This window comes from Caminicella sporogenes DSM 14501 (assembly GCF_900142285.1).
Taxonomy (GTDB): Bacteria; Bacillota; Clostridia; order Peptostreptococcales; family Caminicellaceae; genus Caminicella; species Caminicella sporogenes.
In genome coordinates this window covers 57,672-115,342 of sequence record NZ_FRAJ01000008.1, presented here as the reverse complement: position 1 = coordinate 115,342, position 57,671 = coordinate 57,672, and the positions used below count along the sequence as shown (strand labels likewise).

Genomic DNA, 57,671 nt, shown 5'->3' with positions numbered 1-57,671 from the left:
CAAGTTCTTTTGCTAATTGCATTTTATTTTTAAACTGTTTGTTAATATCTTTACAATACTCTTTTTTATAATAGGGTTTATAGTCAATAAGAATAGAAATATCTCCTGCTACGAAATTAGAGGTAACAATACAATGAGACCATACACTTTTGCCTTCGGCATGAGAAAAATGAAAGTCTAATCCTTCTATTTTTTTAGCCGTAGGCTTTGGATTTACAGTATCATCAATAACTAAAAAACCTACAGATTTTGACTTTATGTGTGTTTCTAAAAACAAATTTAAATAAGCAATACGATTTCTAATTAAGCAATTTATCATCCCAGCGTGATTTGCTTAAAAACTTATATATAGAGCTTCTATCTGATGCAGATAGAATACTTTTGGCAATTGAAGAAATTGATTTATTGCCATGTACAGCTATTAATCCTTGTATTAAACTAGATAAATGATTTAACTGGGGTTTAGACATTCCATAATTTACATCTTCAATATAGTTGTAAATTTCTTTATTTAGGTTTAAAATATTTATAGTTGTATATTATGGCATGGTTCTTACCTCCGTGTTATTTATTTGGTTTGTTTAATAATTTTTATTTAACACAAAGTAAGAACTTATGCCATTTTTATTTTTTGGTAATGTTACCAATTAAACTTCTATTTTTGCATAACTAAAATTATTAATTTTCCTTTTAATTTGGTATATAAGTTTGCTATAATAAGACATAAGTTAAACCTCTTTTCTTTAGTATTTGCTTGCAACCTAATTATATCAAAGAATAAGGGGGATTAACTCTTTTTTTATTAAATTTATTAAATCTGTGGGCAAATATATAATTTCTGTTTTTTTATCAACAATGTCTTTTTTATGTCTCCTCAAAAAAATGGGGAAACTTAAATATTATAATATATAATAATATTTTTTAGAAGGTATGATTATAAATTTTTACATTAATTCCAACGTTTCGAAAGAAGGAATTTGAAAATGTGTAACAAAATTGATTTCACGAAAAAAACATTAATAGAAAATATTTTACCAATAAAACAAATAAGTGAATTAGCAATTAAGGAAGGGAATAGTAAGAAACCTGTATATACAATTCACAAATGGTGGGCTAGAAGATTAGGATCGGTGGTAAGAGCTCTATTAATTGGAACATTACTTCCTTATGATGCTAGTGAAGATGAATTTTGGAATAAGTTTTATTCAAAAAATGAAGTAAATATAACTGTAATGGACCCATTTATGGGAGGTGGAACTTGCTTAATAGAATCAAAAAAAATAGGTGCTAAAACTATTGGAGTAGATATAGATACATTAGCTTGCTTTATAACGAAAAAAGAATTGCAAGAATGTAATATAACAAAAATAAAAAAATATTTAAATGATCTATATAATAAAGTAGGGAAAAAAATTGAATATTATTATACTGTTGAGGTTGATGGGAAAAAATATCCAATTATAAATGTATTTTGGGTATATGAGATAAGTTGTCCTAAATGTAATTATATTTTTCAGAGTCATCCACATTATAAACTCTACTATAATAAAAAGAAAAAAGAGAAATATGTATTTTGTAAAAAGTGTGGGAAAATTCATAAAATAGAATATTCAAACAGATATTTAAAATGCAATAATTGCCATGAAGTAACAGAAGTAGATAAAGGTACTTATAATAGAGGGTTTTGTATTTGTCCATCATGCAATGAAAAATTTAGACTAATAGAACAAGTAAGTGGGCAAAAGAGTTTAAGAATGTTTGCTTTAGAATATTTAAAAGGGGAACAAAGAATTTTTAAAGAAATAAGTGAAAATGATGTTAATCTATATAAGGAAGCCGAATCTGAATATAAAAAAATAAAGGATAATCTAATAATTCCACAAGCTGATATAATTAAGAGTAATAGTACTGATAAAAGACCTATTACTCATGGTTATACGAAATATAAAGAACTATTTAATAAAAGACAACTATTGAGTCTTGCAATCCTATATAGAGAGATATTAAATATTGAGGATGAAGATATTAAAGAATGGTTTTTAATAGCTTTTTCTGATTCATTAGCTAGTAATAATTTATTATGCAACTATGCTTATGGATATAGAAAACTAACTCCCTTGTTTGGAATTCATGCATATACAGTACCAGTTAGACCAGTTGAAAATAATGTATGGGGAACAAAAATCGGGAGAGGGACATTTATAAAAACAATTAATAAAGTTATTGAAGCTAAAAAATTCTGTCGAAAACCTTATGAGTCTAAATATATTTCTGGCAAACTAGTAAAAGAATATACAGGAGAAAGTATAAAATCGAAAGTAACATATAAACCTAAAAAATTTTACAATAATAGTGAGTACGATACATTAATATTAAATCGTAGCTCTAGAAATTTAGATCAAGTAAAAGATAAGTCAGTAGATTTAATATTAACTGACCCTCCATATTATGACAATTTAAATTATTCAGAATTAGCTAATTTTTACTACCAATGGATAAAGAATGAAATACAGATAAACCCTAACAAATCTATAAATGATGCTTTGTTTGCGAATAAATTAATTGATGATTATCACAGTAAATTTGAAAAAGGACTGACAAGTGTTTTTAAAGAATGCTTTAGAATACTAAAAGATGATGGGTTAATGGTTTTCTCATATCATCATAATAAAGAAGAAGCATGGAGTGCTTTAGGAAATGCTATAAAAGATTCCGGATTTGTTATAACAAATGTTTTTCCAATAAGATCTGAAGGAAGTAGCGGATATCATTCTAGTGATGAAGCTATTAAATGGGATTCTATTATTGTAGCTAGAAAAAAAGACTGGAATTATAATATGTTATTAAATGAGCCTTTAGAAAAAATCATTAATAAATATAGAGATTATATATTAGATAATAAATTAAAAATGAAACCCTGTGATATATTGAGTTTTTATAGGTCTATAGCTGTAATGAAATATACTGATCCAAATAATTCACTAGAATTGAATATTTTATTCAATAATGTTCAAAATTGTTTCAAAAAATAACAACCTGCAAAAGGTTGTATTTTTTTGTAAATAACTATAAAATATTTGTATATAAGTAATTAATATATTAATTTTTTTAGTTGAAGGGGTTGAAGGAATGGAATATATATTTGATAAAAGTATTTTAAAAGAATTATCAAATGATAACGGTTGTATGAAATATGTTATAAATAGGTTAGACCAACGATGGCAGGAAGAATGTAATAAGAATAATATAGATAAAAATAGTCCAATTCGAGATTATCTGATAAATAATAAGAAACTAATAAGTAAACATACACTTCCTGATAAACCACCTTTACAAAAATATCAGGAAGAAGGAAATATTTCTGAAGCTTTAATGATTTATGAACTTTCATATAGATATAATATTGGAACAAATTTAAATAATAAAAACAAAGATGATATATATGAGAAATTTTTAGATACAAGGCCAAATTCTTGTGAATTACTATTTGATAGAAATAATAGAAACGAATTAAAAAGTATTATAAAAAATGGAAAATTCAAAAATAAAGACTTGTGTGTTATTATAAACAGTACATCACAAAATTTACAATTTAAAGATATAATGAATCCTAACAAATATAGATATATATATCAATTTAAGTTTGATGTTAATGATAACTTTTACTATCAATTTATTAAAGATAATAATATTTTAAACAAAATAAGAGTATATGACAAAAGAATAAAATTTGATAGTTTTAAACCGGATTTAATTGAGATAATAAAATCTAAAGATCCTAAATATTTAGGCTGTGATATATTAGATTTAAATTATAATATTAAAAAATCAGATAATACTAAAATCAAATTAAAAATTTGTGATATAAAAAAATCAGAGTTTAACAGTGGATATTTTATTGAACTTGGAATTTACATGTTAGCTTTAAATAGTTTTCTTATTAGTAATAAACTAGATAAGATCTATGAGGTTGTTGCTAATGCAAGTATTTATCCTCAAAAAAACGATGAAGATGATATTGAAAGAGAAACTAGAATACAAGATCCAAACTATGAACTTGAAGAATATGTCGCAGAATATGTTTCGATCCAAGATAGTATAAAAAATATTTTTAATAAAGGTATTATAAATGTGATAGATTTAATAGAACAAGGAAATACGAAGGAATATAATAAAATTAAACTGACGTCAAAATGTCAAACATGTGATTATTATGGAGGACAATTTTCTGATAAAGTGAAGGAAAAGGTTGCTCAGTTAAATGAAGAAAATGGAACTAATATTACTATTGAACAATATTATAACGATCCATTAAATAATTATTGCAGGTATAAAGTTTTAAATACTAATGATATTAACCAATTGACTTGCTTAAAAAATGGAGCAAAATCAGTATTGTTAAGCAGAGGTATTGATGATATAGCAAAACTTCAAAGTGAGGCAATGAATAACAATTCAATTTTATTTGATGAGAATATTTCGCTTAAAGCAGAAAAAGAAACAATATTAAATAGCATTAAATTAATTAATCAGAATAAAAAATATGAATATATACCAAATAGTAAAACGATGAACATACCTAAATTTTCTAATTTAACATTTTTTATTGAAGAAAGACACGATTCTCAACAAAGAAGCTTATCTTTTTCATTTATTTATTCTTTTACAGGTAAGGATTCAAATGGTAATGTAGTAAAAGAGAATAATTTTAAATCTCCTTATATTGCAATTCTTGATGATAATTCTTTTACAAAAAGAAGAGAAAAAAGAGAGTTTTTAGATTTTTTAATTGAAATAAATAATATTATGATTAAGTATGAAAACTATTTAAATAATTATAATAAGCCTGCTACTTACTCAATAAATTATTGGGGTGACAAATGTATAGAACATTTTAAAAATCTATTTATTGAAGTTTTTAAATTTATAAAATCAAAAGGCAATGGTATTGAAGATATATATAGAGATTTAACTCTTTCTCAAATTAAAGATAAAAAAAGAGAAATCACAAAATTATTATATAGATTTGACAGTTTTTTTACGTATGATGGTGAATTAGAAGATTATAGAGTTGTAGAGAAAAGTCCATTTTTTGATCTTAAGAAAGGCATAGAAGATATTTTATCTATAAATACAAAAATAAATAATACTTTGCATCAAGTTCATAATATAATTAGTTCTAGTAAACAAAAGAAACCTTTATATCATAAACCAGATTCTGATGATTTTAATGGATTTGTGTTTTCAAACATTTGGAATAATTGGAAAAATAATGTAGAAAAAAGAAAATTTATAAATTCTATTGAAAACATAATAAAAGACAGATTGTTCATGATGTATAATATTTTTACTAATATTGATAGTAAATATAAAAAAGGAGAGTCTCCTAATATACCTTTATTACCTAATATAAGTATGTTCCCTAAATTAAAATTTGGATTAGATTTATATTTATTCTCAAAATTAAATGCTGCTTATTCATTGATAGAAAAAGAAGCTATTCATAATGAAATGGTTTATAGAAAATCTGTATTAGGCAAAGCTATGTTTTTGAAAAAAGAAATTAAAGATAATATTAGACTATCAACTACTAATCAAACTAAGGATGAAATATTGAATAAACATTTTAATGGAAAACCCTTTACAAAATGTCTTTACAAAGTATATGAGATAGATGATAATTCAGTAGATGCTAATTATGATGAAAAAGCTTTTGGAATAATTATATATCCTTTTAACAAAAGTGAATATATTTATAAAAAATTTGCAACTAAACAATACCCTAATACAATTTACTATGACCCTGAAAAAGAATTAATAGGATTTGATCCTTTTACTTATAAAGAAAAAGGTAGAACAACAAAATCTTACAAAGATGCAATTAGTATATCAATAGAAGCATTTGATAGATTTGATAAATATATAATTTTAAAGTTAGATACTGATACTTTGATGATATTTGATCTATTAGAAAACAAATATGGATTTGACTTCAGTAGAGATATTGTACTAGAGACAAAACATGTTGATATTTGGTCAAATAGATTAAAATCATGTTTAAATAGAATTCAAAACAAGAAAATTGCTGTTGAGTTATTAGAGGAATTTGATCCTAAACTTATAAATTCTTATACTAAATTAGATATAGAAAAAGAAATGAAAAAATACTATAGTGGATATATACCTTTAAATGTTCCTCAAATTGAAGCTATAGTTAATATAATTAATCATAGACTTACTTTATTATGGGGGCCTCCAGGTACAGGTAAAACTCATACTATACTTCATTTACTCATGTTTTATTATAATATTAAAAAAGGACAAAAAACTAGAATACTGATAATGGGGAATTATGATGCAACAGATAATATATTAAAAGGAATTGTAAATAAGTTGGATTTTAGTGATGTATCTGTTGTGAGGGTTAAATCAGCTAATAGACCTGATGCTAATCTAGCAAAGTTTTCTTTACTACAATATGAAGAATTTATTGCTGATACAAGTAGGTCTGACTATGACAATGAAAAAGATAGAATATTGAAACTAAAAAATAATTTTCAAATATTTACTGCCACACCTGAACAAATTGAAAAAGTATTTGTTAAAGGAGCTACTAATACTAGATTTAAGTTTGATTTAATTATTATAGATGAAGCATCACAAATGGATGTAGGGCATTTTACTCCAGCATTGCTCAAGATAGATAACAATACTCAAATATTATTAGCTGGAGACCACCTTCAACTATCCCCTATATCAAAAGTATCAATTGATGAAGGAGATAAAAACTATTATTCATCTATATTTAATTATTATAATAATGAATTTTATTCAAGTTATAGAAATATATTAAGGAGAGATTTATTATATAATCGAAGATCAAATAGAGTGATTGTAGATTTTGGCAAATTAGCATTTTCTTATCCATCTGGTTATAAATCAGATAGTTCTATAGAAGATAAAAAAATACAATACATGAAACAATTAAACTATAACTATTTCTATGATTTAATATTAAATCCTGATTATCCTATAGTGTTGTTAACATATGATGATGGAAATTCAAATCAATATAATAAATTTGAAGCAGAAGAAGTAATAAAAATAACAAAAAATATTTATGATAAAAAAATTATTGGTTTCGGTAAGGGTAGTGAGTATGATTTATTTGAATTTTTTGATAAAGGAGTAGGAATTGTAGTTCCACATAGGGCACAAAGAACAAGAATACAAAAAAGACTAATAGAAATTTTTACACCTCTTGTTAAAGCTGAAGATGCAGAAAAATTAAAAGAAAAAATTATTGCTTCAGTGGATACTGTTGAAAAATATCAAGGACAACAAAGGGAAATTATAATTTGTAGCTTTGTATTAGGTAATATAGATATTATTGCACAAGAAGAAGAATTTATATATAATCCAAATAGACTGAATGTAATGATATCTAGAGCAAGATTTAAAGTAATAGTATTAGCTTCAAATGAGTTGATTTCTAATGTTAGTGATAACTATGAAGTAATAGAGTTGCAAAAATCACTAAAAAAGTTATTAGACTATTGTGAACATGAAGTGGAAATAAATGAAAGGGATTGGAAATGTAGAAAAGGAAAATTAAGATATAAAAGTTTTTAAACATTTAAAAAAATATTCAACAAATCTTAACATGATATTTTATTATAGTATTTTTATTCATATTAGATTAGGTACATTTAGCAAGATTACTATATATAATATATGACTTTAAAATGTATAATGGACAATAGTATTTTGCTATAAATTTAATTCAAACTTTTTTTAAAAAAGATACTTAAAAAAAATAGCAAAAAGCTGAAATTTGTTCAATCTTTTTTTAAAAAACTCAGATTTTACTTTTACGAAAAAATCAAATTTTACAGCTACAATTCGATCAAACTTTTTTTAAAAGTAACAGGTATTTGTGTACACCAATAAAAAACTTGTCATAAAAAATCATGATTCAGTGCTTTTTTAGAGCATTCGAATCATGATTTTTTTTATGTTCAGAAGCCATAAACAGAAAAGAAAAAGAGAAGAAAAAATAGATGTATGACGACTTTTTTATAATCGAGTTTTAAGGAGAATAAGGTTTAAGGGAGAAGTAGACTGGGGTTGAGGGTGGTTGGGAGTTAGGAGGAGTTTTTTTGAGTGTACAGGTACAAAAATATGGAAAAATTTAGTTTCTTGGATTATAATGAATACATAACAAAGAATTTTAAGGTAGATTTATATTAATTTGATATTTAGAATTTAAAGCGAGGAGGATTTTTATGAAAAGAATAAAATTTTTTCAATTGATTTTTTTAGGAATATTTATTATGCTAGTAAAATTAGGTAGACCTCAGTTATGGTTTATGATATTTTTGATTAGCATAATTTTAACACCTTTATTTGGTCGCTTTTATTGTGGCTGGATATGTCCAATAAAGAGTTTAATGGATATAGTAGATTGGATATATAAAAAATTTAAAATTAAACGTAGAGAAGTTCCTAATTGGATTAAAAAACCAATTTTTCGATATATAGTTTTAATTATTTTTTTAGGATTTATGGCTAAGATTTTTATTACTGGAAGAAAGATACCTGTTTTAATAATATTTACTATACTTGGAGTAGCGGTTACATTATTTTTTGTTCCTTCAATGTGGCATAGATATTTTTGTCCATATGGAACTTTACTTAGTTTTGCAGGTTTATTTTCTAAAAGAGGGTTAGCAGTTGAAAATGAAAATTGTATAAAATGTGGAATTTGTAAATCTGTATGTCCTGCTGAAGCTGTAAAAATGGAAAATAGAAAGCAATATCCCGAGATATTGAATAGTTTATGTTTAAGTTGTTTTAAATGTGCGGATTCATGTCCTAAAAGTACTATCAAATATACATCAGTATTAAAAAAATTTAAAAAATAAAAACAGGAAAATATGTAAAATTAAGCGAATTATAAAATATGAAAGAAGGAGATAAATAGTGAAAAAATATCTAGGAAAAAAAGTTATGATAGTAGTGGATAGACCATTAGGCTCAAAACATCCAAAGCATGGATTTGTATATCCAATAAATTATGGATATATTCCTAATACAGTTTCAGGAGATGGAGAGGAAATAGATGCTTATATTTTAGGCGAATTTGAACCACTAAAAACCTATGAAGGATATGTTACTGCAGTAGTGCATCGAAAAAATGATGATGAAGATAAATTGGTAGTCAGTAGAGAGTTGAATATGTATAATAAAGACCAAATTAGAGCGTTAATAGAGTTTCAAGAAAGATTTTTCAAATCGGAAATAGTTATATATGAAGATGAGATAGAAAAATATATAGAAGGTGAAGAAATAGAATTTGATGAACTAAAAATAGAATTTGAAAAGTTAATTAAAATAAAAAAATATATGGTACTTGCTACAAGCAAAGATAATAGAGTTACTGCAAGAAGTGTGAGCTGTATAGTAATAAATTCAAAAATATATTTTCAAACAGATAAAACTTTTTTAAAGTATAAACAGATAAAAAGTAATCCAAATGTAGCTTTATGTATTGATAATTTTCAAGTAGAGGGATATGCAAAAATAAAAGGGCATCCTTTTGAAAGAGAAAGTAAAAATTTTATAGAAGTATTTAAAAAAGTGCATAATGGTTCTTTTAATACATATTCTCATATGGAAAATGAAGTAGTTATAGAAGTTGAGCCCAAATTTGTTACAGCGTGGAAGTATGAAAATGGAAAAGCTTTTAGGGAAATTTTAGATTTTAAAAATAGAAAAGCATATAGAAAATATTACGATAATAGCAAATAAAAATGTTATATTAGAAATATTAAATAATATCTAAAAAGGAGCAAATAATATGATATTGCCTAAGTTATATTTAGAAATTAATAAAAAAGAGGATATTAAGGAAGTACTTGAAGAATATTGTGATTTTATATTGTGTGAGCCGTCAAGCAATACTGAAGAATATTTATTTTATGCTAAAGAAAAATTGACGATTTTAGCAACTGATGCTTCAGGTGGAGTTTATGCTATGATAAGTGATATAGATGTAGAAAAATCACCAATTGTATATGTAAGTTCTGAAGGGCAATCGGGAAAGATAGCTAATTCTTTTAGTGAATTGATTTCTCTAATTATTTATTATCCATTTTGGAAAGATATACTGTGTTATTTGGGTGATAGAGATATAAATAAAATAAAGGAAATAATACCTTCTTTAGAAAAAGATATGTTAAAATATATACCTAATTATATTCAAATACAAAAAGAAGTAGGAAATAGTTTAGGAATAATTAAATCTGAAAAAATAATAGAGTCTTTTATAGAAGTTGTATTAGAAAAACCGGATTTTATAGTATATTCAATACAAGATGATGAACCATCTGAAACATTAATTGGGTCATATGTAGAGAAATAATTTTATTATTTTACCATGGAAAGTATGAAACCTGATATAAGGTCTATATCAATAGACAGAATATGTTGAAATGAGAATTGATTTGTTCGAGTTGTACAAAATTTTTGTACAACTCAGTTAATAGATTACTTGCGATTAATTAGATTTTCTGCCTTATCAGATTGATTGGGAAATAAATCATTAGGAACATGTTCTTTTCCAAGTGCCTTGGAAACTTTAAATCGTGCACAGATTTCATAATTACCTTTACAGTAACGTTTTTTATACATTTCTGCTAAAGCTGGTCTAGAGCACATTTTGTCGTTAAAAAACGGACAAGAAGATAAAGATGGACAATTAGGCATACTTTCCCCCCTTTACTTTTTGTTTTGACAAAAAATTATCATGTTTAGTATAACATAAAAGGTATTTTATTCAAGTAAATATGCTTAAATTTTTAAAATAATAAAAATTTAATATACTAAATAATTTTTTATATTAATTATTTATATTTATTAGAAAAAATTTTATGTCTTCATATTTTCTTCATAACTCATCTATATAATAAGATTAGTAAAACAAATAAAAAATAAAAAGGAGATGAGTTAAATGAAGAAAAAACTTTTAACATTAACTTTAGGAGCTGCTTTGACACTAGGTAGTATTGGAGCTGTATTTGCAGCAGAAAACAGTACAGTAAATACAAATACTACCTTTGGAAGAGGAAATGGTATGATGCTTTACAAATCAAATATTTCAGTTGAACAGTTGCTTGAACAAAAAATCAAATTAATTGATCAAATGGTTGAAGATGGTAGATTAACAAAAGAAGCTGGAGAAAACTATAAGAAATTAATTACAGAAAGAATGAAAAATTGTACTACACCAGGTGAAAATAGAGAAAAAAATGAAAGACTTGGTATAGGATTTGGTAGAGGGCAAGGATTTAAAAGAGGAAATAAAAACTTTAGAGGTTTTAGAAACATGATGGAAAATAAATAGATTTTATATAAAATGAAGTGGTAAAATAAATTTGATTTTGCCACTTCATTTTATTTTTATAAAGTCATATAATATTTAAATTAATAATACTATTTAATGAACAAAAAAATATGTAATATTTTTACAAAATAAGATTAAAAGATTTAATATTGGGTATATATACCTATATAGTGTAAAATTATACTTATCCAAATGCGAGGAATAAGTTATGAAAAAAAATATAAATTTTTTTGAAAAAAAGATAAAAAGAATACAAAAACAATATTTTGAATATTTGAAACAGAAAGAGCAATTAAAACCTAAGATTGAAACTTTAAAAATAATAATTGTTTATATAGTTTTTGGATTTAGTTGGATTATATTATCTGATGGAATATTAAGTTTATTTGTTAAAGATATTGATATTTACAATAAAATTCAAATTTATAAAGGATGGTTTTACATAGTAATAACAAGTATATTGTTTTATTTAATAATTTACAATAAGATAGATTTATTTAAAAAATCTTTGGATACAATTCACAAAGGTTATGAAGATTTGTCTGCTACATATGAAGAGTTAACTACTATGGATGAAGAATTAAACAGTAGATATGAAGAACTTCAATTAGTTTTGGAAAAATTAAGACAGGAAAAAGAATTATCTGATAGTATAATAAAAAATACTTATGCTGTTGTTGTCGTTTTAAATAAAGATGGTACAATTAAGAGATTTAATCCATTTGCAGAAAGGTTGACAGGTTATTTAGAAAACGAAGTCATAGGTAAGAAATGGTTGGATATATTTATTCCAGAAGACAAGAAAGATTATACAAGAGAGCTTCTTAAAAGGATTGTAAATGGAGAGGTAGTTCAAAATCAGGAAAATAAGATATTAACTAAAGATGGAAGAATAATTGATATATTGTGGAATAATAGTGTTTTAAAAGATTCGATGGGAAATATAATAGGATTAGTTGCAATTGGAATAGATATTACTCAGATGAAGCTATTAGTAAAAAAATTGAAGCATTTGGCTTATTATGATACTTTGACAGGATTGCCAAATGCAAATATGTTTGAGAAGATGGTTAATGAAGCTATAAATCAAAATACTGATAAAAATTCTAAAATGGCTCTTATATATTTTGATATTGATAATTTTAAATATGTGAATGATATTTTAGGACATAAAGCAGGAGATATTCTACTTAAAAAACTTGCATATATAATAAAGACTAATGTTCATTTTCCGGACTTTTATGGAAGAATGAGTGGAGATGGCTTTGCTATATTATTAAAAGATGTATCAGATGAAAATAATATAATAAAAAAAGTAAATGAATTAAGTGAAAAATTAGGAATTTCATGGAATTATAATGAACATGAATATTTTATAACAGTAAGCAAGGGAATAGCCTTATATCCTTATGATGGTAAAGATTATGAAACTCTTTTAAAAAATGCAGAAACTGCTATGTATAAGGCAAAAGAGAGCGGGAAGAATAGTTACAAATTTTACAGTAAGGATATGTATGATAAGACTTTGAAATATATTGAGATGAGTGATGATTTAAGAAAAGCTATTGAAAATAAAGAATTTGTTTTGTATTATCAGCCATTAATTGATTTAAAGACAGATAAAATAGTAGGAGTAGAAGCTTTAATAAGGTGGTATCATCCTCAAAAAGGATTTATTCCGCCGTTAGATTTTATTCCACTAGCAGAAGAATTGGGATATATAGATGAAATTGAAGAATGGATTATTGAAACAGTGTGTAGACAAAAAAGAGAGTGGGAGGTAAAGGGATTTGAGCAAATAAAAGTTTCTATAAACATATCCAGTACTACACTTACTAAGGAAGGATTTATTTCAAAATTCGAAAAAATTTTAAATAAATGTAGTATTGAGAGCTGTAAATTAGAAATAGAAATAACAGAAACTGCATTAATATCGGATTTGCAGCAAGCAATAGAAGCTATAAATAGGCTAAAAAAATTAGGGTTTTCTATAGCATTAGATGATTTTGGAACAGGTTATTCGTCTTTGACGTATTTAAATAGGTTATCAATAGATTCATTAAAAATAGATAGAGAATTTATAAGATACATTGAAGATGAAAACAGGAATGAACGGTATATTGTACAATCTATTATAAAACTAGCACATGATTTAAAATTAAGAGTGATAGCTGAAGGAATAGAAACATATAGACAATTAGAATTATTAAAGCAAAAATCTTGTGATATAGGGCAAGGCTATTATTTTAGTAAGCCTGTACCATCAGAAGAAATAGAAAAAATGTTTACCTCTAATTAAGTAGAAGGTAGACATTTTTTTTATTTTGGAAATTTGAATTTTTTAAAAATATGTTGATATTTAAGAAAAAAAGACATATAATAAAACATATGAACAATTATTCATATATTGAAAGGAGTGAATATATTGAGTAAAAAGTCTAATATAGAAATGTGTAATTGCATTGTAATTCATGAAGATATAGTTACAAAAGTCAAAGAAAAAATGCCTAAAGATGAACTTTTATATGATCTAGCAGAACTTTTTAAAGTCTTTGGAGATAGTACGAGAATAAAGATTCTTTATGCTCTATTTGAAGAAGAGATGTGCGTTTGCGACATAGCTGCTCTATTAGGTATGACTCAGTCGGCAATTTCTCATCAATTAAGGATTTTAAAGACTTCAGGTCTTGTTAAATACAGAAAAGAAGGAAAAGTAGTTTATTATTCACTTGATGATGACCATGTGAAAAATATATTTGCTCAAGGGCTTATTCATATTAATCATAAATAATTTGAGAGGAGATATCATTTTATGTCAGCTAGTTCAAAAGTTGAATTGATTTTAGAAGGACTTGATTGTGCTAATTGTGCTTCTAAAATAGAGGCAAAGGTAAATGAAATTGGTGATGTGAAATCAGCAAATTTGAATTTTGTTACTAAGACATTAACTGTTGAAGTTAAGGATAATAAGAAAACAAAATCTACTATTTCAGCTATAAAGAATATAGTTAACAGATATGAACCTCATGTAGTAGTCAAGGAAAAAATATATCATTATAACAAGAAGGGAAATATAGCAAAAAATAGTTTTAAAAGAGAATTTATTCCTATGATAATAGGAGCAGTAATTTTTATTATAGCTGTAATATTAAAATTTTCATTTTGGCTTAAAATAAGTTTATTTTTAGCAAGTTATTTATTGATAGGTGGAAAAATATTATTTAAGGCAATTAAAAATATACAAAGAGGTCAAATTTTTGATGAAAATTTTTTGATGGTAATAGCTACTATAGGAGCGTTTGCTATTGGAGAATATCCAGAAGGTGTAGCTGTTATGTTATTTTATCAAATAGGAGAATTTATGCAAAATTTAGCAGTTAATAAGTCGAGAAAGTCTATTACAGAGCTTATGGACATAAGACCTGATTATGCAAATTTAAAAACTGGAGAAAAAATAGAAAAAGTTTTACCTGACAAAGTAAAGATAGGGGATTTAATTATTGTAAAACCGGGTGAAAAAATTCCTCTAGATGGTATTATTGTAGAAGGAGAATCTATGGTAGATACAGCAGCTTTAACTGGAGAGTCAATTCCTAGAAAAGTGAAAAAAGGAAATGAAGTTTTAAGTGGTTTTGTGAATAAAAATGGAGTTTTAACTGTAAAAGTATCTAAAGAATTTGGAGAGTCTACAGTATCAAAAATTTTAAATTTAGTACAAAATGCAAGTAGTAAAAAAGCTAAAACTGAAAATTTCATTACAAAATTTGCAAGATATTATACGCCATTTGTAGTTTTTAGTGCATTAGCTATAGCATTAATTCCACCTATTTTTTTAAATAATGCCAAATTTTCAGATTGGATATATAGAGCATTAGTATTTTTAGTAGTATCTTGTCCATGTGCTCTTGTGGTATCTATACCTCTTGGTTTTTTTGGAGGAATAGGAGGAGCTTCAAAAAATGGAATTTTGATTAAAGGAGGAAATTATTTAGAAGGGCTTAATGATGTAGATACAGTTGTATTTGATAAAACAGGTACTTTGACTAAAGGAGTATTCAAAGTTGTAGAAATAAGAGAGAAAGGTAGTATAAATAAAAGTGAACTATTGGAGTATGCTGCTTATGCTGAGAGTTATTCTAATCATCCTATAGCTAAATCTATTTTAAAAAAATATGATAAAGAAATAATAAAAGAATATATTAAAAATTATAATGAAATATCTGGATGTGGTATAAAGGCTACAATAAGAGGTAAAGAAATTTTAGTAGGTAATGATAAGCTCATGGAAAGAGAGAAAATTAGATATGAAAAAATAAATGCTTTTGGAACTGTAGTATATATAGCAGTAGATAAACAATATGCAGGATATATAGTTATATCTGATGAAATAAAAAAAGATTCAGAGAGAGCTATTAAAGGACTTAAAAGTTTAGGTATAAATAATATTGTAATGTTTACAGGAGATAATAAAAATGTAGCGAATAAAATAGCGGAAAAATTAGGTATAGATAAAGTTTACTCAGAACTTTTACCTCAAGATAAAGTTGAGAAGATAGAAAGTTTAGAAAGGGAAAAGAAAACCAAAGGAAAATTAGTATTTGTTGGTGATGGTATAAATGATGCACCTGTTCTTGCTAGAGCAGATATTGGTGTAGCTATGGGTGCTTTGGGGTCTGATGCTGCTATTGAAGCATCAGATGTAGTTATTATGACAGATGAACCTTCAAAACTTATTAATGCTATTAAAATAGCTAGAAGAACTAAGAAAATAGTATGGCAGAATATAATATTTTCATTAGGAATTAAAGGTATTGTATTACTTTTAGGGGCAATAGGATATGCAACTATGTGGGAAGCGGTATTTGCTGATGTAGGAGTTGCTTTATTGGCAATTCTTAATGCAATGAGAGTTTTAAGGGTAGGTATTGATTAAAATACTTACCTTTTTTTTATTTAGAGCATTTTTTAATTTTTGATTTAAAGGTAAATATGGAAATTTTTTATTTTTATATTGACAAAAGTGCAGTTAAAGAATAAAATAATAAGTGTATTAACACTAATAGTACACTTATTACATAGGCGAGGAGGTGCAAAATGATACAAATAGATTTAAAAAGTAGAAAACCTATATATGAACAGCTTGTGGAGAAATTTAAGCAGTTAATAATAAATGATGTACTAAAGGCAGACGAAAAAATTCCATCAGTAAGGGAGTTAGCAAAAGAGCTTACTATAAATCCAAATACGATTCAAAAAGCATATAGAGAGCTTGAAAGACAGGGATATATATACTCCGTAAGAGGAAGAGGGAGTTTTGTATCAAAGGAAATAGAAAAGGTGGATGAGAAGAAGGTGGAGAGATTAAAAAATGAAATAATTAGGAATTTATCGGAATTGATATATTTAGGTTTAGAAAAGGAAGAATTAATGAAACTGTTAGAAGAAACTTATGATAGAGTGAAAGGAGGAGAAGATAATGATTAAAGTAGAAAATTTAGATAAGTATTTTAACAAGTTTAAGGCTTTAGATAAAGTTAATTTAAGAGTTAAAAGAGGCTCTATATATGGACTTGTTGGACCAAATGGAGCTGGTAAAACGACACTAATAAAACATTTAACAGGCATATATAAACAGGATAGAGGAAGTATAGAAATATTAGGAGAACCTGTATATGAAAATGTGAATATAAAATCAAAAATAGGTTATATACCTGATGATTTATATTTCTTTCCGCAGTATAAGATTAAAGATATGGCAGCTTATTATAGAAGTATATATCCAAAGTGGAATGATGAGAGGTATAAAAAATTAAATGAAGTATTTAAAATAGATGAAAACAGAAAGATAAATAAACTTTCAAAAGGTATGCAGAAACAAGTATCTTTTTGGCTTGCTTTGTCTTGTATGCCTGAAGTATTAATACTTGATGAGCCCATAGACGGTCTTGACCCTTTGATGAGAAGAAAGGTTTGGAATTTAGTAGTAGAAGATGTAGCAGAAAGAGAAACAACTGTACTTGTTTCATCACATAATTTAAAAGAATTAGAAAATATATGTGATTATGTAGGTATAATGCATAAAGGTGAGATGCTTATAGAAAGCAATTTAGATGATTTAAAATCAGATGTTCACAAAATACAAGTAGCATATAGAGAAGATTTTCCTATAAATTTAGATAAAGAACTTGAAATACTTCATAAAGAAAAGCGTGGAAGTGTATATTTATTAATTGTAAAAGGAGAAAAAGAAAGAATAATATCAAGCTTTAATAGATATAAACCTGTTATATTAGATATACTACCGCTTTCTCTAGAAGAAATATTTATATATGAGTTAGGAGGTGCAGGATATGAAATCAGCAATATCATATTTTAATAAGAGAATTATAAGAGAGGATTTAAAAAGATTTTGGGGAATAGGAGCATTATATTTTTTAGCCTTAATATTTACCGGTCCAATAATGTTTTTGATTAGTTCTAATGAGTCAGATATGATAAATTTTAATATTGAAAGATATTTTAATATATACAGCCACGGATTTCAGATTACATTTTCTGTGATATTTCCAATATTATTGGCGACACTTATTTTTAGATATATTCAGGTGAAAAGTTCAGCGGGAATGATACATTCATTTCCTTTTACAAGAAATATATTATTTAACAGTCATATATTATCTAATTTAATAATAATTTCTATTCCGGTTTTTATAAACTTTATAATTATGTTTTTAGTTTATAAAGGATTATATACTGGTGAAAAGATAGTTATGAGTGATGTATATAAATGGTTTTTTATTACACTTCTTATAAATTATACTGTGCTTTTCATGACAGTATTTGCAGGTATGATAAGCGGTGTTTCATTCATTCAGTCTGTACTGTCTTTGATATTTTTATTTTTACCTTTAGGTTTGACAGGTTTGGTATTAATGGCATTAGATAATATATTATTTGGATTTGTTCCAGAGGCTGATACATTTATTAAAGATTTTGCTTTTAAAGCAATACCTGTAACTAATCAATTATATAAAGAAAAAAATATTATGATTATAATATGGTATATAATATTATTGTTTATATTATTTTTCGTTTCAAAATACTTATACAATAAAAGAAATTTGGAGACTGCTGGAGATAGTATAACATTTGATATATTAAAGCCTCTATTTAAATATGGTGTAGCATTTTGTACAATGATTATAGGAGGATTATATTTTTCAGCTATAGGGAGAGAAAGTTCTTTTTGGCTGTATTTTGGATTTTTTATAGGAGCTGTATTTGGGTATATAATAGCAGAAATGATAATAGAAAAATCTATATGGGTGTTTAATAAACTGTGGGGATTGCTTCCTTTTATTATAATTGCAGGATTGTTTTTCGCAATTGTTGACTTTGATTTAATAGGATATGAGAAAAGATTGCCTAAGATAAGTAAAATAGAGTCAGTATATTTTGATTCTTATCTGGAAGAAATAAGATTAAAAAATGATTATGGATTACTTCACAGTGAAAGTAATATAAAAGCTGTGAGAAATTTACACAAAATGATAATAGATAACAAATCTGAGATACAAAACATGCCTGTAGAAGAAAGCAGAAAACATATATCAATAGGATATAAATTAAAAAATGGTAAAATATTAGTAAGAGAATATAATATACCTAAAAAGATGTTTAATAATAATCCATATATAAGAGAAATTTATGAATCACATGAATATAAAAAGAGAAATAAAATATTTAAAGTAGATGTGGATAAAATATCAGATATAAGTATTTATGTAAATATTATAAATAAAAATATAGTAATATCAGATAAAGATAAGGTAAGAGAATTAGTTGAAGCTCTGAAAAAAGATATATTAAATGAAACTTATGATGAAATAATATCAACTAAAGAACCTTGGGCTGAAATTAATATTAGATGTATAAGTGAGATATGTGGGACTAAAAGACAGACATTGTATTTAAATTTTAAAAAATCATATAAAGAACTAGAAAAGTGGTTTAAAGAAAATGGATATTATGAAAAAGTAAGAGTTATGCCTGATGATATTAAATATGCTGTTGTAAAGGATATACAAGAGTTAAAAGATGTTGAAAAAAATATATATAAGATAGCTGATAATTTAGAAATGATAAGAGGTAAAAAAGTAGAAATTAGAGATAAAAATAAAATTGAAGAATTATTAAGAACTTACAATGCTTCTTATAGAAGTTCTTATCTTAAAAATAAAAAATATATTGTGGTATTTTATTTAAAAAATGGTGAAATGATAGTTGGAAGTTATTTTGATGATGATGTACCAAATTTTATTAAAAGTTACTAGAGTTTTTTGAATTAAAAAACTAAAATTTAATTTTAAGTTTATATGATTAAATTAAATAGAGTGAAGATAATGATTTGTCAAGGGTAAAGCAAGTGAAGCTTTACCCTTGACAAATTACAGGAAAGTTCTATAATGGATATGACATTATTTAAGAAATTTTAGACAATTCTAATAATAATGTCTGTTTATTTTTACTAGTTTTTTAGGTTTAAAAAGTAATTTTAAATAAAAGTCAATATATATATTATGTATAAGTAAAAGACCTTTCAGCTTTTATAAATTCATGCAAAATGGGGGGATAATGGTGAAGGCATTAGAAATAAAACCAATTATACATAAATTTAATACTTTTGAGGAATTTTTGTGTGAATTTCATCTGAATGAGAAAGATTTAGTTCTTACTAATGAATTTTTGTATAAATCTTTTATGAAAGAGTTAAATACAAAGGCTAATTTTATTTTTCAGGAAAAGTATGGTAAAGGAGAACCTTCAGATGAAATGATAGATAAAATTATAAATGATGCAAAAAAATATGATTATAATAGAGTTATTGCTATTGGTGGCGGCTCTATTATAGATATAGCAAAACTTTTAGTAGTTAAAGATGCAAAAAGTGCTTTAGAATTATTTGAAAAAAAGATTCCAATAGTTAAAGAAAAAGAATTGATAATAATACCTACAACTTGTGGAACTGGAAGTGAAGTTACAAATATAACAATATCAGAGATTAAAAGTAAAAAAACAAAAATGGGACTTGCATCAGATGAACTTTATGCAGATTATGCTGTATTAATACCTGAAATCGTTAAGGGACTTCCTTATAAATTTTTTGTAACAAGTTCAGTAGATGCATTAATTCATGCACTTGAGTCATATGTATCTCCAAAGTCTACATGTTTTACTGAATTGTTTGCAGTGAAGGCCATTGAGCTTATATTAGAAGGCTATATGGAAATTATTGAAAAAGGTCCTGAACATAGAATTAATATAATTGAAAATTTTGTAATAGGAAGCAATTATGCAGGAATAGCATTTGGAAATACTGGAGTAGGTGCAGTTCATGCCATGTCGTATCCATTAGGTGGAACATATCATATTCCTCATGGTGAGGCAAATTATCTTATGTTTACTGAAGTGTTTGAAACTTACAATAGGTTAAAACCAGAAGGAAAAATAAAAAATATAAATGCAATTCTTAGAAAAATACTTAAAATAGGTGAAAGTAAAAATGTTTATGAAGCTTTAGCAGAAGTTTTAGATAAATTACTTGAAAGAAAACCATTAAGGGAATATGGAATGAAAGAAAGTGAGATAGAAAGTTTTACAGATAGTGTTATAAAATCGCAGCAGAGACTTTTAATAAATAATTATGTTTCGCTTTCAAGAGAAAATATGATAGATATATATAGGAAACTATACTAATTAAAACAATATAATTTTTAAAAAGGGATAGTAGAATTTGTTAACTTAAATTAGGAAATGGTTTAAGGATAATGATAAAAATATATATGAAAAGTATTATTGTAGAAGAGAAAGGTCAGGGTAGCTTTTTAAAATAAAATTTACCCTGACTTTTTATATTAAAAAACAAAAAAAGTTATTGACATATACCCAAAATAGTGATATATTTTAAATAGATAAATAGCATATGTCCAAAACCATAATTAAAGATTTTTAAAAGCAATATTTATTTTTTATAAATTGTGGTTTGATTAATTTTTAGTAAATATTTGTTATTTTTTAAAATTATATAAAAAGGAGGAGTATATATGCCAAGACTTGATGGAACTGGTCCTTTAGGATTAGGACCAATGACTGGACGAGGTGCTGGACGTTGCTCAGGTGAATATACTGGACAGAGAAGAATATTTGGAAGAGGATTTTTTGGAAGAAGATGTGGAGGATTTGGATTCAGAAGAGGAAATAGATTTATGTATAAACTTACTGGTTTGCCAAGATGGGCACGTAGTGGATATTATGAAGATGGAAGTAATATAGTTTATGATGAAGAAAAATTTTTAAAAGCTCAAGAAAATGTATTAGAGAACGAATTAAAAAGAGTAAAAGAACTATTACAAAATTTTAAGAAAAATGATAATAAAGATGATAAAGTAGAGTAAATAGTTTAAGTTTAAACTAATGAAGCAGGTTATTTAAAAAGATAACTTGCTTCATTAATTTTTATAAAAAATTTAATGTTAATGATGAACTTATAATACAAATTTGGTAATATAAGATATATATAATACTATATAGAAAGAGTGATGATAAGTGCCTAGACCTAGAAAGAGAAGGAGAGTTTGTGGACTTCCAGATTTTACAATGTTTGGACCTGTAAAAGAAATGGTAAATAGTGAGGATATAATAACTATGACTGTAGAAGAATATGAAGTCATACGGCTTATGGACTTAGAAGGACTTGATCAAGAACGATGTGCAGAAAGAATGGAAGTAGCTCGTTCTACTGTTCAGAGAATGTATAGTGATGCAAAGAAAAAAATTGCCGATAGTTTAGTAAATGGAAAAGTATTAAAGATAGAAGGTGGAGATTATATATTGTGTTGTGATGATGTCAAAAAAGGCAAATGTACTCCATGTTTTAGAAGACGACATAGACATAGAGGGAATAATGCTTTTTAAAATAAAAAGAATAATCAGACATCCCTTATTAATTAGTTTGATTAAAGTTTGAGATGTCTGATTATTTTTTTATTTTTATTCGTTCATAAGTTTTTCAAGTTCACTTAATAAGCTGTCAAATTTTTGAAGTGCTTTTTCAATAGGTTCAGTTGTGGATAAATCAACACCTGCTTTTTTAAGTAGTTCAATTGGATAATCATTTCCGCCAGCACTTAAAAATTCAAGATATGCTTCTCTTGCTCCTTTTTCATTATTTGACATTTTTTCTGATAAAATTATACCTGATGAAAGTCCTGTTGCATATTTATATACATAAAAATTATAGTAAAAATGAGGAATTCTAGACCACCATATTTTAGCTAATTCATCAACTTCAAAATCATTTCCGTAATATTTTTTCATTAGATTTCCCCATGTTTCATTTAAAAATTTACTATTTAAAGCAATTCCTTTTTCTGCTGCTTCATGAATAGCTTTTTCAAATTCTGCATACATAATTTGAGTGTATATAGAACCTCTTATTTGTTCTAAATAAGAGTTAATTAAATACATTTTTTCTTCTTTTGTTTTGGCATTTTTGATTAAATAATCAATCATTAATGCTTCATTAGTAGTAGATGCTACTTCTGCTGTAAATATAGGATATTGTGCTTTTGAGTATGGTTGAGTTCTGTTTGAATAATATGAGTTCAGAGCATGACCAAGTTCATGAGCTAAAGTAGATACAGAATCAAGAGTTCCATTATAATTTAACAAAACGTAAGGGTGTGTATCGTAGCTGCCCCAAGAATAAGCTCCTGATCTTTTATTATCATTTTCATATACATCTACCCATCTTTCTTTAAATGCTTTATCAAGATCTTTTATATAATTTTCTCCTAATGCTCCTAATGCTTGTTTTACCATTTCTTGAGCTTTTTCATAACTTATGTATTCATTTTTCACTTGTTTAACTAAAGGAACATACATATCGTAATATCTAACTTTATCTTTTATTCCTAGAACTTTTTTTCTAAAAGATACATATTTATGCAGTGGTTCTAAATTATTATTAACAGCTTTAATTATATTATTATAAACTTCAGGTTTTATATTATCAGAATCTAATGATGCTTCAAGTGCAGAATTATAATTTCTAGCTTTTGCAAAGAAAATATTAGTTTTAACTTCTCCTGCCAAAGTGGCAGCTAAAGTATGAATATTTTTTTCAAAGCTTTTAAATTCAGATTCAAATGCTTTTTTTCTTATTTCCCTATTTGGATTATCTAACAATTTTGAATACATAGCAGGAGTAACTTTTACTTTTTTTCCATTATCTAAAATAATATCTTCTGTTTTTCTGTCTACATTTCTGTATGTAGAAGCTATATTTTCTGGAACAGATGCTATATCAGAAGCTAAAGCAAGTATTCTTTCACCTTCTGAAGATAGAGAATGTTTTTTAGTTCTCAAAAGGTTTTTTAAATAAAAGTCATAATCTTTAAATTTTGGATTATTGATGTAACTTTTCAATGTTTCTTCAGGTAAAGACAATAATTCTGGCTCAACAAAAGAAAATGCAGCTATTGTTTTAGTGTTAAGTCCTTCAGCTCTATCAGCCATAGCTGAATATTTTGGATTAGAGATATCTTCATCTCTTTTAAGACTTGCATAAACATATATTTTATCATTAAGTCTAAAAATTTCATCTTTTAATTTTAGTATTTCTAAAATGCTTTCTTCACTTTTTAGATTACCTTTATAGTTTTCTACTTTTGACAAACTATTTTCTAGTTTTTTAAAATCACTTTCCCAATCTGTGTCTGAATTATAAATATCTTCTATAGACCAAGTGTATTGCTTCGGAATATCACTCCTATTAGTGTAGTGAACTTCCTGGGCAAAAGATAAAAGTGGAAATGCAGCAATTAAAATTGCTAAGAAAATTGAAATAATTTGTTTTGTAAGTTTCAAAAGAACCCCTCCCTAAAAATTAATTTTTTTATTTAAAAAAAATTTTATCATGTATTTTTTAAAAACTCAACAATAATTTTGATTTTTTTGTAAATTATGTATATTTTTATTTTTTACTTTATTATTATTTTTTGAAATTATAAATAATATGAGTGAATTTAGTTGAAAATGATTTTTGTTAAAAGAAAATAAAATATATTGAACGAAAATGATTGATTTTTGAATGATTTTGATTTATAATGATTATGTAAGAAGAAAAGAGGTGATGGACTTGCTAACAGAAGAAAGGTATCAAATAATATTAGAAACTTTAAAGAAGAAGGGGATAGTTAAAATACATGAACTTGTAAAGCTTACAAACACTTCAGAATCTACTATAAGACGTGACCTTACTTATTTAGAAAGTATAAATCAATTAAAGAGGATTCATGGAGGAGCAACTCTTTTAAAAGGTAGATTTAATGAACCGAGTTATAGTGAAAAACAAATTCAAAATATAGATAAAAAATCAGTTATAGCAAAATATGCAGCATCACTTATAGATGAAGGCGATTGTATATATTTGGATGCAGGAACAACTACTTATGAAGTAATTAAATATATAGATAAAAAAGATATTGTTGTTGTAACGAATGGATTAAAACACATAGATGAGCTTATAGAAAGAAATATTAGTGCTTATATTCTCGGGGGAAAGATTAAAGCAAGAACTAAAGCGGTTATAGGAAGTGATGCACTCAAAAATTTAGAGAAATTTAGGTTTGATAAATGCTTTATAGGAATAAATGGCATACATCCAGAGTATGGTTTTACAACTCCTGATTCAGAAGAAGCTATACTTAAGGAAACTGCCATAAATCTTTCGAGAGAAGTTTTTGTGCTGGCAGATGAAAGTAAATTTGGAGAAGTTGCTTTTGTAAAGGTTGCTGATTTAAGGAAAGCTGAAATAATAACAAATGAAGAGCCAGAAGACCTTGAAAGATATATGGATAAAACTAAAGTAAAGGTTGTGACTGAATAATGATATATACAATAACTTTTAATCCTTCCATAGATTATATTGTTGAAGTTGAAGATTTCAAAGTTGGAATGGTTAATAGAGTTAAAACTAATTATAAATATCCTGGCGGTAAAGGAATTAATATTTCAAGAGTGCTTAATAATTTTGGTGTAAAAAATAAAGCGTTAGGTTTTATAGGTGGTTTTACAGGGAAATATGTGAAAGATTTTTTACAAAAAGAAGGTATTGATACTGATTTTATAATGGTTAATGGAGATACTAGAATAAACGTAAAGCTCAAGTCAAATGAAGAAACAGAAATAAATGGTGAAGGACCTTGTATTACAGAAGAAAATTTAAAAGAATTGTATAAAAAAATTGAAGGTTTGACAGCTAATGATTTTCTCGTTCTTGCAGGGAATGTTCAGAAAACTCTTCCACGAGATGTTTATTCTCGAATTCAAGAAAGATGCTTGAAAAATAATGTAAAAGTGATAGTTGATACAACAGGAGATGTACTTATAGAAAGTTTAAAGAAGAAACCCTTCTTAGTAAAGCCAAACAGACAAGAATTTAGTGAAATTTTTAACAAAAAGATAGAAACTAAGGAAGAAATAATAGAATATGGTGAAAAACTAATTAAAATGGGAGTTCAGAATTTAATTATTTCAATGGCTGAAGAAGGAGCATATCTTATAAATGATAAAGGTGTATATTATGCATCTTCACCAAAAGGGACAGTAATAAATTCAGTTGGAGCAGGAGATTCGCTTATTGCAGGATTTTTAGCAAGTTATTTGCAGATGGGTGATTTATTAGAAGCTTTTAAATGGGGAGTAGCTACTGGGAGTGCTACAGCTTTTTCACTTGATCTATGTAAAAGAGAAGATGCAATAAGCTTACTGGATCAAGTTTTTATAAAAAAATTGATTTAAAAGGGAGGACAAACTATGAGAATAACTGAGCTTTTAAGGAAAGATACCATTATTCTCAATTTAAAGGCTGCTACAAAAAATGAAGTAATTGATGAGTTAATTGACAAATTAGAAAAAGCCGGTAAATTGAATAACAAAGAAGAATTTAAAAAAGCTATATTGAAAAGGGAAGAGCAATTTTCAACAGGTGTAGGAGATGGGATTGCTATTCCTCATGCTAAAACAAATGCAGTGAAGATTCCAGCAATAGCTTTTGGATATTCTAAAGCTGGTATCGATTATGATTCGCTTGATGGTAAGCCTGCTCATTTATTTTTTATGATAGCAGGTAAAGAAAATGGAAATGATGAGCATTTAGAAACGTTATCGAGGCTGTCTGCAATGCTTATGAATGAAGATTTTAGAAATAAGATTATGAATATAAAAACTGAAAATGAATTGTTAGAAATAATAAATGAGGAAGAAAAGAAGAAAATGAAAAAAGAAAAATCTGTTAATAATAATAAAGATGAAATTATTTTAGCAGTAACAGCTTGTCCAACGGGTATAGCACATACTTATATGGCTGCAGATTCATTAAAAAATAAAGCTAAAGAAATGGGTGTAAATATAAAAGTAGAAACGAATGGTTCAACTGGGGTAAAAAATAGATTGACAGATGAAGATATAAAAAGAGCTAAGGCTATTATAGTAGCTGCTGATACAAAAGTTGAAATGGCTAGATTTGAAGGAAAAAGAGTTATTAAGACTTCAGTTACTCAAGGTATAAGGAATCCCGGTGGACTTATAGAAAAAGCATTAAGTGGAGAGGTTCCAGTATATCATCATGATGATAAAGATAGTGGGGGGTTTAAAATTCAGAAAAAAGAAAAAACAGGCTTTTATAAACATTTAATGAATGGAGTTTCAAACATGCTTCCTTTTGTAGTAGGTGGAGGTATACTCATAGCCTTATCTTTTATGTTTGGAATTAAGGCATTTGACCCAAATGACCCATCTTTTCATCCATTTGCAAAGCTGTTAATGGATATTGGCGGTGGAAGTGCATTTTCGCTTATGATACCTATACTAGCTGGATTTATTGGTATGAGTATAGCTGATAGACCGGGTTTTGCACCAGCTATGGTTGGAGGATTTATAGCAGCTAACAATGGAGCAGGATTTTTAGGAGGACTTATTGCAGGATTTTTAGGTGGTTATATTGTTTTATTCTTGAAAAAAACGTTTGCTAAACTGCCTTCAAGTTTTGAAGGATTAAAGCCTGTACTTTTATATCCACTGTTTGGTATATTTTTAACTGGTGCTATAATGCTGCTTGTTATAGTAAATCCTGTTAAATCTTTAAATTTAGCTATGCAGAACTGGCTTAATTCTATGGGTACAGCAAATAAAATTCTGTTGGGATTAATTTTAGGTGGAATGATGGCTGTTGATATGGGTGGACCAATAAATAAAGCTGCATTTACATTTGGTATAGCTATGATAGAAGCAGGAAACTTTTCTCCACATGCTGCAGTTATGGCAGGTGGTATGGTTCCGCCACTTGGTATAGCTATAGCTACGACAATATTTAAAAATAGATTTACAAAAAGTGAAAGAGAAGCAGGAAAAACTTGTTACATAATGGGGGCGTCATTTATAACTGAAGGTGCTATACCATTTGCAGCAGCTGACCCTAGCAGAGTGATACCTTCTATAATTACAGGTTCAGCTATTGCTGGAGCACTTTCAATGATTTTCAATATCGGTCTTCCAGCTCCTCATGGTGGTATATTTGTTATTCCAATAGTTAAAGGAAGTCCAATTTTATACGTTTTAGCTATTTTAATAGGTTCAATAGTAACAGCTTTAATGCTTGCCTTATTAAAAAAGCCAATAAATGAATAAATATATTTAATCCTCGATTGTATTAAAATCGAGGATTTTTATTTTCAAAAAAATATTGCATTAATAGAAATAAGTGGTATAATTAAGGTAAGTGGTTTAGTAAAACGTTTACCTAAATAATGTGAGGTTGTAAAATGAAAATAACTATAAAAGACATAGCTAGAATAGCAGGAGTATCTACTGCAACAGTATCTAAAATATTAAATAAAAAAGATCAAAATATTAGTGAAACTACTAGAAATAGGGTACTTGAGATTATAAAAAAGTATGGTTATGTTCCGAATCGTGTTGCAAGTAGTTTAGTTACTAAAAGAACGAATACACTTGGTTTAATTATTCCTGATATAGTTAACCCATTCTTTCCTGAGTTAGCTAGAGGAGCAGAAGATAAGGCGAATGAAAGAGGGTATAATTTAATACTTTGTAATTCAGACAATAATGTTCAAAAAGAAGAAATTTATGTAGATATGCTTAAGGAAAAAATGGTAGATGGTATTATATTTACAGCTTCATCAAGGAGAACTGATAAATTTAAAAAGTTAACATCTTTTCAAGTACCAGTTATAACTGTAGATAGAGAAATAGAAGGATTAAAAACTCATGGAATAATTACTGTAAATAATGTAAAAGGAGCTTATGATGCAGTTAAGTATTTGCTAAATAGAGGATATAAAAAAATTCTACATTTAACTGGACCAATGACGAGTAAACCTACAAGAGATAGATATGAAGGGTATTGTAGAGCTTTAATAGATGAAGGTTTTGAAATTGAAGATTGTTTAGTTTGTGAAGGTGATTATAGTAGTGATTGGGGATATGAAGGAATTTTAAGAGCTTTAAAAAGAGATATAAAATTCGATAGTGTTTTTTGTGGGAATGATTTGATTGCTATAGGAGCAATTAAGGCATTAAAAGTGAAGGGATTTGATATTCCTAGAGAAGTTGGTGTAATTGGATTTGATGATATATATATGGCTAAAATGATAGACCCAGATTTAACTACTATAAAACAGCCAAATTATGAAATGGGTTATAAAGCGGCAGAGTTGTTAATTGATATGATAGAGAAAAAAGAAATAAAGATAAATAAGTATGTTTTAGATACTAGACTTGTCATTAGAAAATCTACAAAGTGATTTTTTTATATAGTTAAACGTTTAACTTATTGTAAAAACGTGATTAGAGGTGTTGATTGTGAAAAAGATTTTAGTTGTTGGTAGTCTTAATATGGATTTAGTTACTAATGTAAGAGTTACTCCGAGAGTAGGAGAAACTGTTTTAGGCAGAGGCTTTGAAAAAATACCCGGAGGAAAAGGAGCAAATCAGGCTGCTGCAATAGGCAGACTAAAAGGCAATGTAAAAATGCTTGGTAAAGTTGGAGATGACAGTTTTGGAGAGATATTGAAAAATAATTTGCAGTTAAATAATGTAGATATTTCAAATGTATATGTTCAAAAAAATCAGTCAACAGGCATTGCAATGATAATGGTAAATGAAGATGGTGATAATTCTATTGTAGTTATTCCGGGTGCAAATTTTGATTTGATGCCTGAAGACATAAAGGATAGTGTTATAAGAGATTGTGATATCTTAGTTTCGCAGTTGGAAATTCCTTTGGAAACAATTGAGTACATTTTTAAGAAGGCAAAGGATATGAATAAGTATACTATATTAAATCCAGCTCCAGCTTGTAAACTTAGTGATAATCTTTTAGAGAATATTGATTTGTTAGTGTTAAATGAAACAGAAATAGAAGTGCTTTCAGATGTCAAAATAAATTCCTTTGAGGACATAATTAAAGGTTCTAATTTTTTGATGGATAAGGGTGTAAAGGAGATTATAGTAACATTAGGCAGAGAAGGAGCAGTTTATTTTAGTAATGAAAAACATATAAAATTTAATGCCTATAAAGTTACAGCAGTTGATACAACTGCTGCAGGCGATAGTTTTATTGCAGGATTGACGGTAAAGTTATCAAAAGATAAAGATATTTGTGAAGCAATAGAGTTTGCAACAAAGGTTGCAGCTATAACTGTAACGAGAAAAGGGGCACAAAGTTCTTTGCCTACATTAGAAGAAGTTAAAAATTTTAAGGGAGTGAAATAATGAAGAAGGGAATTTTATTAAATTCTGAAATTATAACAGAAATTAGCAAAATGGGGCATACTGATAAGCTAGTAATTGCAGATGCTGGACTTCCTATTCCTAAAGATGTTAAGAGAATAGATATTTCTTTAATAAAGGGAATACCGAGTTTTATTGAAACATTAGATGCAGTTTTAAAAGAATTAAAAGTTGAATCCGTAATAGTTGCCGAAGAAATAAAGGAAAAAAATCCAGATATACATAATGAACTTTTAAAAAAGTTTAGTAATATTGAAATTAAGTATGTGTCTCATGAACAGTTTAAAAAAATTACAGAGAGTGCAAAGGCTGTAGTTAGAACGGGAGAATGTTCTCCTTATGCAAATGTTATATTAGAGTCTGGAGTTATTTTTTAGGAGTGAGAAAAAGTGAATTATATTTTAGAAATGAAGGAAATTACAAAATCATTTCCGGGTGTTTTGGCTCTAGATAAGGTTAATTTTAGAGTACCTAAAGGTAAAGTTATGGCACTTCTTGGAGAGAATGGAGCAGGGAAATCTACTTTAATGAAAATTTTGTCTGGAGTTTATCAAAAGACATCTGGGAAAATTTATTTTAAAGGAAGAGAAGTAAATTTTAACAGTCCAAGGGAAGCTCAAAATAGTGGGATAGCTATAATACATCAAGAGCTAAATCTTATTCCAGAGCTTACAATAGCTGAAAATATATTTTTAGGTAGAGAGCCGATAAATATTTTAAGGAAAATAGATAAAAAACAGCTTTATAAAAGGGCTGTGGAGCTTTTAGAGTTTTTGGGGGTTAAAGAAAATCCACAAAAAAAGATTTCAGAGCTAAGTATTGGAAAGCAGCAAATGGTTGAAATAGCAAAAGCTTTATCTCTTGATGCAGAGATTATAATAATGGATGAACCTACTGATGCTTTAACAGATAAAGAAACTGTAAATCTTTTTAAGGTTATTAATACATTAAAGACTGAAGGAAAGAGTATAGTATATATTTCACATAGAATGAAGGAGATATTTGAAATATGTGATTATGTTACTGTATTAAGAGATGGCAAGTTCATAGGAGAAAAAAGTATAGAGGAAATAAATGAAGATGATTTAATAGAAATGATGGTAGGAAGAAAACTTACTGAACAATATCCACGAATAGAAATAAATTTAGGAAAAAAAGTATTAGAGGTAAAGAATTTATCGAATGAATTGATTAGTGATATATCTTTTGACCTTTATGAAGGGGAAATACTTGGAGTAGCTGGTCTTATGGGTTCTGGAAGGACAGAACTTGCTAGGACTATTTATGGAGCTATAAAAGCAAGAGAAGGTGAAATTTTACTTGATGGAAAAAAATTAAATATAAAATCGCCATCAGATGCAATTAAATATGGTATTGCTTATGTTTCAGAGGATAGAAAAGGTGATGGATTGGTACTTGGCATGACAGTTAAAGAGAATATGAGTTTATCGGCTTTAAATAAATTTACAGGTTTGTTTGGATATATCAATAAATCTAAAGAGATAAAAAGTTCTAAAGAATATGTTGAGAAAATATCAATTAAGACACCTTCTATAAACCAAACAGTTAAAAATTTAAGCGGTGGAAATCAACAAAAAGTCAGCATTTCTAAAAGTTTGATGACTAAGCCGAGAGTTTTAATATTAGATGAACCAACACGAGGAGTAGATGTTGGAGCTAAAAAGGAAATTTATGATTTGATGAATGAATTTAAAAAGCAGGGCATGAGTATTATAATGATTTCTTCAGAAATTCCTGAAATATTGGGTATGAGTGATAGAATTTTAATAATGCATGAAGGAAGGTTGTCAGGAATATTAAATATAAAAGATGCAACACAAGAAAAAATAATGAAATTGGCAGTAGGGATTAAGGAGGCTTAGAGCTGATGAATATGAATTTATCTAAAGTTATGAAATATAAATCTATTATAGGGCTTGTACTGTTTTCAATTATAATATCGATTTTAAATCCTAGGTTTTTAACAGTAGGCAATATTTTGAATATATTAAGACAGACATCAATAAATTCGATTATTGCGGCAGGGATGACTTTCGTAATTTTAACTGGGGGTATTGACCTTTCAGTAGGTTCGATATTAGCTTTAACTGGGGCATATGCAGCAAGTATGGTATCAGCTGGATTAAATCCATTTCTTGCAGTTATTATAACATTAGTTATTGGAGCAGTTATTGGAATTTTAAATGGAGTGATAATTAGTAAGGGAAAAGTACAACCTTTTATTGCTACACTTGCAATAATGACTTTTGCAAGAGGAGCTACACTTGTTTTTACTAATGGAAAACCAATTAGCATAGGTTATGAAAAAAATGCAGAAATCTTTTCAAAACTTGGTAGTGGATATTTTTTACAAATACCTATTCCTATTTACATAATGATTTTGGTATTTGCGCTTGGATATTATATTCTTAAATATACAAGACTTGGAAGATATATTTATGCATTAGGTGGAAATGAGGAGGCTACAAAATTATCTGGAATAAGTACTGATAACATAAAATTATATGTATATGGAATTAGTGGACTTTTATCAGCTTTAGCAGGGATTATAATTACTGCAAGACTTTCATCAGCTCAGCCTACTGCTGGAACAGGATATGAATTAGATGCTATTGCAGCAGTTGTACTTGGAGGAACTAGTCTTGCAGGTGGAGTTGGTTCAATACTTGGAACTATTATAGGTGCATTGATAATAGGTATCTTAAACAACGCACTAAATCTCATGGATGTCTCTTCATATTATCAATTTTTAGCGAAGGGACTAGTGATATTAGTTGCGGTGTTATTAGATAGAAAACAAAAATAAAAAAATATAAAGGAGGAGTTTAGAGATGAAAAAAAGTATAGCATTATTATTGTGTTTACTGCTAACTTTAGGAACTTTAGCAGGATGTGGTGCTAAACCTGCAGAAGATGGAAAAGAGAAGATAGGTCTTGTTGTTTCAACGCTAAATAATCCATTCTTTGTAACACTAAAAGAAGGAGCAGAAGCAAAAGCTAAGGAATTAGGAGTAGAACTTATTGTTTTGGATTCACAAAATGACCCAGCAAAGGAATTGGCAAATGTTGAAGACTTATTAACTCAAGGTGTTTCAGTAATTCTTATTAATCCAACAGATTCAGATGCAGTTGGAAATGCTATAAAGAGAGCAAATGAAAAGAATGTACCGGTTATTACACTTGATAGAGGAGCAAATAGTGGAGAAGTAGTAACTCATGTAGCTTCTGATAATGTAGCTGGTGGAACCATGGCTGGAGAATTTATAGTAGAAAAATTAGGAGGAAAAGGTAAAGTTGTTGAACTTGAAGGAATAGCAGGTACTTCAGCAGCAAGGGATAGGGGAAAAGGATTTAATGATGCAATAAGTAAGTCTGATATAGAAGTTGTTGCAAGACAAGTAGCTGATTTTGATAGAACAAAGGGATTAAATGTAATGGAAAATATATTACAAGCACAGCCTGAAATAGATGCAGTATTTGCACATAATGATGAAATGGCACTTGGGGCATTAAAAGCTATAGAAGCAAGTGGAAGAAATATAATTGTAGTAGGTTTTGATGCAACAGATGATGCTGTTAAAGCTGTAAAAGAAGGAAAAATGGCAGCAACTGTAGCTCAACAGCCAAGTTTAATTGGTAGTTTGGGAGTTGAAAATGCTGTAAAAATTATTAAAGGTGAAAAGGTAGCAGATTTTATACCTGTAGAGCTTAAATTAATAACTAAATAATAGATTTATATAGAAAAGTAGAGAGCTCAAAAAAAGAGTTCTCTACTTTTTGTTATTTTTTATATAAAAATGTTGTATAATCTAATTATATTATAAAGAAATCAATAATTCAGATTGTAGACAAAATAAGACTAAAAGATTGAAAATATAAATTTGTCAACAAGCTCATAATTATTTAGCAAGTTGAGAATTATGGATTATTTTAAGATATTGAGTAATTGACCCTAAAATTTACAATATAGAACTTACAATTGATAGTTAGGAGAGTAGAGAATATGAAAGGAACTATTTTAGAAATATTAAAAGATAAAGATATAAAGATAATACATGAAGATAAACATATTATAGTAGCTGAAAAACCACCGAAAATGCCAACGCAAAGTGATAAGACTGGAGATATTGATATGCTTTCATTACTCAAGGAATATTTAAAGAAAAATTATCCTGCTGCAAAAAATCCTTATATAGGACTTGTACATAGACTGGATAGGCCTGTAGGAGGATTAATGGTATTTGCAAAGACAAGAGAAGCTAATGCATGGTTGTCTGAGGAGATAAGGACAAAGAGATTTAAAAAGGAATATTATGCTGTAGTTTGTGGAAAGCCTGAGAAGGAGAAGGCTGAATTAAGGAATTATCTATTAAAACTTAGGACTGTTAATATGTCTAAAGTAGTTACAAAGGATACAAAAAAAGCTAAGGAAGCTATACTTGAATATGAGTTAATAGACAGTGTTGATACAAAGGAATACGGAATACTTAGCCTTGTAAAAATTTTTTTAAAAACGGGTAGACATCATCAAATAAGAGTTCAGTTTTCTTACAATGGATTGCCGTTATGGGGAGATAATAAATACAATAAAACTTTTGTAAAGATGAGAAAATGGACACAAATTGCTCTATGGGCAAGTAGTATAACATTTAATCATCCAAAGAATAAAAATTTATGCAGATTTGAATCAAAACTTCCTTATAAGGAATATCCTTTTTCATTGTTTAATATTTAAGATGTAAAGATTATTAAATTAATCTATTATTCGATATATATTGACAAACATTGTAAAAATTCTTTATAATAATAAATATATGAAAACTTAATATATTTTTTAAGGTGCTTCTAATTTAGAAGTTAAAAGGGAAAGAGGTGAAAATCCTCTGCAGCCCCCGCTACTGTGATGGCAGACGAAATCTGTTGAAAGCCACTATCTGTTGATGAGTATTGTTTAATATTGAGTATCAGATGGGAAGGTCAGAGAGTAGGAAGAAGCCAGAGCCAGGAAACCTGCCTTAAAAAATAGACAACCGCTTCGGAGGGAAGCAAGGGTTGATTTAAATTGTTATAGGACATAAGTTATTTTTCTTATGTTCGGTTAGTATTGTTAAATTACCTTGCGATTCTCCGCAAGGTTTTTTATTTTACTTTTAAATTTTATAAGCGATGATTTGGTGAGTTAATAATGGTTGATGAACATATAAATATAAAACAATCTATAAAAAGAAATCAAAGAAGAAATTTTTTTTTAACGTTGATATTATTATTAGCTTTAATATTAATAATGCTTTTTAGTATATCATTTGGAAGAGCTGATTTAAGCTTTTCTACTGTTGCAAAAATTATAACTGGAAAATTAATTAATTCTAAATTATTAGATAATTTTGAGGAATATGTAGTAGTTATAGTATGGGATATAAGAGTGCCGAGAGTTTTAATTGGAGCATTAGTTGGAGCTGGACTTGCTGTATCAGGGACTGTATTTCAATCAATACTTAGAAATCCATTAGCTGACCCATATACTATAGGGGTATCGACAGGTGCTGCATTTGGAGCTGTATTGGCAATTTTTCTAAATCTTTTTGTAGTTAACAAAATGATTCCTATAATGCCGAGTGCTTTTATTGGAGCAATTTGCACACTGCTAGTTGTACTAAAAATATCATTGAAAGATGGGTACATATCTTCATCAAATCTTATACTTGCAGGTATAATAGTTAGCTCAATTCTTTCAGCTGGTATTAGCTTTTTAAAAAGTTTATCAGGAGAAGAAGTAGCAGCGATAGTATATTGGCTAATGGGCAGTTTATCATCAAAAACTTGGACACAGGTGATGATTAGTTTTCCGATAATATTAATAGGTATTATACTCTGTAAATATTTTGCTGATGATTTGGATATTATGACTCTTGGAGAAAAGGAAGCAAGGTCATTAGGGGTTGATCCGGGAAAGATTACTAAAGTATATCTTGTATTAGCATCACTTATAACTGCTGTGTGTGTATCAGTAAGTGGGATAATAGGTTTTGTTGGTTTAATAGTACCCCATATATTGAGATTTGCAGTATCTACAAAAAATAAAATACTTATTCCTCTTTCGGCAATATGTGGGGCACTTTTACTTGTATTAGCAGATAATCTTTCAAGGCTTCTACTTAATGTAGAAATACCTGTAGGAGTTATAACAACTTTATTTGGAGGACCATTTTTTATATATATCTTCTTTAAAAAACGCAGATAAGGACAAGGTAGTTATGTTTGATATACAAAATATTACTTTTGGATATGGCAAATTTAATATATTTGAAAATTTAAGTTTTAAAATTGATAGAGAAGATAAAGGTAAGTTTATTTCTATTATTGGTCCAAATGGGTGTGGAAAGACTACACTGTTAAATATTTTGACGGGCGAATTAAAGCCTAAAAAGGGAAAAATTTTTTACAGGCAGAGAGATTTATCTAGTTATACTATAAAAGAACTTTCAAAAAAAATTGCAGTAGTCAGGCAGAGGACAAATATAAGCTTTCCATTTACATGTTTTGATATAGTTATGATGGGAAGAAATCCATATAGAGAAAGATTAAATGAACCAACTGATGAAGATATAGACATAGTAGTAAGTTTTATGAAAAAAACAGATACTTATAAATTCATGAATTCATTAGTAACAGAAATTAGTGGAGGAGAATACCAAAGAGTAATGCTTGCAAGAGCCTTGTCGCAATCTCCGGAGATATTGTTATTAGATGAGGCTTTTTCTGCTATGGATATTGCATACAAAGTAAAATCTTTAAAATTATTAAAACAGGTAATTAGAGAAAAAAATATTACTGTTTTATCAATCATGCATGATTTGAATTTAGTCTATAAGTTTAGTGATAAGGTATGTGTTATTTCAAATGGCAAAGTGGTAAGATATGGAGATTCAAAAAAGGTTTTAGATCAAGATTTAATAAAAAAAGTTTTTGCTGTTGATGTTGAATTGATTGAAGGGAAAGGTTTTTTAATAACTTAATTTAGAAAGGGGATGTATTTATGAAAAAAATGTTAGTGTTAATGATGGTTTTTATTTTAGCTTTAGGAGCTACTACTGGCTGTTCACAAAAGCCGCAAGAAGTTAGCAAAGACCCAAATAAGAAGGCTATACTTGTAGTAAGTTTTGGTACAAGCTATGCAGATACTAGAAAACTTACTATAGAAGCTACAGAAAAGAGATTTGCTGAAGAGTTTCCAGATTATGACATAGTTAGAGCTTTTACAGCACAGACAATAATAAATATATTAAAAGAAAGAGACAAAATAGATGTATACAATGTAAAAGAAGCTCTGGATTACTTAAAATCACAAAAATATTCAGAAGTTATAATACAGCCTTTACATATAATGAATGGTGCAGAATATGATGAATTGTTAGCTCAAGTAGCAGCTTATGAAGGAGATTTTGATAAACTTAAAGTTGGAAAACCATTACTTACTACAACAGAAGATTATTTAGAAGTAGTGAAGGCTTTAAAGGCTCAGTTGCCTGAACTAAAAGATGATGAAGCTGTAGTATTTATGGGACATGGAACACATCATTTTGCTAATGCTACATATTCTGAGCTAGAGTATGTTTTACATGATTTAGGACATAAAAATGTGTTTGTTGGAACAGTTGAAGGTTATCCTGGATTAGAGCAAGTTATGAACAGACTTAAAGAAAATAATATTAAAAAAGTAACATTAATGCCATTTATGCTTGTTGCAGGTGACCATGCTACAAATGACATGGCAGGAGATGAAGATGATTCTTGGAAAACTGTTTTAAAGAAAGCAGGTTATGAAGTAGAAGTGTATTTACATGGTTTAGGAGAAAATAAAGGTATTCAAGATATTTATTTAAAACATGCTCATGAGGCAATAAAAGGACAAGAAGAAGCTCATGAAGAATAAAAATTAAATTATAACTGTTTAGTTTAAAAAGAGCATAGCTGCTAAATTTAGTGGCTATGCTTGTTGTGTAATATTTTGTTTTAAATATAATTTGCATGAGGTGTATCATATGAAAAATGTCAAAATTAAAACTATAATTCAGATTTCACTTGTATTAATAATAACTTTGTTTTTAGGAAGAACGTATATAGAAAAAGCATTTGATAATGTAAGTATTTTTGATAATAAAAAATATGCTATCGATATTGTAGATGATTCAGGGTATAGGATAAAGATGGAAAAACCAGCTAAGAGAATAATATCTCTTTATTCAGCTCATACTGAAAATCTTTTTTCTTTAGGACTTGATAAAGAGATTATAGGAGTAGGAAGAGCAGATATTTATCCAGTACAAGCTCTTAGTAGAAAAGTTTACGATTACAGGTCAGACCCTGAAAAAGTTATATCTGCTAAACCGGATTTAGTTCTTATAAGACCTTTTATAGAAAGAAAGAGCCCGAACTTTGTAAAGACTTTAAAAAGAGCTGGTATAACAGTTGTATCTTTATATCCTGAAAAATTTGAGGATTTTGATGATTATATAATTAAGCTTGGAATACTTACAGGCAAAAAAAATACAGCTGAAAAGTTGTTAAAGAAATTCCATGAAGAACTTGAAGCGATAAGAGAAAAGACTTCGAAGATAGAAAATAAAGTCGGAGTGTATTTTGAGTCATCTGATAGAGGATATAAAACAGTTACTACAGATTCTATGCCGGCTGTAGCTATAGAAATGGCAGGAGGTATAAATGTAGCTTCTGATGCAAAACCAATTCAAGAAGGAAGCTCAATAGCTGCGTATGGTATAGAGAGAATACTTGAAAAGGCAAAAGAAATAGATGTATACGTTTCTCAAAGAGGAGTAATGGGTGCAGGAGGAAATTATCATTCTATATCTATAAGACCCGGCTTTAAAGCGATAAATGCAGTCAAAAATAAGAGGATTTTTGAAATAAATCAAAAAATTATTTCTAGTCCGACTTTTAGATATATAAAAGGTGTTAAAGAACTTTGCAGAATGTTTTATCCAGAAATATTTGACGATTTGAGTGTATATAATTCAGATAAAGAAATAACTAGGGAAGAAATAGCAGAAATATATGTTAAAAAGACTCATAAGACAATATTTGTTCCAACATCATCATATTATAGAAAGAAACATGAAACTCATACTTATGGCTTTTTTAAAGATGTACCACCTAACCATCCAAGATTTGATTATATAGAAACAGCAGTTTTATCTGGGTATATTGATGGGTATAAGGAAAATGGAGAGGAATACTTTTATCCAGAGAAAAGGGTTACAAGAGATGAATTTGCAAAGACTGTGTATTTAATAGGCGATTTTAAAAGTAAAGATAAAAATATAAATATAAAAGATATAGATGAAGTAGAAAATAAGAGAATAGTTCAAATTTTAGTGGATAATGGGATATTTGAGCTTAAAGATGGCAAATTTAAACCAAAAGAATATGTTACTGTAAATGAAGTAATAGATATATTAAATAAGGTGGATACAAAAGGTGAAAAAATATGATTGACATTAAGTCGCTATATAAGAGTTATGGCAAAGTAATGGCTGTAAATGACATCAGCATACAAATACCTAAAGGAACTTTTTTTGGACTTCTTGGACCAAATGGAGCTGGGAAAACTACTTTGATAAGATTAATTATAGGTTTATTAGATGCTGATAAAGGTGAAATTAGAATAGATAATGAAAAGCTATCAAGGGATAATTATAATGTAAAAAGGAGGATTGGAGTAGTATCCCAGCATATTAATTTGGACAAAGAAATATCAGTTTTCGAAAATATGTATTTTTCAGGTATGCTTTACAAACTTGACAAAAAAGTTATGAAAAAGCGTATAATAGAGCTCCTTAGATTTTTAAATCTTGAAAAGGTACAAGATAGAATTTGTAAAAGACTTTCAGGTGGAATGAAGAGAAAACTTATGATTGCTAGAGCACTTTTACATGATCCAGATTACATTTTTTTAGATGAGCCTACAGTTGGAATAGATTTAAATTCTAGGAAGGAGATATGGGATTTTTTAAAGGCTATGAAAAATAACGGTAAAACTATAATTTTGACTACTCACTATATTGAAGAAGCTGAATATCTATGCGATAGAGTTGCATTGATGGATAAAGGCAAAATATTTTATGATGATACTCCAAGGAATTTGATAGATGAATTGGGAAGATTTACAGTTGAATATTTTGATGACAATCAAAAAACTAAGTACCACTATTTTAATACATTGAGTGAGGCTAAAAAGTATTCTGATATGATAAATGGTAAATATACAATCAGGGATACAACTCTTGAAGATGTTTTTTATAGTTTTGCAAACAAGAAGGTGAATTAGATGGAAATTATGACTATACTTTGGAGAGAGTGGATATTTTTCAAAAGAAGGTTTTGGAAGATAACAAGTGCTCTGATTGTTACACCTTTATTATATCTTGTAACTTTTGGATTTGGAGTAGGAAGCAGTGTAACTGTTGAAGGCAAGTCGTACTTATTTTACATATTACCGGGTATAATAGCTCTTACTACTATGAGAGCAAGTTATAGTGCTATATCCATGCGTATAAGTGTTTCAAGGCTACATGAAAAAAGCTTTGAGATGTATCTTATATCTCCAACTAGAATGTATATGCTTACTTTAGGACATGTTTTAGCAGGAGCTTTTAGAGGAATGTATTCTGCTTTTTTAATAATTGCAACAGTAGCTTTATTTGGAATTTTTATAAATATAAACTTTCTGTTTATTTTAACTTGTTTTATAAATAGTTTGATGTTTGCTTGTTTAGGTTTTCTTGCTGCAATGATTATAGATACTCATTATGATATGAATAGATTTACAAGTTTTGTAATTACTCCTATGGCTTTTTTATGTGGTACTTTTTTTTCATTGGGACGTATGCCTTATCTGCTTAGAAGTTTTATTGAATTATTGCCTCTTACACATTCTACAAGACTACTTAGAGCTATAACATATGGTTATAAAATAGAAGGTTTTTCATTTTTAGTAATAATTACATATACTATAATATTTTATGTTCTCAGTGTAAGAATTTGTTTTGAAGAAGATAGAGCATAACATTTATATTATTTTATTAAATATATATAAATGTTAAGTTTGTTAAAAAAATATTAAATTGAGTTAAAGTTATAACAAGTCATGAATTTTATTTTTTGAAAAGAAATAACTTTATAATTTAATTGTTGACTTTTTACTGTATGTAATTTAGAATTTGATTAGAGTAAAATTGAATACGGGGCTTTATGGTATCCATAGTTTCGCTGGTTTTAAACTATGGATTTAAAAGGGAAGATTGGTGAAAATCCAACACGGTCCCGCCACTGTGATGGGGAGTAAATCTATTTTATGCCACTGTTTCTGTTTGTAAGAAATGGGAAGGCATAGATTTACAATGATCCTAAGTCAGGAGACCTGCCATAAAGAACAACACCGTTTTTACTCACGAGGATGGGGAGGTGTTATGGGATAAATAGCTAAGGCTATGTTACGGCTAGTTTTGTGCCTATTTACCTTTAACACCCTTTTGTTCTCAAAAGGGTGTTTTTATTTGGTTAGATTAAAGGAGGACTAATAAAAATGAATTTTGATTATGTGAAGTTTATTACTGATCCGTTTGTATTAATATTTTTATCAGTTATTTTAGGGCTGATTATAGGAAAAGTTGAATTTAAGAGAATTAAGTTAGGGAATTCCGGAGGTTTATTTACTGGGCTTGTAATAGGATGGTATATTTACAAAAAATATATACTTCCATATGAAACAGCAGAAAACGTTCCTTCATATGCAAAGAGAATACTTGAAAATGGTATGATTCCAAAGGAATTGTTTCTTTTTACATTAGTATGCTTTATTGCTTCTGTAGGACTTTTGGCTTCAAAGGATATTGGGAAAGTTGTAAGAAAATACGGATTTAAGTTTATTTTACTAGGGCTTATTATTACATTTACAGGAGCTTTAAGTTGCTATTTGATGACGTATATAAGTAAAGGACTAAATATGTATGCCATAACGGGTATTTATGTAGGTTCATTAACGAGTTCGCCGGGACTAGCGGCAGCACTTGAAGCAGTTGGAGGATTAGGGAAAGAAATTGAAGCAATGGTTGGACTGGGATATGCTATAGGATATATTCCGGGAGTTATAGTAGTAATTTTAGCTATGCAGATTATTCCTATCGTATTTAAGATTAATGTTGAAAAGGAAAGAGAGCTTTTTAAAAGAGAAATGAAAACTAAAGATAGTAAAGTTAATATTGAAAATATTGATTTTGAAATCCTTTCATTTTTATTTGTATGTATAGTTGGATTTCTTATAGGACAAATAAAAATTTATATGGGACCGACTATAAAATATTTTAGTTTAGGTTCAACAGGTGGAGTTTTAATTTCTGCTTTGATTTTAGGATATATAGGTAAAATTGGATTTTTGAATTTTAGAATGAATCCTAAAATATTAGGAGCTATAAGAGAGCTATCTCTTTCAATATTTCTTGCAATAGTAGGATTAAGATATGGATATACGACTTTAACAACTATAGGTGGAAAAGGAGGAGAACTTTTAATAATTGCTTTTATATGTGCTGCACTGGCTATAATGTCAGGCTTTATAATAGGAAGATATGTTTTTAAAATTAATTGGGTTATGCTTTCTGGAGCTCTTTGCGGAGGGATGACAAGTACACCCGGATTAGGAGCAGCTATTGATGCATTAAAAAGTGATGATGTTGCATCAGGATATGGAGCTAGTTATCCATTTGCTCTGTTTGGAATGATAATTTTTACAATACTTTTATACAGACTGCCAATTTAAGTTAAATTTAGCTAATTATTAAATATCAACTAAAAAATTTATTTTTAGAAAAAAAGGAGGAAAGAGTTATGATTTCGAACAGAATCAGGAATAAAAAGTTACTTGATAAAGTTTGTACGGCTAAAGAGGCAGCAATGCTAATAAAAGATGGAATGACTATTGGAACAAGTGGATTTACGCCTTCAGGTTATCCTAAAGCAGTGCCTTTGGCCTTGGCAGAACTAGCTAAGGAAAGAAATGAAAAAATAAAAATAAATCTTTATACAGGGGCTTCTGTAGGAGATGAATTAGATGGAGTTTTAGCTAGAGCAGGACTTATAAGCAAACGATTACCTTATCAGACAAATGAAAGTCTGAGAGAATCTACAAATAATGGCTGTTGTGAGTTTCTAGATATGCATTTAAGTCATGTTCCACATTATGCAAAATTAGGATTTTTAGGAAAAATTGATATTGCGATTGTAGAAGCTGTTGCTATAACTAAGGATGGGAATATTATTCCATCTACATCTGTAGGAGCAGCTCCAACGTATGTTCAGATGGCAGACAAAGTAATAGTAGAAATTAATACAAGTCAACCTCTAGAATTAGAAGGAATGGCAGATATTTATATACCTGAAAAGCCTCCATATACAAGACCTATACCAATCGTAATGCCAAATGATAGAATAGGAACGGAATATATTCCTTGTGATATTGATAAAATAGCTGCAATAGTAATTACAGATATAGAAGATAATGTTCGACCACTTGCTCCAATTGATGAAATATCTCAAAAAATATCAGAAAATTTGATAAACTTTTTAAAAAGTGAAGTTAAAAATGGAAGATTAACTAAAGAACTTTTACCACTTCAATCTGGTGTAGGTAGTGTGGCTAATGCAGTTTTAGCAGGGCTTGAAAAGTCGGATTTTGAAAATTTAGTTTGTTATACTGAAGTTATTCAGGATTCTATGCTTGAACTTTTAGATTCGGGAAAAGTATTATTTGCTTCGGGTACTTCTATTACGCCATCAGCAGAGGGGCTTAAAAAGTTTAAAGAAAATATAAATTTTTACAGAGATAAAATTATATTAAGACCTCAAGAAATAAGTAATCATCCTGAAATAATTAGAAGGCTGGGGGTTATTGCAATAAATACTGCAATTGAAGTGGATATTTATGGCAATGTAAATTCTACTAATATAATGGGTTCAAGAATGATGAATGGAATAGGTGGTTCAGGAGATTTTACAAGGAATGCATATATTTCTATATTTACAACTCCTTCAACAGCTAAAAATGGAGAAATATCATCAATTGTTCCAATGGTTTCTCATCATGACCATACTGAGCATGATGTTATGGTTATAATTACAGAGCAGGGAGTTGCTGATCTTAGAGGATTAAGTCCTAAAGAAAGAGCAAAAGCAATAATAGATAATTGTGCACATCCGGATTTTAGACCGATGCTTTTAGACTATTTCAATCGTGCTAAAGAAGGAAAGTATAAACATACTCCTCATATATTAAATGAGGCTCTGTCTTGGCATGACAGGTTTATAAGAAAAGGAACTATGAAAATTGATTAATCTAGTATATTTTTATAGAGGTGAATTTAAAATGATAAAAGATTATGTCATTGTTACAATAGGAGTTATTATAGTAGCACTTGGTTTATCCTTTTTTCTTGTACCTGCAGATTTAGCAGTAGGCGGGATAACGGGACTTGCTATGGTTATTAATAATATTTTTCCGCAGATTGCAATAGGTCCAATGCTTGTTGTAATGAATATATTATTATTTATTATAGGTTTTATATTAATAGGAAAGCAATTTGGGATAAAAACTATATATGCCAGTTTTGCTCTTTCAGGGATTATTTGGGTAATTGAAGCTTTTTTTCATATAGAAAAACCTCTAGTAGATGATATGTTTTTAAATTTATTCTATGGAATACTTATACAGGGAATAGGAATGGCAATAATCTTTTATCAAAATGCATCTACAGGTGGGACTGATATAATAGCGAAAATATTGAATAAGTTTTTTTACATTGAAATAGGGAAAGCGTTATTATTAGCAGATTTTATGATTACTTTTTTAGCTGGAATAACTTTTGGATTAAAACTTGGACTATATGCACTGCTTGGAGTTTTGATGAATACAGTTATTATTGATAGTGTAATAGAAGGATTAAATTTAAAAATAAATATTTCTATTATAACTTCATCACCAGATAAAATAAAAAAATTCATAAATGAAGAACTTAAACGTGGAGCGACATTGTATTATGCAGAAGGTGCTTATACTAATGAAAATAGGACAGTAATATCTACAGTAATGAATAAAAAAGAATTTATAAGGCTTAAAAAATTTATTAAAGAAAATGATAAAAATGCTTTTGTAATAGTTTCAAATGTTAGAGAAGTTTTAGGAAATGGCTTTAGATTATCTATATGATATTATAAAAATACTATCTTTCATAGCGAAGATAGTATTTTTTTATTTTGTAAGAATTCAAGCTTTATTAGTTAGAGTTTAAATGATTTTAAGAAGATATTTATTGTTAAAAAAATAGTAAAAACTATTGAAAATAATTATTAATTAGTATATAATACAAGTGATAATGACAATCAAAATCAAATAAATAATACATATATATAATAATGAATAATATTTGAGTTTATCAGTTCATAGGGAGGGTTTTATATGCCATTATCGATGGTTAATGCCGGACAAGAGGTTATTTTAAAAAAGATAAATTGGGGTCCTAAAATGAAAAAAAGATTGCAAGATATGGGACTTACTCCGGGAGTAAAATTGAGTGTAATATCAAGTAATACAAATGGGGCATTTATTATAAATGTAAGAGGCTCGAGGTTAGTTTTAGGAGGAGTAGTTACTCAACAAATATTAGTAGATGTGGCTTAAATTTTGTGATGTTTTTTAAATTGAGAAATTTAAAATAAATGATACAGCTACATATGCTTATATAAATTAATAAAGTAGATTAATTTATAAATATATTTGTAAATATTTAAGGAGGTTTTTACGTTATGCAAAATACTTTAAAAGATTTAAAGCCGGGAGAAAGTGGTATAGTTGCTATGGTAAAAGGAAAAGGTGCTGTTAAGAGACGTCTTATGGATATGGGTATAGTAAAAGGAGCTGAAGTAATTGTTGAAAAGATAGCACCATTAGGTGACCCAATTGAAGTTAAGATTAAAGGTTATAGTTTAACTTTGAGGAAAAAAGATGCTGAAAATATTATGATAGAATAGTTTTTTTAACACAAAAATGATAATGAATATCAAAATCAAATAAGGAGGATTTTTAAAATGGCAGGTAGTATTACTATAGCTTTAGCCGGGAATCCAAATAGTGGAAAGACAACTCTTTTTAATGCTTTGACTGGTGCAAGACATTCAGTGGGTAACTGGCCCGGTGTTACAGTTGAAAAAAAAGAAGGTAAATTAAAGTATAGAGATAATGAAATAATAGTTGTAGATTTACCAGGTACATATAGTTTATCTCCCTATTCAATTGAAGAAATAATAGCTAGAAATTATATTGTAGAGGACTTGCCAGATGTAGTTGTAAATATTGTAGATGCTTCAAATATTGAGAGAAACTTGTACTTATCAATGCAACTTATAGAACTTGGAAAGCCAGTTGTCATTGCTCTTAATATGATGGATATTGCAGAAAAAAGAGGTATAAAAATTGATTGTAAAAAACTTTCTGAACAGTTAGGTGTACCAGTTGTTCCTATTGTTGCTACTAAGGAAGAAGGCGTTGATGATTTATTAAATATAGTAGTGAACTTAGTAAAAGGGGGTATTCCATATAACCCCAAACAAATAGATTTTGGGAAAGAAATAGAAGGAAAAATTGAAAAGACAATAGAGAAATTAAAAGATATGTCTGGATTAGAAAAATACAATTTGAGATGGTTAGCTTTAAAAGTGTTAGAAGAAGATGAAGCTGTTTTAAAGTTGTTGGGAATGAATTTAAAAACTAAAACAGAAGATGAAATAGCGGTGACAAATGAAATATCTTTAGAAGATGATTTTGAGGCTTTAATAGCAGATAAAAGGTATTCTTATATTGCTGAGATTGTGTCCAAGACAGTTAAAAAACCTAAAAATAAAGAACTTACTATGTCTGATAGAGTTGATAAAATTCTTACAAATAGATGGCTTGGACTCCCAATATTTGCACTAATAATGTATGGTGTATTTTATTTTACTTTTGATTTAGTTGGAAATAAATTGTTAGATATGATAGATGTATTTTTTGCTGAAACTTTGTCAGGTTGGGTAACTGGATTATTGGAGTCTGTAGGAGCTGCTGAGTGGTTAAAATCTTTAATAGTAGATGGAATAATTGGAGGTGTAGGAGGAGTATTAGTATTTTTACCTAATATAGTTTGTCTATTTTTAGCTATATCCATACTTGAAGATAGTGGATATATGGCAAGGGTAGCATTTATAATGGATAGAGCTATGAGAAAAATTGGATTAAGTGGAAAGGCATTTATACCTATGATATTAGGATTTGGCTGCAATGTTCCAGCTATTATGGGTACTAGAACATTAGAAGATGAAAATGACAGACTGACTGCTATACTTATAAATCCGTTTATATCTTGTTCGGCAAGACTTCCTGTATATACTTTATTTGCTGCTGCATTTTTCCCAGGTAAAGAAAACAAAGTAGTATTTTCACTGTATATATTAGGTATACTTATTGCAATAATAGTAGGATTAATTTTCAAAAAAACATTGTTTAAATCAGATATTACTCCTTTTGTTATGGAACTTCCACCATATAGAATACCAACTTTAAAAGATACTTTACTGCATGTTTGGGAAAGAGTAAAAGGATTTTTAATAAAAGCGGGAACACTTATATTTGGGGCTTCAATTGTATTATGGTTTATATTAGGATATAACTTTTCAGGACCAGTTGAACTTACAGAAAGTTTTGGAGCTGCAATAGGTAGATTATTTGCTCCGATATTTGCTCCACTTGGATTTGGAAACTGGCAAGCAACATTATCATTAATAACAGGTGTATTAGCTAAAGAAGTAGTTGTAAGTAATATGTCAATAATATATGGGTTAGCTGAAGAACCTAGTGCAGTTGCTTTTGCACAGGCATTAGGACAGTCATTTACACAGCTTACAGCTTATGCTTTTATGGTGTTTGTACTTCTTTATACTCCTTGCATAGCTACTGTTGGTATTATTAAAAGAGAAACTAATTCTTGGAAGTGGACAGGATTTTCAGTTGCATATCAGTTTGCAGTAGCGTGGTTTGTATCAATGATTGTATTTCAGGTAGGAAGATTATTAGGTTTTTAAGGAGATGATTTTATGGACAATGTAGTTACTTGGGTTATAGCTCTGCCAATAATAAGTTTTGGGGTATATTCTCTTATAAAAAGTGTAAAGAAGGGTTCTCAAAGTTGTGAATTAGGAGGCTGTAGCAGTTGTAGTTATGCAAAAAATTGTGCTTCTAAACATTTGAATGATTAGTATATAAATTTAATTGATTTTACAGGTAAAAAATACTATCTTTCGTATTGAAAGATAGTATTTTTTATAATTATTGGATTTAGCTTATCAAATCTAATGATAATTTTATTATAATTTATGTATTTTAACTTAATTGACAGCTATATTACTATTAAGTATAATTAAAAATGAGAACATTATATAGTATTTATAACTTAATATGTAATTGCTGACTGGAAAACCAGAGGCATTATCATTAAAAAGTGGTAGTGTCTCTGTTTTTTTGTAATAATTTGTTTTTTAAAAGGAGATGATTGGTTTTGAAAGAAAATATTTTTAAGAAATATATTGGAATGATATTAATATTATTGTTATTTACTATATTTATGGCAGGTTGTAATAATGCTCAAAAGACGAAAGAAATAACAAATATAGGTAATAAGCAAGAAGAGCAGATAGAAAATAACAGTCAAATAAAAGAGCAAAAATCAGAGAATATAGAAAATGAGAAATCAAGTAGTGATAATGTTGTAATTATTGACGGTGTTGCATATAAAGGATATAAAGGTCCGGTACAGGGAGAAATCAAATATAAAGAAGGTACTCCTGCCGATGAAAATTCTCACAGTTATAAGGCTTCTGGCGATATAGAAAGTCCATATCATGTGGATTTGATAGTAACAAGAGATTATGGACATAAAACTATTTTTTGTAAAAATGTTGGATTAGTTAAAGATGAAGTGGGTATGGAAGTTTTATTCAGAAATTTGGATATTCAGACTGCGTACGGTGGTGGTTTTGTAAATGCTATTAATGGAATAGAGTCAAAATTTACATTTTATACTGGAAAAGACAGAAAGAAGATGGATTGGTTTTATTGGGTAAATGGTATATTAGCACCTGTTGGAGTAGCAGAGTATAGACCTCAGCCCAATGATGAAATATGGTGGGATTATCATGATTGGAGTATAACTATGTTTATACCTGCAGTTATAGGTTCTTATCCACATCCATTTATTAATGGTTTTTTTGGAAAAAATCCGGGAACTGTAATTATGTATACTGAAGATTTCAAAGAAGAAGCTGAAAAATTAAAGCAGAGTTTAAGTGATTTGGGAGTAAAACAAGTTGACACAGCGTTATTTGACCCAGAAGTAATAAAAAAACCTAAAAAGTATTATATTTTAGTTGGAGTTTGGAATGAATTAGCAAAAAATAGCAAAGTTATAAGAGATATTAATAAGAAAAATAAATTGATTGGAGTATATGCAAAATTTCAAGATGGGAAGCTGTATGGACTGAATTTTAAAGGAAAAGTCATTTCAACACATAGTGAAGCAGGAGCTATTTTTGCATATGCTTCTTCGATTGGCAGTACAAGACCTATTTGGATGGTAACCGGCACAAATAATAAAGGGGTAAATATGGCACTTGATATATTAATAAACAATCCTAATGCAATTGATAGACATTTTGGGGCTATTATCTCTAAAGATGGAGTTGAAAATATACCATATGTAGATTAAGGGACGTGAATATGTATGATGTCAAGAAAGCAGATAGTTATAATGAATATATTTGTATTTTTAATTTTTCTTGTTATAGCTAAGGGAAGTTTTGCAGAGGAAAATATAAAATTTAATATAGATATGGGATATGAAGGAAAGATAAAGTTAGGAGAGATTAATCCAATAAAAATAACTGTTATTACGGCAGATAATGGAATAAGTGGGAAACTTTTTATAAAATTAGGAGATGATATTTATACACATAAACTCATCATGGGAGAATATACGAAGAAATTTTTTTCCTTTTCAGTTCCATTTTTTAAAGCTAATGAAAAGATAGAAATTTTTATAAAAAGTAATGAAAAAATACTGTATAAAAAACAATTGAAACCGGTTGTACTTCCTAAAGATACAATTTTTATAGCTACTTTATGTGACAAGCCTGAACAAATGTCTTTTTTAAAAAATATGGATTTTACTTTGTTTGACAGTAAAAATATAGAGGTGTTTTCTTTAAAGCCTGATGATTATTATACTTTATCTGAATTGCAGTGTATTAATTATATACTTATAGATAATTTTAATGTCGCACGTCTATCTGATAATCAGCAAAAAGTACTTAAAAATTGGGTAGAATTAGGCAATACGATATTTGTAGGAACTGGTGAATATAAATATAAAACATTAAAGGGTATATTTGATGGATTAAATGGGGTAAAAAAAATAGGAAATGGATTTATTGTATCTACAGGAATGAATATAGATGAAAAAAATAGTGGACATATCAGAATACAACTAGAAAAGTATATTTCTCCAATAGGATTAGAAAAGATTATGAAGCCGGATAGACTGCAAAATCAAATATTGGAAAGTAAAAAATTGTATGCTGTGGCAGATAGTTTACTGCATACAGATTATAATGTTTTAATGTTTTTTCTGGCTTTATTGATACTTTATTTAGTATGTGTTTTATTGGGAATTTTTATGGAAAAACGTTTTAAGTGGTTGTTTGCTGTAGTTGTTTTAATGTTTTGTGTAGTATTTTACAGTATATCATTATGGGGAGGACTTTATAGTATTAAGGCTGCAAGTGCTAGTATAAATTTATATCAATGTTGTGGTCAGAAGTACGATATATACAATATTTATCCATATAAGTCATCAGATATTATTTTAAATATACCAGATACTGCATATTTAAAAAATTTTGAAACTCAAGAAACTGAGTTAAATCCTATTGAAAAAAAAGTTTTATTAACTGGAACTGAACCTAAACATTTATTTGCTGTGAAGTTAAATACATATGAAAATCAGCATATGAGTATTTGTATAGATTCTCATAATATAGCAAGTGGAGAGATAAAAAATCCTATATCTGATAAAATGTATAACTGTTTTCTAATAATAGGTAATAATATAATTCCTATAGGTGATGTAGATGGAAAAGAAACAGTAAAAATTAATTATAAATTAGATAATATTTTAACAAATAAAGGAGATTACAATTATATTAGGGATATTTACAATGCAGTTAAATTAGATAACTATCAAAGAGAGTTGTTTGAATATTATTTTTATAATGTAAATGATATTACAAATAAAGGGAAATTATTTGGGTTTACAAAAAATATTTGTAAAGTAAATGTAAACGAAAAAGTTCAATCAGTAAAACAGATTTCATTAAATGTATTCGATGTACCTATAGAAAGCATTAAAGGAAATATAAATATGCCGTTTGGATTAATTGAACCTGTTGTAGATGAAAGAAAAATTAAAAAATTAGATACAGTAAGAGAATATATATTAGAAGAAGGTAAAATTTTAAATTTGTATTATGTACTGCCTAAGGATATAGAATCTGGTCAAATAAATATTACAGCTAAGGTGGAAACGGGGAAATACAAAATGGAAATATTTAACCCTATTAAAAATAAGTGGGAATTATTAAACGATAAATCTTTATTAGAAAAAAATTCTAAATGTTATTTTGATAGAGGAATAATAAAAATTAGGATAGAAGGAAAGAGAAGAATAATTATACCTCAAATAGCAGTAAAAGGGAAAGTAAAAGGATAAGTAGGGTGATGTGTATGTTTCATTGGGCAGAAATTAATAAAAAAAACAAGATATTGATAGCAACTCATTTATCTTTACAGAGTATATTATTAGTTAGCTATTTTTTCATGTCTGCATTTAGATTAGAAGGCTATCAACCAGATATTTATAAAAAGATGTATGTTTGCTTTATGACATGGGGAGTTTTTTTGTTTTCTATTTTAATAGTATTGTGGGAAATTAAAGGAAATTATCATAAAAGAATAATAGAAATTTTAGTTGGAGTCATGATATTTTCATTTTCTTCGTTACCTTTGATTTTGATTATATTTTCAGTAGGACGACTTAACGGTATTAATTTTATACTACCGTTAATTTTACAGATGTTATGGGGAATTGTGATTTTGAGTATAAAAAACTTATTGATAAATATGAAAGTAAGTATGTGGTATATAAAGTATTTATTGTTCATATTTGTAATTACTGTACTGCTAATCAGTATGATTTTTCTGTTTTTTTATGTGCAGTATGCTCAGCTTGTAATTACAACGATTTATGATAAGGATATTCCCATATTTTTCTTTACGAATCCTTTGATTTCAATAATGGGTTTAAGTCATGTGCAAGTAGGTGGAAGTACTCAGATGCAGTATAGACCTGTATTATTTTTTTTAGTATGCTGGACAGTTTTCTCAACTGCAATTAATATTACGGCATATCGTTTTTCAAAACTCAGGAGGATAAATCATGAGTGAAAGCAGAATAGATTATGTGATTAAAAAGCTTCGCAGAAAGATATGGATAGATAGAATACAGCAGTATACAGTCTATGCTTTTTGCATTGGAGCAGTGGGAATATCAATTTTGATTATAATTGGACATGCATATCCAATTATTTATTTATTTAAAAAGGCAATTGTTCTAATGTCAGTTGTAGTTTTACTAGGGATATTAGCTGGTTTACTGCATAGACCAAGTTTAAAATATACTGCTTATGTTGGAGATGAGCTTGATTTTGAAAACCGTTTTACTACTTATATGGAGTATAAAAAAGTACAAAACCCGATTGTTGAAGTATTTAAAGAAGAGGTTGAGTATGCTTTAGAACAGAAAAATATTTTGAGGGAGTATTCATTTCATTTTTGTTGGAAAATAGCTATGGTAGGTTTTTTTATTTTAGTTTTGGCGGTTGGATTATATTTTATTCCTTCTAATGGAATGAAAATTGCAAAGTATAAAGAAGAAATTCATGAGGAATTAAAAAAAGAAAGCAAGAAGATTCAAAGAGTAGTAAAGGAATTAAAAGAAGATATAGACGAAGATAAAAGAGAAAACGTAGAATATACAAGTAAGATTATGTTTAATTTACAGGAATTAGAAAAAAAACTTAGTAAAAGTTTTGATTATAAAGAAGCAGCTTTTCATGTTGCAGATGTTCAAAATAAAATAAAAAAGTGCTGTAGTAATATAAATAATGAAGATAAAAGTCTGTATACGGGAATTTTTAATGGAATAGAAGGTAATCATCAAATTTTAAAGCAAGCAGTGGATAATGATGATATGAGTAAGGTTTTTAATATTTTGAAAGATGAATATTTTACTAAAGAAGAAAAGAAAAAAATATTGGAAAATATAGAAAATATTAAATCAAGTTTTAAAGATAAAGAATATATAAATTCGATTGCAAATAAGATAAAGACTGCTTTAAAAAGAGAAAATACGGGAGGGGCTTTGGCAGATATTTTACAGGAACAATATTACAAGAAAAGAGAGCTTAAAATAGCTCAGAAGACTATTGTAAGGTTGCAAAATATGAAAGAGAGATTAATAGACAAAGCTTTTATGGATGGATTTAAGAGTTTTGACGGTGATAAAAAAGGTGCTGATTTTGCAAGAGGCGGAGAAAATGAATTATTTAGAGATGGAGAGCTATCAAATATTAAGGCAGATGAATTTGCAATAGGCAGTGAAGGAAATAAATTAATGGGAAATGCTGATGGAGTAGGTGGAGGTAGTAAAGATGCACAGAGCAACACTGGAGAGGTAAAGACAGGGGAAATTTCAAAAGGAAGTGATGCAACAAGGCTAGGATTAGAAAGTAAAAATATTTCCTATTTGCAAGGAAGTTTTCAAGAAACAGGAAAAATTATAGATAAGAAAGTAAGAGCGGTGATAGGAGATACTGGTAACTTAAAAGAACTGCAGAGATTGTATAAATCATTTCAAAAAGAAGGAATGGATTATATTTTAAAACAGGAGATACCTTTAGAATATAAGCAGCTCATAATTAACTATTTTGATAAATTAAGTGGGGGTAAATAAAGTGAAAACGGATAGTATAAAAAGTTTTAGAGATGATTTTGAAACGATTGTAAAAGAGGTAGAGAAACAAATAGTGGGACAAAATAAAATTGTTAAAAATCTGCTTATAGGTATTATTGCAGGTGGAAATGTGTTGATGGAAGGAGTTCCGGGTTTAGGTAAGACAGTACTTGTTAAGACGTTTGCAAAAGTAATGGATTTACCTTTTTCACGTATTCAATTTACACCCGATTTGATGCCTACGGATATTATTGGAACAGAGATAATAAATAAGACAGATGGAGATATTACATTTTGTTTTCAAAAAGGACCTATTTTTAGTTCACTAATACTTGCTGATGAAATTAATAGAGCAACTCCTAAAACTCAAAGTGCACTGCTGGAAGCTATGCAGGAAAAAACAGTTTCTGTTGGTAGAAAAATATATCATTTGCAAGAACCTTTTTTCGTTTTGGCTACTCAAAATCCTTTGGAAATGGAAGGAACATATCCTCTACCAGAAGCACAGTTAGATAGATTTATGTTTAAACTGCATATTACTTTACCTGAAAAGGAAGATATTTTCAGAATAATGGATATTACAGTAGGAGGACTGCAAAAACCTGTAATTGAAAAACAGATAACCAGAGAACGATTGTTAGAAATGAAAGAAATTGCCATGAAAGTTCCAATAGCATCAAATGTTAAAGAGAAAGCTGTTCGCATAATGCTTGAAACTCATCCTGACCGTACGGATATAAAAATGGTAAAAGAGTATGTGAGATGTGGAGTTAGTATTAGGGGTATTCAGTCAGTAATTGCAGGTGCAAAAGTTAAAGCACTGTCAGAAGGAAGATTTCATGTGTCTTTTGAAGATATTTACGATATGGCAGTTATAAGTATGCGTCATCGAATATTTTTAAATTTTAAGGCTATGGCAGATAAAATTGAGGTAGATTATATTATTAGGGAAATTTTGAAGAAGGTGAAATAATTGGAGGAGTTTTTATATGAAATAGAAAATTTGAGTATAAGACCTCGAAAAAGACTGTTAAGAGGCGGAAAAGGACATCATAGAGGAAGTGGTTTTGGAAATTCTATGGATTTTTATGGGCATAGGCAGTATACAGTAGGGGATGATATAAAAAAAGTAGATTGGAAGGCATATCTTAGAACTGAAGATTTTTATGTAAAGGAATTTATAGAAGATAAACAGCTAAATGTAAATATTATATTGGATAATAGCAAGTCTATGGATTTTGGCAATCCAAAAAAATGGGAAATAAGCAAAATGATTTCTTTGGGAATAGGTTATATTACTTTAAAACAAATGGACATTTTAAATGTATTTACAATAAATGATGGAATAAATTGTGTACTAGATAATATAAAGGGTAAAGATTCAATTTATAAATTGATAGAAGTATTGTCAAAAATTGAGCCTAAAGGAAAGACTGATTTTACTCAGATATGGAATTTAGAAAGTATTAAACCTGGGATTACATTTATCATATCGGATTTTTTTGGAGATTCTTTGGATAGTTTTATGGATTATCTATATTTACAAAGAAATGAGATAATATCAATACATATTCTAGATACTTTAGAAATTCAGCCTGAATTTGAAGAGGAACTTAAACTAATAGATATGGAAACTAAAGATGTCAGGAGAGTTAAAATTGATAGAAATGTAAGGGAAAAGTATCTAAAGAAAATTCATGATTTTATTGAAAAATGTAAAAATATATGTGAAGCTAGAGAAGCTTTCCATGTATTTGCTTTGACAAATACATCTCCAAAGGAAATACTGGCAAGAGCTCTGGGAGGTGTTTAAATGACATTTTTAAATCCTATGGGCTTACTTCTTGGGTTGTGCTTGTCGGTAATTATACTGCTTTATTTTAGGAAAAAGCAGGTTGTAGAGATTAAAGTTTCAAATATTAAGTTGTGGGATGAAGTGATAGAAGAAGTAGAGGGAATAAGAAAGAGAAAATTAGACAGATACCTTCTTTTAATTATACAACTTCTTATTGGATTATTTTTAGTTTTTGTATTTGCACATCCTATATATTTGAATAAGTTTAATAGCAGTAAAGTTATTATTGGACTAGATGTTTCTATTTCTATGAATACAAATGAAAAAGGGAAGACTCATTTAGATATGGCAAAAGACAAAATAATTAATTATGTAAATAGTGCCCCTAAAAAAACGAGATATACTTTAATACTTTTAAAGAAAAATAGTGAGGTTTGTTTAGAAGAAGGAATTAGAGATGATGTTGTAAGAGCACTTAGAAAGGTATTTTCTACTAAAGAATATCTTGATTTACAAAATGCAGCTTATTTACTTAGCAAGTATGATGGTGAAAAAGTAATTGTAAGTGATAAATCTATTATGTTAGGAGATAAAGAAATTATAGTTGGAAAAAGTTTAAACAATGTAGGTATTGTAGGTGCTGATTATGACCCGTATAGGAATGAAGTATTATGTCATATAAAAAACTATTGCAGTAAATCAAAAAAAATAAGAGTGTGTATGAAAAGTAATACGGGAAAAGTAGATATTCAGTCAATTGTTGTTTCATCTAATATGAAAGAAACTTTATTTTTTTCTATTGACAAGAAAGATAGTTATGTAGTTTTTAATATAGAGAATAAAGATGATTTAGAAGATGATAATAGCTATATATTAGCTTTTGGTGATAAATATAAGAAAAAGGTATTATACATAGGCAGTAATATTTTTATAAAAAATGCACTTGAGAGTATTTTAAATTTACGATTTGATACTTTAGATAAAGTAGCTGGTAAAGTGCAGAATTATGATGCATATATAGTAGAAAATGAAATTGATATTTCAAAATTGCCACAAAATACAGCAGTATGGGTCATGAAACCTTCAATAAAAATGATTGAAAAAAGTAAAAAGGGATTATCAAAAGTTGTTAATAAAGGTAGTTTGTTTACAAAAAATCTTTTTAAAAGTGGTATATCGGCAGCAGATGTTTCTCTTTTAAATTATAAGTCAGGATACAATTCTGTTTTAGAAGTAAATAATAAACCAGTAATGATATATGGTTTGGAAAATGGATTTAAAAGAATATACTCTTCAATAGATTTTTATAAGACAGATATGGTCATGAAACCAGATTTTCCAGTATTTATTTATAAAA

Annotated in this window: 49 protein-coding genes and 2 riboswitches (2 of these 51 cut by a window edge); of the genes, 45 read left to right on the top strand and 4 right to left on the bottom strand. The window is 28.0% G+C overall.

Annotation, left to right across the window (positions count from 1 at the left end; genetic code table 11):
- Both BUA90_RS05945 and BUA90_RS12265 read right to left on the bottom strand, forming a co-directional pair.
- Nucleotides 1–319, bottom strand: partial view of a transposase gene (locus BUA90_RS05945; protein WP_094756761.1) — the beginning only. It extends 680 nt beyond the left edge of the window; the window shows 319 of its 999 coding nt (coding positions 1–319); it begins with the start codon at nt 317–319; the stop codon falls past the left edge of the window.
- A complete protein-coding gene (locus tag BUA90_RS12265; protein ID WP_143146270.1) occupies nt 300–470 on the bottom strand; it encodes a transposase in 171 nt (56 codons plus the stop codon). The genes BUA90_RS05945 and BUA90_RS12265 overlap by 20 nt, the downstream gene beginning before the upstream one ends.
- 513 nt (nt 471–983) lie before the next feature.
- On the opposite strand from BUA90_RS12265, the gene BUA90_RS05940 reads away from it, so the two are divergent.
- The 5 genes from BUA90_RS05940 to BUA90_RS05915 all read left to right on the top strand — a co-directional run bounded on the left by BUA90_RS05940 (nt 984) and on the right by BUA90_RS05915 (nt 10,423).
- Complete coding sequence (locus BUA90_RS05940) at nt 984–3,032, top strand: DNA methyltransferase (protein WP_072966606.1); 2,049 nt, start codon at nt 984–986, stop codon at nt 3,030–3,032.
- Nucleotides 3,033–3,129: 97 nt separating this feature from the next.
- Nucleotides 3,130–7,632, top strand: coding sequence for a DEAD/DEAH box helicase (locus tag BUA90_RS05935; protein WP_072966604.1), 4,503 nt, complete (start codon nt 3,130–3,132; stop codon nt 7,630–7,632).
- A 653-nt stretch (nt 7,633–8,285) separates the two neighbouring features.
- A complete protein-coding gene (locus tag BUA90_RS05930) occupies nt 8,286–8,924 on the top strand; it encodes a 4Fe-4S binding protein (protein WP_072966602.1) in 639 nt (212 codons plus the stop codon).
- A gap of 58 nt (nt 8,925–8,982) precedes the next feature.
- Nucleotides 8,983–9,810, top strand: coding sequence for a pyridoxamine 5'-phosphate oxidase family protein (locus BUA90_RS12160; protein ID WP_094756760.1), 828 nt, complete (start codon nt 8,983–8,985; stop codon nt 9,808–9,810).
- Between the two features lie 49 nt (nt 9,811–9,859).
- Entirely contained in the window at nt 9,860–10,423 is a 564-nt protein-coding gene (locus BUA90_RS05915) for a hypothetical protein (RefSeq protein ID WP_072966600.1), read from the top strand.
- 125 nt (nt 10,424–10,548) lie between these two features.
- Here BUA90_RS05915 and BUA90_RS05910 read toward each other — a convergent pair whose 3' ends face one another.
- Nucleotides 10,549–10,767, bottom strand: a complete 219-nt coding sequence (locus BUA90_RS05910; RefSeq protein WP_072966598.1) for a hypothetical protein — start codon at nt 10,765–10,767, stop codon at nt 10,549–10,551.
- Between the two features lie 244 nt (nt 10,768–11,011).
- Between BUA90_RS05910 and BUA90_RS05905 the strand changes: the two genes are divergently transcribed.
- The 10 genes from BUA90_RS05905 to BUA90_RS05860 all read left to right on the top strand — a co-directional run bounded on the left by BUA90_RS05905 (nt 11,012) and on the right by BUA90_RS05860 (nt 22,378).
- The gene (locus BUA90_RS05905; protein ID WP_072966596.1) at nt 11,012–11,404 is read left to right on the top strand and encodes a hypothetical protein; all 393 of its coding nucleotides are present in this window, start codon (nt 11,012–11,014) and stop codon (nt 11,402–11,404) included.
- 208 nt (nt 11,405–11,612) lie between these two features.
- Nucleotides 11,613–13,703, top strand: a complete 2,091-nt coding sequence (locus tag BUA90_RS05900) for a putative bifunctional diguanylate cyclase/phosphodiesterase (protein WP_072966594.1) — start codon at nt 11,613–11,615, stop codon at nt 13,701–13,703.
- Nucleotides 13,704–13,853: 150 nt separating this feature from the next.
- Nucleotides 13,854–14,195: an ArsR/SmtB family transcription factor gene (locus BUA90_RS05895; RefSeq protein WP_334292692.1), complete on the top strand. Its 342-nt coding sequence runs from the start codon at nt 13,854–13,856 to the stop codon at nt 14,193–14,195.
- 21 nt (nt 14,196–14,216) lie between these two features.
- Nucleotides 14,217–16,337 (top strand): heavy metal translocating P-type ATPase, encoded by a 2,121-nt coding sequence (locus BUA90_RS05890; RefSeq protein ID WP_072966590.1) that lies wholly within the window; start codon nt 14,217–14,219, stop codon nt 16,335–16,337.
- A gap of 161 nt (nt 16,338–16,498) precedes the next feature.
- Nucleotides 16,499–16,888: a GntR family transcriptional regulator gene (locus BUA90_RS05885; RefSeq protein ID WP_072966588.1), complete on the top strand. Its 390-nt coding sequence runs from the start codon at nt 16,499–16,501 to the stop codon at nt 16,886–16,888.
- Nucleotides 16,881–17,780: an ABC transporter ATP-binding protein gene (locus BUA90_RS05880; protein WP_072966586.1), complete on the top strand. Its 900-nt coding sequence runs from the start codon at nt 16,881–16,883 to the stop codon at nt 17,778–17,780. The genes BUA90_RS05885 and BUA90_RS05880 overlap by 8 nt, the downstream gene beginning before the upstream one ends.
- Nucleotides 17,755–19,737, top strand: a complete 1,983-nt coding sequence (locus tag BUA90_RS05875) for a coiled-coil domain-containing protein (RefSeq protein WP_072966584.1) — start codon at nt 17,755–17,757, stop codon at nt 19,735–19,737. Before BUA90_RS05880 ends, BUA90_RS05875 begins: the two co-directional genes overlap by 26 nt.
- 301 nt (nt 19,738–20,038) lie before the next feature.
- Nucleotides 20,039–21,160, top strand: coding sequence for a 4-hydroxybutyrate dehydrogenase (locus tag BUA90_RS05870; RefSeq protein ID WP_334292691.1), 1,122 nt, complete (start codon nt 20,039–20,041; stop codon nt 21,158–21,160).
- A gap of 347 nt (nt 21,161–21,507) precedes the next feature.
- Nucleotides 21,508–21,858 carry a DUF5320 domain-containing protein gene (locus tag BUA90_RS05865; protein ID WP_072966579.1) on the top strand — a complete coding sequence of 117 codons (351 nt, stop codon included), beginning with the start codon at nt 21,508–21,510 and terminating at the stop codon, nt 21,856–21,858.
- A 151-nt stretch (nt 21,859–22,009) separates the two neighbouring features.
- Complete coding sequence (locus tag BUA90_RS05860) at nt 22,010–22,378, top strand: DUF134 domain-containing protein (RefSeq protein WP_072966578.1); 369 nt, start codon at nt 22,010–22,012, stop codon at nt 22,376–22,378.
- 75 nt (nt 22,379–22,453) lie between these two features.
- On the opposite strand, the gene pepF is transcribed toward BUA90_RS05860, so the two are convergent.
- The gene (gene pepF, locus BUA90_RS05855; RefSeq protein WP_094756759.1) at nt 22,454–24,331 is read right to left on the bottom strand and encodes an oligoendopeptidase F; all 1,878 of its coding nucleotides are present in this window, start codon (nt 24,329–24,331) and stop codon (nt 22,454–22,456) included.
- Nucleotides 24,332–24,554: 223 nt separating this feature from the next.
- Here pepF and BUA90_RS05850 point away from each other — a divergent pair, with 223 nt between their 5' ends.
- The 30 genes from BUA90_RS05850 to BUA90_RS05705 all read left to right on the top strand — a co-directional run.
- Nucleotides 24,555–25,352: a DeoR/GlpR family DNA-binding transcription regulator gene (locus tag BUA90_RS05850; protein WP_330390680.1), complete on the top strand. Its 798-nt coding sequence runs from the start codon at nt 24,555–24,557 to the stop codon at nt 25,350–25,352.
- Nucleotides 25,352–26,266, top strand: coding sequence for a 1-phosphofructokinase (gene pfkB / locus BUA90_RS05845; protein ID WP_072966574.1), 915 nt, complete (start codon nt 25,352–25,354; stop codon nt 26,264–26,266). The genes BUA90_RS05850 and pfkB overlap by 1 nt, the downstream gene beginning before the upstream one ends.
- A 15-nt stretch (nt 26,267–26,281) precedes the next feature.
- Nucleotides 26,282–28,153, top strand: a complete 1,872-nt coding sequence (locus tag BUA90_RS05840) for a PTS fructose transporter subunit IIABC (protein WP_072966572.1) — start codon at nt 26,282–26,284, stop codon at nt 28,151–28,153.
- 134 nt (nt 28,154–28,287) lie between these two features.
- Nucleotides 28,288–29,289 (top strand): LacI family DNA-binding transcriptional regulator, encoded by a 1,002-nt coding sequence (locus BUA90_RS05835; RefSeq protein ID WP_072966570.1) that lies wholly within the window; start codon nt 28,288–28,290, stop codon nt 29,287–29,289.
- A gap of 58 nt (nt 29,290–29,347) precedes the next feature.
- Nucleotides 29,348–30,259, top strand: a complete 912-nt coding sequence (rbsK, locus tag BUA90_RS05830; protein ID WP_072966569.1) for a ribokinase — start codon at nt 29,348–29,350, stop codon at nt 30,257–30,259.
- Nucleotides 30,259–30,654, top strand: coding sequence for a D-ribose pyranase (gene rbsD / locus BUA90_RS05825; protein ID WP_072966567.1), 396 nt, complete (start codon nt 30,259–30,261; stop codon nt 30,652–30,654). The genes rbsK and rbsD overlap by 1 nt, the downstream gene beginning before the upstream one ends.
- A gap of 12 nt (nt 30,655–30,666) precedes the next feature.
- The gene (gene rbsA, locus BUA90_RS05820) at nt 30,667–32,160 is read left to right on the top strand and encodes a ribose ABC transporter ATP-binding protein RbsA (RefSeq protein ID WP_330390678.1); all 1,494 of its coding nucleotides are present in this window, start codon (nt 30,667–30,669) and stop codon (nt 32,158–32,160) included.
- Between the two features lie 5 nt (nt 32,161–32,165).
- Nucleotides 32,166–33,104 carry a ribose ABC transporter permease gene (gene rbsC / locus BUA90_RS05815; protein ID WP_072966565.1) on the top strand — a complete coding sequence of 313 codons (939 nt, stop codon included), beginning with the start codon at nt 32,166–32,168 and terminating at the stop codon, nt 33,102–33,104.
- A 25-nt stretch (nt 33,105–33,129) separates the two neighbouring features.
- On the top strand, nt 33,130–34,026 hold the full coding sequence (gene rbsB, locus BUA90_RS05810) for a ribose ABC transporter substrate-binding protein RbsB (RefSeq protein ID WP_072966563.1): 897 nt from the start codon (nt 33,130–33,132) through the stop codon (nt 34,024–34,026).
- A 275-nt stretch (nt 34,027–34,301) separates the two neighbouring features.
- A complete protein-coding gene (locus BUA90_RS05805) occupies nt 34,302–35,033 on the top strand; it encodes an RluA family pseudouridine synthase (protein ID WP_072966561.1) in 732 nt (243 codons plus the stop codon).
- A gap of 85 nt (nt 35,034–35,118) precedes the next feature.
- Nucleotides 35,119–35,330: riboswitch (cobalamin riboswitch) on the top strand.
- A 153-nt stretch (nt 35,331–35,483) separates the two neighbouring features.
- Nucleotides 35,484–36,539: a FecCD family ABC transporter permease gene (locus BUA90_RS05800; RefSeq protein ID WP_072966559.1), complete on the top strand. Its 1,056-nt coding sequence runs from the start codon at nt 35,484–35,486 to the stop codon at nt 36,537–36,539.
- Nucleotides 36,540–36,552: 13 nt separating this feature from the next.
- Entirely contained in the window at nt 36,553–37,314 is a 762-nt protein-coding gene (locus tag BUA90_RS05795) for an ABC transporter ATP-binding protein (RefSeq protein WP_072966642.1), read from the top strand.
- A gap of 20 nt (nt 37,315–37,334) precedes the next feature.
- Nucleotides 37,335–38,231, top strand: a complete 897-nt coding sequence (locus tag BUA90_RS05790) for a sirohydrochlorin cobaltochelatase (RefSeq protein WP_072966557.1) — start codon at nt 37,335–37,337, stop codon at nt 38,229–38,231.
- A 109-nt stretch (nt 38,232–38,340) separates the two neighbouring features.
- Nucleotides 38,341–39,807, top strand: a complete 1,467-nt coding sequence (locus BUA90_RS05785; RefSeq protein ID WP_072966555.1) for an ABC transporter substrate-binding protein — start codon at nt 38,341–38,343, stop codon at nt 39,805–39,807.
- On the top strand, nt 39,804–40,643 hold the full coding sequence (locus BUA90_RS05780) for an ABC transporter ATP-binding protein (RefSeq protein WP_072966553.1): 840 nt from the start codon (nt 39,804–39,806) through the stop codon (nt 40,641–40,643). Before BUA90_RS05785 ends, BUA90_RS05780 begins: the two co-directional genes overlap by 4 nt.
- Entirely contained in the window at nt 40,644–41,381 is a 738-nt protein-coding gene (locus BUA90_RS05775; protein ID WP_072966551.1) for an ABC transporter permease, read from the top strand.
- A gap of 169 nt (nt 41,382–41,550) precedes the next feature.
- Nucleotides 41,551–41,757: riboswitch (cobalamin riboswitch) on the top strand.
- 143 nt (nt 41,758–41,900) lie between these two features.
- Complete coding sequence (locus BUA90_RS05770; RefSeq protein WP_072966549.1) at nt 41,901–43,133, top strand: aspartate-alanine antiporter-like transporter; 1,233 nt, start codon at nt 41,901–41,903, stop codon at nt 43,131–43,133.
- 68 nt (nt 43,134–43,201) lie between these two features.
- Nucleotides 43,202–44,704: a succinyl-CoA:acetate CoA-transferase ScpC gene (locus BUA90_RS05765; protein ID WP_072966547.1), complete on the top strand. Its 1,503-nt coding sequence runs from the start codon at nt 43,202–43,204 to the stop codon at nt 44,702–44,704.
- A 31-nt stretch (nt 44,705–44,735) separates the two neighbouring features.
- Nucleotides 44,736–45,575, top strand: coding sequence for a YitT family protein (locus BUA90_RS05760; RefSeq protein WP_072966545.1), 840 nt, complete (start codon nt 44,736–44,738; stop codon nt 45,573–45,575).
- A 249-nt stretch (nt 45,576–45,824) separates the two neighbouring features.
- Nucleotides 45,825–46,046, top strand: coding sequence for a FeoA family protein (locus tag BUA90_RS05755; RefSeq protein WP_072966543.1), 222 nt, complete (start codon nt 45,825–45,827; stop codon nt 46,044–46,046).
- 125 nt (nt 46,047–46,171) lie between these two features.
- The gene (locus BUA90_RS05750) at nt 46,172–46,396 is read left to right on the top strand and encodes a FeoA family protein (protein WP_072966540.1); all 225 of its coding nucleotides are present in this window, start codon (nt 46,172–46,174) and stop codon (nt 46,394–46,396) included.
- A 57-nt stretch (nt 46,397–46,453) separates the two neighbouring features.
- Nucleotides 46,454–48,481, top strand: a complete 2,028-nt coding sequence (gene feoB / locus BUA90_RS05745) for a ferrous iron transport protein B (protein ID WP_072966539.1) — start codon at nt 46,454–46,456, stop codon at nt 48,479–48,481.
- A 12-nt stretch (nt 48,482–48,493) separates the two neighbouring features.
- A complete protein-coding gene (locus BUA90_RS05740; RefSeq protein ID WP_094756757.1) occupies nt 48,494–48,655 on the top strand; it encodes a FeoB-associated Cys-rich membrane protein in 162 nt (53 codons plus the stop codon).
- 299 nt (nt 48,656–48,954) lie between these two features.
- Entirely contained in the window at nt 48,955–50,160 is a 1,206-nt protein-coding gene (locus BUA90_RS05735; RefSeq protein WP_072966538.1) for a DUF4430 domain-containing protein, read from the top strand.
- 15 nt (nt 50,161–50,175) lie between these two features.
- Complete coding sequence (locus tag BUA90_RS05730; RefSeq protein WP_072966536.1) at nt 50,176–52,218, top strand: hypothetical protein; 2,043 nt, start codon at nt 50,176–50,178, stop codon at nt 52,216–52,218.
- Between the two features lie 14 nt (nt 52,219–52,232).
- Nucleotides 52,233–52,952, top strand: coding sequence for a hypothetical protein (locus tag BUA90_RS05725; RefSeq protein WP_072966535.1), 720 nt, complete (start codon nt 52,233–52,235; stop codon nt 52,950–52,952).
- The gene (locus BUA90_RS05720; RefSeq protein ID WP_072966533.1) at nt 52,945–54,519 is read left to right on the top strand and encodes a hypothetical protein; all 1,575 of its coding nucleotides are present in this window, start codon (nt 52,945–52,947) and stop codon (nt 54,517–54,519) included. Before BUA90_RS05725 ends, BUA90_RS05720 begins: the two co-directional genes overlap by 8 nt.
- A 1-nt stretch (nt 54,520) precedes the next feature.
- On the top strand, nt 54,521–55,492 hold the full coding sequence (locus tag BUA90_RS05715) for an AAA family ATPase (protein WP_072966531.1): 972 nt from the start codon (nt 54,521–54,523) through the stop codon (nt 55,490–55,492).
- Nucleotides 55,493–56,332: a DUF58 domain-containing protein gene (locus tag BUA90_RS05710; RefSeq protein WP_072966530.1), complete on the top strand. Its 840-nt coding sequence runs from the start codon at nt 55,493–55,495 to the stop codon at nt 56,330–56,332.
- Nucleotides 56,333–57,671, top strand: the 5' portion of a protein-coding gene (locus tag BUA90_RS05705; protein ID WP_072966528.1) for a vWA domain-containing protein. It continues 362 nt past the right edge of the window; 1,339 of the gene's 1,701 nt are visible here — the first part of the coding sequence; its start codon is at nt 56,333–56,335; its stop codon lies off the right edge, out of view.

Bases quoted from the DNA above. Each gene is read 5' to 3' on its own strand.
- BUA90_RS12265 (WP_143146270.1), bottom strand. From the start codon at position 470: ATGTCTAAACCCCAGTTAAATCATTTATCTAGTTTAATACAAGGATTA.
- BUA90_RS05740 (WP_094756757.1), top strand. From the start codon at position 48,494: ATGGACAATGTAGTTACTTGGGTTATAGCTCTGCCAATAATAAGTTTT.
- BUA90_RS05880 (WP_072966586.1), top strand. From the start codon at position 16,881: ATGATTAAAGTAGAAAATTTAGATAAGTATTTTAACAAGTTTAAGGCT.
- BUA90_RS05720 (WP_072966533.1), top strand. From the start codon at position 52,945: ATGAGTGAAAGCAGAATAGATTATGTGATTAAAAAGCTTCGCAGAAAG.
- BUA90_RS05760 (WP_072966545.1), top strand. From the start codon at position 44,736: ATGATAAAAGATTATGTCATTGTTACAATAGGAGTTATTATAGTAGCA.
- BUA90_RS05805 (WP_072966561.1), top strand. From the start codon at position 34,302: ATGAAAGGAACTATTTTAGAAATATTAAAAGATAAAGATATAAAGATA.
- BUA90_RS05775 (WP_072966551.1), top strand. From the start codon at position 40,644: ATGGAAATTATGACTATACTTTGGAGAGAGTGGATATTTTTCAAAAGA.
- pfkB (WP_072966574.1), top strand. From the start codon at position 25,352: ATGATATATACAATAACTTTTAATCCTTCCATAGATTATATTGTTGAA.
- BUA90_RS05800 (WP_072966559.1), top strand. From the start codon at position 35,484: ATGGTTGATGAACATATAAATATAAAACAATCTATAAAAAGAAATCAA.
- BUA90_RS05895 (WP_334292692.1), top strand. From the start codon at position 13,854: ATGTGTAATTGCATTGTAATTCATGAAGATATAGTTACAAAAGTCAAA.
- BUA90_RS05935 (WP_072966604.1), top strand. From the start codon at position 3,130: ATGGAATATATATTTGATAAAAGTATTTTAAAAGAATTATCAAATGAT.
- BUA90_RS05785 (WP_072966555.1), top strand. From the start codon at position 38,341: ATGAAAAATGTCAAAATTAAAACTATAATTCAGATTTCACTTGTATTA.
- BUA90_RS05765 (WP_072966547.1), top strand. From the start codon at position 43,202: ATGATTTCGAACAGAATCAGGAATAAAAAGTTACTTGATAAAGTTTGT.
- BUA90_RS05900 (WP_072966594.1), top strand. From the start codon at position 11,613: ATGAAAAAAAATATAAATTTTTTTGAAAAAAAGATAAAAAGAATACAA.
- BUA90_RS05790 (WP_072966557.1), top strand. From the start codon at position 37,335: ATGAAAAAAATGTTAGTGTTAATGATGGTTTTTATTTTAGCTTTAGGA.
- BUA90_RS05850 (WP_330390680.1), top strand. From the start codon at position 24,555: ATGATTTTGATTTATAATGATTATGTAAGAAGAAAAGAGGTGATGGAC.
- BUA90_RS05915 (WP_072966600.1), top strand. From the start codon at position 9,860: ATGATATTGCCTAAGTTATATTTAGAAATTAATAAAAAAGAGGATATT.
- BUA90_RS05770 (WP_072966549.1), top strand. From the start codon at position 41,901: ATGAATTTTGATTATGTGAAGTTTATTACTGATCCGTTTGTATTAATA.
- BUA90_RS05840 (WP_072966572.1), top strand. From the start codon at position 26,282: ATGAGAATAACTGAGCTTTTAAGGAAAGATACCATTATTCTCAATTTA.
- BUA90_RS05755 (WP_072966543.1), top strand. From the start codon at position 45,825: ATGCCATTATCGATGGTTAATGCCGGACAAGAGGTTATTTTAAAAAAG.
- BUA90_RS05905 (WP_072966596.1), top strand. From the start codon at position 11,012: ATGAAGAAAAAACTTTTAACATTAACTTTAGGAGCTGCTTTGACACTA.
- rbsB (WP_072966563.1), top strand. From the start codon at position 33,130: ATGAAAAAAAGTATAGCATTATTATTGTGTTTACTGCTAACTTTAGGA.
- BUA90_RS05725 (WP_072966535.1), top strand. From the start codon at position 52,233: ATGTTTCATTGGGCAGAAATTAATAAAAAAAACAAGATATTGATAGCA.
- BUA90_RS05780 (WP_072966553.1), top strand. From the start codon at position 39,804: ATGATTGACATTAAGTCGCTATATAAGAGTTATGGCAAAGTAATGGCT.
- BUA90_RS05940 (WP_072966606.1), top strand. From the start codon at position 984: ATGTGTAACAAAATTGATTTCACGAAAAAAACATTAATAGAAAATATT.
- BUA90_RS05885 (WP_072966588.1), top strand. From the start codon at position 16,499: ATGATACAAATAGATTTAAAAAGTAGAAAACCTATATATGAACAGCTT.
- BUA90_RS05835 (WP_072966570.1), top strand. From the start codon at position 28,288: ATGAAAATAACTATAAAAGACATAGCTAGAATAGCAGGAGTATCTACT.
- BUA90_RS05750 (WP_072966540.1), top strand. From the start codon at position 46,172: ATGCAAAATACTTTAAAAGATTTAAAGCCGGGAGAAAGTGGTATAGTT.
- BUA90_RS05930 (WP_072966602.1), top strand. From the start codon at position 8,286: ATGAAAAGAATAAAATTTTTTCAATTGATTTTTTTAGGAATATTTATT.
- BUA90_RS05870 (WP_334292691.1), top strand. From the start codon at position 20,039: ATGGTGAAGGCATTAGAAATAAAACCAATTATACATAAATTTAATACT.
- BUA90_RS05910 (WP_072966598.1), bottom strand. From the start codon at position 10,767: ATGCCTAATTGTCCATCTTTATCTTCTTGTCCGTTTTTTAACGACAAA.
- feoB (WP_072966539.1), top strand. From the start codon at position 46,454: ATGGCAGGTAGTATTACTATAGCTTTAGCCGGGAATCCAAATAGTGGA.
- BUA90_RS05730 (WP_072966536.1), top strand. From the start codon at position 50,176: ATGATGTCAAGAAAGCAGATAGTTATAATGAATATATTTGTATTTTTA.
- BUA90_RS05875 (WP_072966584.1), top strand. From the start codon at position 17,755: ATGAAATCAGCAATATCATATTTTAATAAGAGAATTATAAGAGAGGAT.
- BUA90_RS05795 (WP_072966642.1), top strand. From the start codon at position 36,553: ATGTTTGATATACAAAATATTACTTTTGGATATGGCAAATTTAATATA.
- rbsD (WP_072966567.1), top strand. From the start codon at position 30,259: ATGAAGAAGGGAATTTTATTAAATTCTGAAATTATAACAGAAATTAGC.
- BUA90_RS05865 (WP_072966579.1), top strand. From the start codon at position 21,508: ATGCCAAGACTTGATGGAACTGGTCCTTTAGGATTAGGACCAATGACT.
- rbsC (WP_072966565.1), top strand. From the start codon at position 32,166: ATGAATATGAATTTATCTAAAGTTATGAAATATAAATCTATTATAGGG.
- BUA90_RS05890 (WP_072966590.1), top strand. From the start codon at position 14,217: ATGTCAGCTAGTTCAAAAGTTGAATTGATTTTAGAAGGACTTGATTGT.